This window comes from Humibacter sp. RRB41 (assembly GCF_022761015.1).
Lineage (GTDB): Bacteria > Actinomycetota > Actinomycetes > Actinomycetales > Microbacteriaceae > Humibacter.
In genome coordinates this window covers 400,762-456,492 of the sequence record NZ_JAKWJQ010000004.1, presented here as the reverse complement: position 1 = coordinate 456,492, position 55,731 = coordinate 400,762, and the positions used below count along the sequence as shown (strand labels likewise).

58 protein-coding genes, 2 tRNA genes and 1 other RNA gene (2 of these 61 cut by a window edge) are annotated in these 55,731 nt (G+C 66.4%); 28 read left to right on the top strand and 33 right to left on the bottom strand.

Features of this window, described 5'->3' with window-relative positions:
* Nucleotides 1-233 carry the 5' end (the start) of a trehalose-phosphatase gene (otsB, locus tag MJ603_RS13435; RefSeq protein WP_243064221.1) on the bottom strand. The gene continues 544 nt to the left of window position 1, outside the view, so only the first 233 of its 777 coding nucleotides appear in the window; its start codon is at nt 231-233; its stop codon lies beyond the left edge, outside the window.
* Nucleotides 230-1,903, bottom strand: a complete 1,674-nt coding sequence (gene otsA / locus MJ603_RS13430) for an alpha,alpha-trehalose-phosphate synthase (UDP-forming) (protein ID WP_243064220.1) — start codon at nt 1,901-1,903, stop codon at nt 230-232. Before otsA ends, otsB begins: the two co-directional genes overlap by 4 nt.
* Before the next feature lie 55 nt (nt 1,904-1,958).
* Here otsA and MJ603_RS13425 point away from each other — a divergent pair, with 55 nt between their 5' ends.
* The 3 genes from MJ603_RS13425 (at nt 1,959) to MJ603_RS13415 (ending at nt 3,787) form a co-directional block, all read left to right on the top strand.
* Nucleotides 1,959-2,798: a sugar phosphate isomerase/epimerase gene (locus MJ603_RS13425; RefSeq protein ID WP_243064219.1), complete on the top strand. Its 840-nt coding sequence runs from the start codon at nt 1,959-1,961 to the stop codon at nt 2,796-2,798.
* 68 nt (nt 2,799-2,866) lie between these two features.
* A complete protein-coding gene (locus tag MJ603_RS13420; RefSeq protein WP_243064218.1) occupies nt 2,867-3,061 on the top strand; it encodes a hypothetical protein in 195 nt (64 codons plus the stop codon).
* A 96-nt stretch (nt 3,062-3,157) separates the two neighbouring features.
* Nucleotides 3,158-3,787: a hypothetical protein gene (locus tag MJ603_RS13415; protein ID WP_243064217.1), complete on the top strand. Its 630-nt coding sequence runs from the start codon at nt 3,158-3,160 to the stop codon at nt 3,785-3,787.
* 9 nt (nt 3,788-3,796) lie between these two features.
* Here the strand turns inward: MJ603_RS13415 and MJ603_RS13410 are convergent, their stop codons facing one another.
* Nucleotides 3,797-5,320, bottom strand: coding sequence for an ATP-dependent DNA ligase (locus MJ603_RS13410; protein WP_243064216.1), 1,524 nt, complete (start codon nt 5,318-5,320; stop codon nt 3,797-3,799).
* Nucleotides 5,321-5,368: 48 nt separating this feature from the next.
* Entirely contained in the window at nt 5,369-6,745 is a 1,377-nt protein-coding gene (locus tag MJ603_RS13405; protein WP_243064215.1) for a glucose-6-phosphate dehydrogenase, read from the bottom strand.
* A 30-nt stretch (nt 6,746-6,775) separates the two neighbouring features.
* Between MJ603_RS13405 and MJ603_RS13400 the strand changes: the two genes are divergently transcribed.
* Together MJ603_RS13400 and MJ603_RS13395 are read left to right on the top strand one after the other, a co-directional pair.
* Complete coding sequence (locus MJ603_RS13400) at nt 6,776-8,608, top strand: glycoside hydrolase family 15 protein (protein WP_243064214.1); 1,833 nt, start codon at nt 6,776-6,778, stop codon at nt 8,606-8,608.
* Between the two features lie 45 nt (nt 8,609-8,653).
* A complete protein-coding gene (locus tag MJ603_RS13395) occupies nt 8,654-9,382 on the top strand; it encodes a VIT1/CCC1 transporter family protein (protein ID WP_243064213.1) in 729 nt (242 codons plus the stop codon).
* 108 nt (nt 9,383-9,490) lie between these two features.
* Here the strand turns inward: MJ603_RS13395 and MJ603_RS13390 are convergent, their stop codons facing one another.
* Nucleotides 9,491-10,585: a chitinase gene (locus tag MJ603_RS13390; protein WP_243064212.1), complete on the bottom strand. Its 1,095-nt coding sequence runs from the start codon at nt 10,583-10,585 to the stop codon at nt 9,491-9,493.
* Nucleotides 10,586-10,918: 333 nt separating this feature from the next.
* On the opposite strand from MJ603_RS13390, the gene MJ603_RS13385 reads away from it, so the two are divergent.
* Nucleotides 10,919-10,994: transfer RNA gene (locus tag MJ603_RS13385), tRNA-Lys, on the top strand.
* An 18-nt stretch (nt 10,995-11,012) separates the two neighbouring features.
* Here MJ603_RS13385 and MJ603_RS13380 read toward each other — a convergent pair.
* Nucleotides 11,013-11,417: a VOC family protein gene (locus MJ603_RS13380; protein ID WP_243064211.1), complete on the bottom strand. Its 405-nt coding sequence runs from the start codon at nt 11,415-11,417 to the stop codon at nt 11,013-11,015.
* Between the two features lie 187 nt (nt 11,418-11,604).
* Here MJ603_RS13380 and MJ603_RS13375 point away from each other — a divergent pair, with 187 nt between their 5' ends.
* From MJ603_RS13375 to MJ603_RS13365, 3 genes are all read left to right on the top strand, one after another.
* Entirely contained in the window at nt 11,605-12,723 is a 1,119-nt protein-coding gene (locus tag MJ603_RS13375; protein WP_243064210.1) for an acyl-CoA desaturase, read from the top strand.
* 420 nt (nt 12,724-13,143) lie between these two features.
* A complete protein-coding gene (locus MJ603_RS13370) occupies nt 13,144-13,347 on the top strand; it encodes a cold-shock protein (protein WP_243064291.1) in 204 nt (67 codons plus the stop codon).
* A gap of 117 nt (nt 13,348-13,464) precedes the next feature.
* Nucleotides 13,465-14,262: an inositol monophosphatase family protein gene (locus tag MJ603_RS13365; RefSeq protein WP_243064209.1), complete on the top strand. Its 798-nt coding sequence runs from the start codon at nt 13,465-13,467 to the stop codon at nt 14,260-14,262.
* Between the two features lie 65 nt (nt 14,263-14,327).
* On the opposite strand, the gene MJ603_RS13360 is transcribed toward MJ603_RS13365, so the two are convergent.
* Nucleotides 14,328-16,673, bottom strand: a complete 2,346-nt coding sequence (locus tag MJ603_RS13360) for an arylsulfatase (RefSeq protein WP_243064208.1) — start codon at nt 16,671-16,673, stop codon at nt 14,328-14,330.
* Nucleotides 16,674-16,874: 201 nt separating this feature from the next.
* Here MJ603_RS13360 and MJ603_RS13355 point away from each other — a divergent pair, with 201 nt between their 5' ends.
* Entirely contained in the window at nt 16,875-17,546 is a 672-nt protein-coding gene (locus MJ603_RS13355; protein WP_243064207.1) for a GAP family protein, read from the top strand.
* A 45-nt stretch (nt 17,547-17,591) separates the two neighbouring features.
* On the opposite strand, the gene MJ603_RS13350 is transcribed toward MJ603_RS13355, so the two are convergent.
* Together MJ603_RS13350 and MJ603_RS13345 are read right to left on the bottom strand one after the other, a co-directional pair.
* Nucleotides 17,592-17,792 (bottom strand): hypothetical protein, encoded by a 201-nt coding sequence (locus MJ603_RS13350; RefSeq protein ID WP_243064206.1) that lies wholly within the window; start codon nt 17,790-17,792, stop codon nt 17,592-17,594.
* Nucleotides 17,793-17,905: 113 nt separating this feature from the next.
* The gene (locus MJ603_RS13345) at nt 17,906-20,479 is read right to left on the bottom strand and encodes a LuxR C-terminal-related transcriptional regulator (RefSeq protein ID WP_243064205.1); all 2,574 of its coding nucleotides are present in this window, start codon (nt 20,477-20,479) and stop codon (nt 17,906-17,908) included.
* Between the two features lie 192 nt (nt 20,480-20,671).
* Here MJ603_RS13345 and MJ603_RS13340 point away from each other — a divergent pair, with 192 nt between their 5' ends.
* The 4 genes from MJ603_RS13340 to MJ603_RS18790 all read left to right on the top strand — a co-directional run bounded on the left by MJ603_RS13340 (nt 20,672) and on the right by MJ603_RS18790 (nt 23,284).
* Nucleotides 20,672-21,058 carry an SHOCT domain-containing protein gene (locus MJ603_RS13340; RefSeq protein WP_243064204.1) on the top strand — a complete coding sequence of 129 codons (387 nt, stop codon included), beginning with the start codon at nt 20,672-20,674 and terminating at the stop codon, nt 21,056-21,058.
* Between the two features lie 14 nt (nt 21,059-21,072).
* Entirely contained in the window at nt 21,073-21,450 is a 378-nt protein-coding gene (locus MJ603_RS13335; RefSeq protein WP_243064203.1) for a PLDc N-terminal domain-containing protein, read from the top strand.
* A 151-nt stretch (nt 21,451-21,601) separates the two neighbouring features.
* Nucleotides 21,602-22,882 carry an Nramp family divalent metal transporter gene (locus MJ603_RS13330; RefSeq protein ID WP_243064202.1) on the top strand — a complete coding sequence of 427 codons (1,281 nt, stop codon included), beginning with the start codon at nt 21,602-21,604 and terminating at the stop codon, nt 22,880-22,882.
* 15 nt (nt 22,883-22,897) lie between these two features.
* Nucleotides 22,898-23,284, top strand: a complete 387-nt coding sequence (locus tag MJ603_RS18790) for a TraR/DksA family transcriptional regulator (RefSeq protein WP_243064201.1) — start codon at nt 22,898-22,900, stop codon at nt 23,282-23,284.
* Nucleotides 23,285-23,302: 18 nt separating this feature from the next.
* Here the strand turns inward: MJ603_RS18790 and MJ603_RS13320 are convergent, their stop codons facing one another.
* The gene (locus tag MJ603_RS13320) at nt 23,303-24,751 is read right to left on the bottom strand and encodes an NAD(P)/FAD-dependent oxidoreductase (protein WP_243064200.1); all 1,449 of its coding nucleotides are present in this window, start codon (nt 24,749-24,751) and stop codon (nt 23,303-23,305) included.
* 142 nt (nt 24,752-24,893) lie between these two features.
* Here MJ603_RS13320 and MJ603_RS13315 point away from each other — a divergent pair, with 142 nt between their 5' ends.
* Nucleotides 24,894-25,781 carry an aminoglycoside phosphotransferase family protein gene (locus MJ603_RS13315; protein WP_279239298.1) on the top strand — a complete coding sequence of 296 codons (888 nt, stop codon included), beginning with the start codon at nt 24,894-24,896 and terminating at the stop codon, nt 25,779-25,781.
* Nucleotides 25,782-25,862: 81 nt separating this feature from the next.
* On the opposite strand, the gene ssrA is transcribed toward MJ603_RS13315, so the two are convergent.
* Nucleotides 25,863-26,255, bottom strand: a transfer-messenger RNA (tmRNA) gene (gene ssrA, locus MJ603_RS13310).
* A gap of 119 nt (nt 26,256-26,374) precedes the next feature.
* Between ssrA and clpS the strand changes: the two genes are divergently transcribed.
* Both clpS and MJ603_RS13300 read left to right on the top strand, forming a co-directional pair.
* Nucleotides 26,375-26,689, top strand: coding sequence for an ATP-dependent Clp protease adapter ClpS (clpS, locus tag MJ603_RS13305; protein WP_374230921.1), 315 nt, complete (start codon nt 26,375-26,377; stop codon nt 26,687-26,689).
* Nucleotides 26,686-27,228, top strand: a complete 543-nt coding sequence (locus tag MJ603_RS13300; protein ID WP_243064198.1) for a DUF2017 family protein — start codon at nt 26,686-26,688, stop codon at nt 27,226-27,228. The genes clpS and MJ603_RS13300 overlap by 4 nt, the downstream gene beginning before the upstream one ends.
* 54 nt (nt 27,229-27,282) lie before the next feature.
* Here the strand turns inward: MJ603_RS13300 and smpB are convergent, their stop codons facing one another.
* The 4 genes from smpB to prfB form a co-directional block, all read right to left on the bottom strand.
* Entirely contained in the window at nt 27,283-27,759 is a 477-nt protein-coding gene (gene smpB / locus MJ603_RS13295; protein ID WP_243064197.1) for an SsrA-binding protein SmpB, read from the bottom strand.
* A gap of 132 nt (nt 27,760-27,891) precedes the next feature.
* Nucleotides 27,892-28,809 (bottom strand): permease-like cell division protein FtsX, encoded by a 918-nt coding sequence (gene ftsX, locus MJ603_RS13290; RefSeq protein WP_243064196.1) that lies wholly within the window; start codon nt 28,807-28,809, stop codon nt 27,892-27,894.
* Nucleotides 28,806-29,864 carry a cell division ATP-binding protein FtsE gene (gene ftsE, locus MJ603_RS13285; protein ID WP_243064195.1) on the bottom strand — a complete coding sequence of 353 codons (1,059 nt, stop codon included), beginning with the start codon at nt 29,862-29,864 and terminating at the stop codon, nt 28,806-28,808. The genes ftsX and ftsE overlap by 4 nt, the downstream gene beginning before the upstream one ends.
* Before the next feature lie 62 nt (nt 29,865-29,926).
* A complete protein-coding gene (gene prfB / locus MJ603_RS13280; RefSeq protein WP_243064194.1) occupies nt 29,927-31,033 on the bottom strand; it encodes a peptide chain release factor 2 in 1,107 nt (368 codons plus the stop codon).
* An 82-nt stretch (nt 31,034-31,115) separates the two neighbouring features.
* Here prfB and MJ603_RS13275 point away from each other — a divergent pair, with 82 nt between their 5' ends.
* Entirely contained in the window at nt 31,116-32,387 is a 1,272-nt protein-coding gene (locus MJ603_RS13275) for an MFS transporter (RefSeq protein ID WP_243064193.1), read from the top strand.
* Nucleotides 32,388-32,499: 112 nt separating this feature from the next.
* Nucleotides 32,500-33,840 carry a NosD domain-containing protein gene (locus MJ603_RS13270; RefSeq protein WP_243064289.1) on the top strand — a complete coding sequence of 447 codons (1,341 nt, stop codon included), beginning with the start codon at nt 32,500-32,502 and terminating at the stop codon, nt 33,838-33,840.
* 12 nt (nt 33,841-33,852) lie between these two features.
* Here MJ603_RS13270 and MJ603_RS13265 read toward each other — a convergent pair whose 3' ends face one another.
* The 7 genes from MJ603_RS13265 to MJ603_RS13235 form a co-directional block, all read right to left on the bottom strand.
* Nucleotides 33,853-34,293 carry a pilus assembly protein TadG-related protein gene (locus tag MJ603_RS13265; RefSeq protein ID WP_243064192.1) on the bottom strand — a complete coding sequence of 147 codons (441 nt, stop codon included), beginning with the start codon at nt 34,291-34,293 and terminating at the stop codon, nt 33,853-33,855.
* On the bottom strand, nt 34,290-34,754 hold the full coding sequence (locus MJ603_RS13260; RefSeq protein ID WP_243064191.1) for a hypothetical protein: 465 nt from the start codon (nt 34,752-34,754) through the stop codon (nt 34,290-34,292). Before MJ603_RS13260 ends, MJ603_RS13265 begins: the two co-directional genes overlap by 4 nt.
* Nucleotides 34,729-35,115, bottom strand: coding sequence for a TadE/TadG family type IV pilus assembly protein (locus tag MJ603_RS13255; RefSeq protein WP_243064190.1), 387 nt, complete (start codon nt 35,113-35,115; stop codon nt 34,729-34,731). The genes MJ603_RS13260 and MJ603_RS13255 overlap by 26 nt, the downstream gene beginning before the upstream one ends.
* Nucleotide 35,116: 1 nt before the next feature.
* Nucleotides 35,117-35,296 carry a hypothetical protein gene (locus MJ603_RS13250; protein ID WP_243064288.1) on the bottom strand — a complete coding sequence of 60 codons (180 nt, stop codon included), beginning with the start codon at nt 35,294-35,296 and terminating at the stop codon, nt 35,117-35,119.
* A 94-nt stretch (nt 35,297-35,390) separates the two neighbouring features.
* Nucleotides 35,391-36,323 carry a type II secretion system F family protein gene (locus MJ603_RS13245; protein WP_243064287.1) on the bottom strand — a complete coding sequence of 311 codons (933 nt, stop codon included), beginning with the start codon at nt 36,321-36,323 and terminating at the stop codon, nt 35,391-35,393.
* Nucleotides 36,320-37,183, bottom strand: a complete 864-nt coding sequence (locus MJ603_RS13240) for a type II secretion system F family protein (RefSeq protein ID WP_243064189.1) — start codon at nt 37,181-37,183, stop codon at nt 36,320-36,322. The genes MJ603_RS13245 and MJ603_RS13240 overlap by 4 nt, the downstream gene beginning before the upstream one ends.
* Complete coding sequence (locus MJ603_RS13235; protein ID WP_243064188.1) at nt 37,180-38,403, bottom strand: CpaF family protein; 1,224 nt, start codon at nt 38,401-38,403, stop codon at nt 37,180-37,182. The genes MJ603_RS13240 and MJ603_RS13235 overlap by 4 nt, the downstream gene beginning before the upstream one ends.
* Before the next feature lie 193 nt (nt 38,404-38,596).
* Here MJ603_RS13235 and MJ603_RS13230 point away from each other — a divergent pair.
* Both MJ603_RS13230 and MJ603_RS13225 read left to right on the top strand, forming a co-directional pair.
* Nucleotides 38,597-38,678 (top strand) — tRNA-Leu (locus MJ603_RS13230).
* A 224-nt stretch (nt 38,679-38,902) separates the two neighbouring features.
* A complete protein-coding gene (locus MJ603_RS13225) occupies nt 38,903-39,688 on the top strand; it encodes a DedA family protein (protein ID WP_243064187.1) in 786 nt (261 codons plus the stop codon).
* 21 nt (nt 39,689-39,709) lie between these two features.
* On the opposite strand, the gene MJ603_RS13220 is transcribed toward MJ603_RS13225, so the two are convergent.
* From MJ603_RS13220 to murI, 4 genes are all read right to left on the bottom strand, one after another.
* Nucleotides 39,710-40,621, bottom strand: coding sequence for a cation diffusion facilitator family transporter (locus MJ603_RS13220; protein WP_243064186.1), 912 nt, complete (start codon nt 40,619-40,621; stop codon nt 39,710-39,712).
* A 78-nt stretch (nt 40,622-40,699) separates the two neighbouring features.
* Nucleotides 40,700-41,326, bottom strand: coding sequence for an RdgB/HAM1 family non-canonical purine NTP pyrophosphatase (gene rdgB / locus MJ603_RS13215; RefSeq protein ID WP_243064185.1), 627 nt, complete (start codon nt 41,324-41,326; stop codon nt 40,700-40,702).
* On the bottom strand, nt 41,323-42,078 hold the full coding sequence (rph, locus tag MJ603_RS13210) for a ribonuclease PH (RefSeq protein WP_308220599.1): 756 nt from the start codon (nt 42,076-42,078) through the stop codon (nt 41,323-41,325). Before rph ends, rdgB begins: the two co-directional genes overlap by 4 nt.
* Nucleotides 42,079-42,122: 44 nt before the next feature.
* Entirely contained in the window at nt 42,123-42,959 is an 837-nt protein-coding gene (gene murI, locus MJ603_RS13205; RefSeq protein ID WP_243064184.1) for a glutamate racemase, read from the bottom strand.
* Nucleotides 42,960-43,064: 105 nt separating this feature from the next.
* On the opposite strand from murI, the gene MJ603_RS13200 reads away from it, so the two are divergent.
* Entirely contained in the window at nt 43,065-44,369 is a 1,305-nt protein-coding gene (locus MJ603_RS13200; protein WP_243064183.1) for a nicotinate phosphoribosyltransferase, read from the top strand.
* A gap of 76 nt (nt 44,370-44,445) precedes the next feature.
* Here MJ603_RS13200 and MJ603_RS13195 read toward each other — a convergent pair whose 3' ends face one another.
* From MJ603_RS13195 to MJ603_RS13185, 3 genes are all read right to left on the bottom strand, one after another.
* Complete coding sequence (locus MJ603_RS13195) at nt 44,446-44,739, bottom strand: DUF3039 domain-containing protein (protein WP_243064182.1); 294 nt, start codon at nt 44,737-44,739, stop codon at nt 44,446-44,448.
* Nucleotides 44,740-44,810: 71 nt separating this feature from the next.
* Nucleotides 44,811-46,391 (bottom strand): hypothetical protein, encoded by a 1,581-nt coding sequence (locus MJ603_RS13190; RefSeq protein ID WP_243064181.1) that lies wholly within the window; start codon nt 46,389-46,391, stop codon nt 44,811-44,813.
* A complete protein-coding gene (locus MJ603_RS13185) occupies nt 46,367-48,142 on the bottom strand; it encodes an ATP-binding cassette domain-containing protein (RefSeq protein ID WP_243064180.1) in 1,776 nt (591 codons plus the stop codon). Before MJ603_RS13185 ends, MJ603_RS13190 begins: the two co-directional genes overlap by 25 nt.
* Before the next feature lie 469 nt (nt 48,143-48,611).
* Between MJ603_RS13185 and MJ603_RS13180 the strand changes: the two genes are divergently transcribed.
* The 4 genes from MJ603_RS13180 to MJ603_RS13165 all read left to right on the top strand — a co-directional run bounded on the left by MJ603_RS13180 (nt 48,612) and on the right by MJ603_RS13165 (nt 51,552).
* Nucleotides 48,612-49,310 carry an NTP transferase domain-containing protein gene (locus tag MJ603_RS13180; protein ID WP_243064179.1) on the top strand — a complete coding sequence of 233 codons (699 nt, stop codon included), beginning with the start codon at nt 48,612-48,614 and terminating at the stop codon, nt 49,308-49,310.
* 101 nt (nt 49,311-49,411) lie between these two features.
* Nucleotides 49,412-50,224, top strand: a complete 813-nt coding sequence (locus tag MJ603_RS13175) for an ABC transporter permease (RefSeq protein ID WP_243064178.1) — start codon at nt 49,412-49,414, stop codon at nt 50,222-50,224.
* Nucleotides 50,224-50,976, top strand: coding sequence for an ABC transporter ATP-binding protein (locus tag MJ603_RS13170; protein WP_243064177.1), 753 nt, complete (start codon nt 50,224-50,226; stop codon nt 50,974-50,976). The genes MJ603_RS13175 and MJ603_RS13170 overlap by 1 nt, the downstream gene beginning before the upstream one ends.
* A 270-nt stretch (nt 50,977-51,246) precedes the next feature.
* Nucleotides 51,247-51,552 (top strand): hypothetical protein, encoded by a 306-nt coding sequence (locus tag MJ603_RS13165; RefSeq protein WP_243064176.1) that lies wholly within the window; start codon nt 51,247-51,249, stop codon nt 51,550-51,552.
* 92 nt (nt 51,553-51,644) lie between these two features.
* Here MJ603_RS13165 and MJ603_RS13160 read toward each other — a convergent pair whose 3' ends face one another.
* Nucleotides 51,645-51,944 carry a helix-turn-helix domain-containing protein gene (locus MJ603_RS13160; RefSeq protein WP_243064175.1) on the bottom strand — a complete coding sequence of 100 codons (300 nt, stop codon included), beginning with the start codon at nt 51,942-51,944 and terminating at the stop codon, nt 51,645-51,647.
* Between the two features lie 109 nt (nt 51,945-52,053).
* On the opposite strand from MJ603_RS13160, the gene MJ603_RS13155 reads away from it, so the two are divergent.
* Nucleotides 52,054-52,320, top strand: a complete 267-nt coding sequence (locus tag MJ603_RS13155) for a hypothetical protein (RefSeq protein WP_243064174.1) — start codon at nt 52,054-52,056, stop codon at nt 52,318-52,320.
* Between the two features lie 15 nt (nt 52,321-52,335).
* Here the strand turns inward: MJ603_RS13155 and MJ603_RS13150 are convergent, their stop codons facing one another.
* A complete protein-coding gene (locus MJ603_RS13150; protein ID WP_243064173.1) occupies nt 52,336-52,944 on the bottom strand; it encodes a tetratricopeptide repeat protein in 609 nt (202 codons plus the stop codon).
* 171 nt (nt 52,945-53,115) lie between these two features.
* Between MJ603_RS13150 and MJ603_RS13145 the strand changes: the two genes are divergently transcribed.
* Nucleotides 53,116-53,901, top strand: a complete 786-nt coding sequence (locus MJ603_RS13145) for a hypothetical protein (protein ID WP_243064172.1) — start codon at nt 53,116-53,118, stop codon at nt 53,899-53,901.
* Nucleotides 53,902-53,913: 12 nt separating this feature from the next.
* Here the strand turns inward: MJ603_RS13145 and MJ603_RS13140 are convergent, their stop codons facing one another.
* Together MJ603_RS13140 and MJ603_RS13135 are read right to left on the bottom strand one after the other, a co-directional pair.
* Nucleotides 53,914-55,209, bottom strand: a complete 1,296-nt coding sequence (locus MJ603_RS13140) for a CDP-glycerol glycerophosphotransferase family protein (protein WP_243064171.1) — start codon at nt 55,207-55,209, stop codon at nt 53,914-53,916.
* Between the two features lie 36 nt (nt 55,210-55,245).
* Nucleotides 55,246-55,731, bottom strand: the 3' portion of a protein-coding gene (locus MJ603_RS13135; protein WP_243064170.1) for a glycosyltransferase family 2 protein. It continues 393 nt past the right edge of the window; 486 of the gene's 879 nt are visible here — the last part of the coding sequence; its start codon lies beyond the right edge, outside the window; it ends in the stop codon at nt 55,246-55,248.

Below are 55,731 nucleotides of genomic sequence, written 5' to 3'. Positions count from 1 at the left end.
TCGGCTTCCGTCACGCGCACCAAGCCATCGAGCGGCCGACCGGAGACGAACGCCACCCAGGTGTCCTGAAGCGACTCGAGTTCGTCGATGGCATTCCGTGCCGCTGGCAGCACCCGCGACTCGCTCGGCTTGTCGACCAGCGGACTCACGGTGCCGTCGAAATCGAGGGCGACGAGAAGGCGTGGCGTGGCGGCGAGCCGGGCGATCGCATCCGACAGGGCGTTCCCGGTCATCGACCGGTGCGCTTCCGTGCCTCGCCCTGCAGATCGGTCGCCATCTGCGGCAGCTGGGCGATCTCGTACGCCCCGTAATCGTCGTCGTTCGTCACGTGCGTCAGAGCGTCGAAGAACGTGGCCGACCAGCGCTGCACGTCGTGAGTCATGACTCTCTTGCGCAGAATGCGCATACGTCGCGCACGCTCCCTCTTGGGCATGTCGATGGCGCGGAGCATGGCCTCCTTGAGGCCGTCGATGTCGTGCGGGTTGATGAGCAACGCCTGCTTGAGCTCGTCAGAGGCGCCGGTGAATTCGCTCAGCACGAGCACGCCGTCGTTGTCGATGCGGCTCGCAACGTATTCCTTCGCGACCAGGTTCATGCCGTCCCGCAACGCCGTGACGAGCATGACGTCTGCCGCAAGGTAGAGCGCCACCATCTCTTCACGCGGGTACCCCTGGTGCAGATAGCTGATGGCCGTGTGGCTGATGGTCGAATAGTCGCCGTTGATGCGGCTGACCATCAGCTCGACTTCGTCGCGCAACTGCTTGTACGTCTCGACCCGCTCGCGCGACGGACTCGCCACCTGTACAAGAGTGACGTCCTCGACGTCGACTGAACCGTCCCACAGAAGCTCGCCGTACGCCTTGAGGCGGTGACGGATTCCCTTCGTGTAGTCGAGCCGGTCGACGCCGAGCATGATCGTCTTCGGGTTGCCGAGTTCCTCGCGGATCTGCCGAGCCCTGGCCTGGATGTCCGGCCTCGACGCGAGTTCCTGGTAGCGCTGTGCGTCGATCGAGATCGGAAACTGCTTCGCCAGCACCGTTCGCACGCGCACGCCGCGGCGATTGGTCTTCACGTGCCGATGGCCGACGGCCTCACCGTCATTGAGTGGAACGTCGATCACCGACCCGCGGGTCTCGTAGCCGACCAGACGGCGAACGGCGCGCGCGAAGTTGCCGGCATCCGCGAGGCGCTGGAAGCCGATCACGTCTGCACCGAGGAGTCCTTCGATGACCTGCTTGCGCCATGGCAGCTGGGAGTAGATGCCATATGCCGGGAACGGAATGTGGTTGAAGAAACCGATGACGAGGTCGGGCCTCGCATCGCGCAGCATCTTGGGAACGAGCTGCAGCTGATAGTCGTGCACCCACACGACGGCGCCCGGCGCTGCTGCTTCGAGCGCGGCATCCGCGAATCTGCGGTTCACCTGCACGTAGGAGTCCCACCACTCGCGGTGGAAGCTGGGCGGGGCGATCACGTCGTGGTAGAGCGGCCACAGCGTGTCGTTCGAGAAGCCCTCGTAGTAGTACTCGACGTCTTGCGCACTGAGCGTGACCGGCATGATGTCGATGTCGTCCATCTCGAACGGCTCGAAGTGGGCATCCGGGATGCCGACCCACCCGATCCACACGCCGTCTTCGCGCTTCATCATGGGTTCGAGCGCAGCGACGAGGCCACCGGGCGACGGACGCCACTCCGCATCGCTTCCCTCACCGGAAACGTGATCGACCGGCAACCGGTTCGAGACGATCACGAGGTCGAACTGCTTGGCGCCCGATCCGGCAGGCGAGCCGTCTGCCCCCGGTGCGTGCTCGTGATGCGCGGACTTCGATGGAATGAGCGCCTCCTGACCTGGATGCCTATCGGCGTGAAGAAACGTTACCAGCCGGTCATTGCCTTCTCCCATGACATCCGCACGATCGAAACCCCCAGTTCACGCCCGACACATAGCGTCATCACCGATGATCGCGACCGGAATGAGCACAGCGTGCGCATACCCGCACGGTGCCGAGCAGGCGTTCGCACTCGCCTCCCGCCTGGGTTTCGACGGCATCGAGGTGATGGTCACCCGTGACCGCCTGACGCAAGACGCCGAGGTCTTGAACTCACTCTCGAAGCGCTACGGAATGCCGGTTCTCTCGATCCACGCTCCGGTGCTGGTCTTCACGCAGTTCGTCTGGGGCCTCGATCCCGTCGTCAAACTCGAGCGATCGGCCGCGCTCGCGAAGGCGGTCGGCGCTCCAACGGTCGTGGTGCATCCGCCGTTCAGGTGGCAACGGCGATACGCGTCGGACTTCACGACGGCCGTGCGCGAGATCAGCAATGCCTCTGGCGTCGATCTCGCCGTGGAGAACATGTTCCCGTTGAACGTCGCCGGCCTTCGTCGCACGGTCTATGCACCGGGCTGGGATCCGGTGACCATCGATTGCGACTCCGCGACCCTCGACTTCTCGCACGCGGCCCTCGCCGGCCAGAACAGTCTCGAGATCGCCCGGCGACTCGGCGACCGGCTGCGCCATCTTCACCTCTGCGACGGATCGAAGTCGGTCTACGAGGGCGGAGTATTCGACGAGCATCTGCCACCCGGTGACGGTGAGCAGCCGGTGGCAGAGGTTTTGGAATACCTCGCCGGGCGGGACTGGCACGGGAGCATCGTCGCCGAGGTGTCGCCGCACGGAAGGAGTGACGACGAGCGCACCGAACGGCTGATGCGCACCCTGCGCTTCGCGCGAACGGCTCTTCGCGTGGGCCGCGACGCCCGGCAGACTGCCGAGCACGCCGCCCTCGGCGTCGTCGGTTGATCTTCCTGCCCTCGGCCGTCCACGCGCTCTTCGGTGTGTAGCGTTGAGGCTGATCAAGGGGGCCATTGATGCGCAAGTACCTGCTGAACTGGGGCGTCGTGACCACGACGCTCGGGGTGATCTCGGTGATCCAGACCACCAGGAGCGCGCCGCGGGACTGGCGCGTGCTGCTCGCCTGGGCGAGTTGGGCTCTCTCACTGGCCGTCGTGATCACGAGCGTGCACGACCGCTCGAAGGACCTTCAAACCGACCAAGCCCTTTGATGCTCCTGTGAGGGCGGCGTGTCCCCCTGGGCGGCGGGCACGTATCGGCGACACTGTGATCGCGCGGTTCGCCGCCCGTAATGAAGGAGTTCCACCATGTTCGGTCGTCGGAGGCATGCCGCAGCGCCGGCTGCCCCCAGCGCGGTGCTCACCCAGGCCCCCGCTCCCCTCCCCCGTCTTGCAGAAGAGCAGATCTTCGAGCTCGTGCACACGCGGATCGCCGCGGCGATCGGCGAAGGAGGCGAATGGGTCGTCAGCAGGCGCACAACCGACGACACCGACGACATCTTCCGCGGTGTGCTCGCGCACCAGGTCGCGATCGATGTGACGGCAGCACTGCGCAGTGCCCAGTCTCAGCTCGAGGCCGGCGAGCCGATCACCGTGTCGACGCACACCGGCGCCATACCGATCGTGACCGGAGCAGCCGTCGCCGTTCCCTCGCTCGCGGAGACGGCCGACACGCTCGTGCCGATCGACGGCGTCGTCCCGGCAGCGGATGTCGCGGAGCATCCGGCATCCGAGTCCCCCGTTGTGCAGCTGGAATCGGACGAGCACTCGCCATCTCACCGACACGACGAGCCTGCGATCGACGACGAGGCCGAACTCGACGAAGACGCGGTCGCCCTTCAATGGGAGCCCGCGCCGATCACGGTGTGGACCGATCTCAAGCGGCCCGTCACCGGAGTCATCGCGCTTGAACACCTGGAAAGCGACCTCGTCGCCTAGAGACACGCCTTAGGAACGCAGCGTGCTCCTGAGGGTCTGGATCGTGTCGGCCTGCTCAGGAGGCTTGTCTTCCCGGTAGCGCTTCACTCTGGCGAAACGCAAGGCGATGCCGCCTGGATACCTCGGCGAAGCCTGCACCCCGTCGATCGCCACCTCGACGACGGTGACCGGCGCCACCCAGACGGTGCCCGCCGTGCGGCGCACCTCGATCTGCTGAAATCGCTCGGTCTGCCACGTCAGAATCTCGTCGGTGAGGCCCTTGAACGTCTTGCCCACCATCACGAATCCGCCGGGCTCACCGAAGTCGCCGGCCACGTCGAGCGCGCCGAGGTGCAGGTTCGAGAGCCAGCCCCGCCTGCGCCCGGAGCCCCACTCGCATGCCAGCACGACGAGGTCGTAGGTGTGCACGGGTTTCACCTTGATCCAACTGGATCCCCGTCTGCCAGCGGCGTATGGCGAATCGATGGCCTTGACCACGACGCCCTCGTGTCCCTTGGCGATGGCCTCGTCAGAGAGTCGCTCTGCTGCACCTGCGTCATCCGTGACGATCCCCGGGATCGCAAGATGCGGCGCGATGTGCTCGAGCTGCGCCCGACGCTCGCGCAGCGGTTCGTCGAGCAGATCTCGGCCGTCGACATGCAGAACGTCGAAGAACCACGGGCTCAGCACGGTCTCGCGGGCGGCATCCGCTCCGAACCGCGACATCGTCTCCTGGAACGGCCTCGGTGCGCCGTCCTCTCCGAGCGTCAGCGTCTCACCGTCGAGGATGACGTCGCGAACCGGCAGAGCGCGAACCTGGTCGACGACCTCGGGAAGGCGGCTGGTGACTTCCGCAAGGCTGCGGGTGAAGACCCGTACATCGTCGCCGCTGCGATGCACCTGGATGCGTGCCCCGTCGAGCTTGTACTCCACCGAAGCCTCACCGGTCGTGGCGAGTGCTTCGGCCACGCTCGGCGCCGACGCCGCCAACATCGGCGTCACCGGCCGACCGACGACGAGACCGACGCTCGCAAGCTCCGTCTCCGTGCCGGTCAGTGCGAGAACTGCAGTGGCGCCGAGATCTCCCGAGAGCATCGCCGCACGACGCACCGCTTCCGCAGGCCGTGCTGCCGCCTTCGCGATCGCGTCGGTCACAACGCCCTCCAGCGCCCCTGTGCGCACCTCGCCGAGGAGCACGCGCACGAGCAACGCCTGCTCCCGCGCGGTCGCAGCGCTCATCGCCTTCTCGAGCGCCGCGGTGCGGGCTTTGGCCGAGCCTTCACCGGAGGTTGCGGCGAGGCCGGCGAACAGGGCGTCCACATCACCGATCGTCAAGGTCGCGACGTCTGCCGGCTCGACATGGAGCGAGGCGAGTCCTCGCCATCCGATCCCCAGGCGTCCCTGCCGCGGTTTGCCGACGAGCAACCCGATCGCGGTCACGATCTCGTCGGCAGGGAGCCTCACCAGAAACCCGGCGATGGCATCCACTTTGGCCAGGCGCGACCGCGTTGCGGTCACAGCATCGACCGTGGACACCAGCTCCGTCAGCAGCACGCGTTCAGTCTCTCCCAGGCGTGCGACACGGTGGCGATGGAAGCTCCGCTACGGGATCACCGGCCAGGTGTCGGGACCCTCCGACCCCGCCACGTAGTCGTCGATGGGCACATCGTCCTTGCGCCATGCTGCGACGACCGGGTCGACGATGCGCCAGCACTCTTCTGCGGTGTCGCCCCGCACCGAGAGCGAAGGATCGCCGTCGAGCAGATCGGCGAGCACCTCGCCATAGGCGAGCAGAGCCCCGGGTCCGAATTCCACTTCGAGCTTCGCTCTGGAGAGGAACTTCGGGTCCCCTGGGCCGTTGGTGTTCAACTCCAGCGTCATCTCGTCCGGTCCGAGGCGAAGGCGCAGCCGCGTGGGGTGCGCCACGCCACGCAGGCCCGCCGGCACGTGCTGCGCGTCGCGGAACGTCAAGATGATCTCGTGCCGCGGCACTCCGATCGCCTTTCCGGATCGCAGCGTGAACGGAACGCCCGCCCAGCGCCAGTTGTCGATCGCGAACGTGATCTGCGCGAGCGTCTCCGTCTTCAGCTCGGGATCGACTCCCTTTTCGTCCACGTAGGACGGAAGGATCGTTCGTCCGATCTTGCCCTTCGTGTACCGGCCGCGGTGGCTCGAGGCCACCGGGTCGTCATCCCACACGTGTGTGGCGCGCAGCAGGATCTCCTTGGCATCGCGCAGGTCGTCGGCATCGAGCGTGGCCGGCGCCTCCATCGCGGTGACGGCGAGCACCTGGAGCAGGTGGCTCTGCAACATGTCGACGAGCGCTCCTGCGTGATCGTAGTAGCCGGCACGACCCACCAGGCCGAGCGTCTCGTCGTAGACGATGTCGACCCTCGAGATGTGCTGCGAACCCCACAGCGGCTCGAAGATGCGGTTGGCGAATCGCAGGCCGAACAGGTTCTGCACGGTCGAGTTGCCGAGAAAGTGGTCGATGCGGTGCACCTGGTTCTCGGGCACCAGCGTCGCGATCCTGCGGTTCAAGGCCGCCGCGCTCCTGCGATCCGTGCCGAACGGCTTCTCGAGCGCCAGACGGGTCTCCTTCGGCAGATCGACCTCGGCGAGCGCCGCGCACGTGATCTTCGTGACGGCCGGCGGAAGAGCGAAGTACAACGCGGGCGTGCCCTCGGCGCGTGCGAGCAGCGCCTTCAGGTCGGCTGGCACCGTGACATCCATGGACACGTACTCGGTGGATGCCAGGAGGGCATCCACCGCCGGCCCCTCGGCCTTCGATGCGGCGAACGAGGTTCGCACGACGTGCCGCCAGTGCGCCTTCGTCCAATCCTGCGACCCGGCGCCGATCAGAGTGACGCGACGGGCGGGATCCTTCGTGAGCACCTGACCGAGCGCGGGAAGGAGCAACCGCGATGTGAGGTCTCCGCTTGCACCGAGGATGATCAGAGTCTGCACGGCCTGGGTCATGTCGTTCACGCTACCTGCGAGGATGACGGAATGGCGTTGGCGATCGAAGATTATGCCCTGATCAGCGACTGTCGAACGGGTGCGCTCGTCGGCAAGGACGGCAGCATCGACTGGCTCTGCCTCCCCCGCTACGATTCGGCGTCCGTGTTCGGCGCGTTGCTCGGCACGAAGGATCAGGGCCGGTGGCTTCTGGCACCCGCCGATCCGAGCGCGACCGCTGAGCGCCACTATCGCGGCGACTCCTTCGTACTGGTCACCACGTGGACGACGTCGACGGGCGTGGTCGAGGTGACGGATGCCATGCCTCGCGGCGACGGTCACGCGACCGTCGTGCGGCGCATCCAGGGCATCTCCGGCGAAGTCGAGATGCGCGTCGAGTTGCGCATGCGCTTCAGCTACGCGACGGCGGTGCCGTGGGTGCAGCAGCTCCACGACTCCGAGAACACGCTGCAGGCAGTGGCGGGCCCCGACGCCCTCGTCATTCGCGGCATCGAACTGACGGCGACCGATCACGTGCACAAGGCGACCTTCCCCGTGCGAGAAGGAGAAGTGATCGACCACACGTTGGCGTGGTACCCCTCGCACGAGGAGGCGCCCGACCCCATCGACATGCCCAAGGCGATTGCTTCGACGGTGAAACTGTGGGACGAGTGGTCGTCGACGTTCACGCATCGCGGCGCCTATTCGGACGAGGTGCTTCGTTCGCTCCTCGTCTTACGCGCGCTCACGCACGAGGACACCGGGGGCATCGCCGCCGCCGCCACGACCTCGCTTCCGGAGAGCTTCGGCGGAACACGCAACTGGGACTATCGCTACGTGTGGTTGCGTGATGCGTCTCAGACGCTCAGTGCGCTGCTCGCTCACGGCTATCAAGAGGAGGTCGATCACTGGAGAATGTGGCTGCTGCGATCGCTCGCCGGCGACCCGAGCGACGTGCAGATCATGTACGGGCTCGCCGGTGAGCGATTCCTCCCCGAGTACGAGCTCGACTCCTTTTCCGGCTACCACGGCGCCAAGCCCGTACGAATCGGCAACAGCGCAGCCAAACAGTTCCAGGCAGACGTGATCGGTGAGGTGATGATCGCCCTTCACGACGCCCGGCTCGTCGGCATCAAGGAAGGCGGCTTCTCCTGGTCGCTGCAGCGCGCCCTGATGGGACGCCTCGACGTGGTCGGCCGCAAACCCGACCAGGGCATCTGGGAGATCCGGGGGCCGGCTCGCAGCTTCACCCACTCCCGCGTGATGGTGTGGGCCGCCTACGATCGCGCCATCCACGGCGTCGAGGAGTTCGGCCTCGAGGGACCTGTCGAAGCGTGGCGGGAACGGCGTTCGGAACTGCGCCGCGAGATCGAAAAGCACGGCTACGACCCGCGCCGCAATACGTTCACGCAGCATTTCGAGACGGCCGAAGTGGATGCCTCGCTCCTGCAGCTCTCCCAGGTGGGCTTCGTGGCACCGGATGACCCACGCATGCTCGGCACGGTGCAGGCCATCGAGGAAGACCTGATGGACCACGGCTTTCTGCTGCGCTACCGATCGAGTCAGGAGCTCGACGGGCTGCCGGCAGGCGAGCATCCGTTCCTCGCGTGCTCGTTCTGGCTGGTCGAGCAGTACGCGCGCTCCGGCCGCATCGACGCGGCGAACGAGCTGATGCAGAAGCTGTGCGCGGTGGCGAACGACGTCGGGTTGCTGAGCGAGGAGTATTCGTCGGCATCCGGTCGTCAGGCCGGCAATACGCCCCAAGCGCTGTCGCACCTCGCGTTGGTGCGGGCAGCGGACGCCATCGCCAGCGCCGAAGGATATGGCGAGGCGGTCGTGGGCGGCGGATCCCCGTCCAGACGCCTCGGCGAGTCCGACCGGTAGCGATGTCGACCGGTGCGCGTCGACGCGTACCCGTAGGCTGTCGTGGTGCCCGATTCGACCTCGCAGCCCTATCGAGACCCGCACGAGTACGACCACCGCCACTCGGATGTCTCCGGCGGCTGGTTGCGAGCGGCGGTCTTCGGCGCGATGGACGGCCTCGTCACCAACATCGCCCTGATCGCGGGAATCGGTGCTGCAGGGGCACCCCGCGGCACGATCATCCTGACCGGTGTCGCAGGCCTCGTGGCCGGAGCGTTCTCGATGGCGCTCGGCGAATACACGTCGGTCACGACCCAGAACGAGCAGGTCGACAAGGAAGCCGCAGTCGAGCGCGGTGCGCTCGATCGCAACCCCGTCGGCGAGATGCGGGAGCTCTCCGGCATGTTCCAGGAGATGGGCATGACGGCCGAGACCGCCACGAAGGCGGCATCGGAGGTGCACGGCAACCCGGACCGCGCCCTGCGGGTGCACGTCACGCAGGAACTGGGCGTCGACCCTGATTCGAAACCGTCGCCGTGGATCGCCGCCGTCTCGTCGTTCGTGATGTTCTCGATCGGCGCCGTGGTTCCGCTGCTGTCGTTCCTCTTCGGCTCGGCGGAACTCTGGCTCGGACTCGCGATCGGCGGGCTCGGCCTGATGATCGCCGGCTCGTTCGCCGCCTACTTCACGGGGCGCGCGTGGTGGAGGGGCGCGCTACGCCAGCTGCTCTTCGGCGCCATCGCCGTCGCCGCCACGTATCTCGTCGGGCACTTGCTCGGGGTCAACGCCGCCTGATACACGGCTGACCCGCGACCGGGCGCAACTAGCGCCCGTTCCGAACGTCCACGCCGCCGCAGCGGTCGCACGTGTCCGGAACGGGCACGAGTCGTTGTCGGCAGTGCGTCAGAACCAGGAGTTGAACGCGGCGTACGCCTTGCTGAAACCCCAGGTCGGCTGCACGACGCCCGAGCAGGAGTTCGCACCCTTGGTTCCCGGGCATCCGCCGTTGTCGCGCTGAAGAGCCCAGAAGCTCATCGTCTGCACGCCGTGCGACGACGCCCACGCCACAAGCGGTGCTGCTTGTTCGAGCGGGAAGGTCTCCTCGATGCCGTAGTCGTCGATGCCGTTCATCTGGATGATGCCGACGGTGCTCCACAACGTCCGAGCGGATGCACGCGGCAGGATCGTCTGCTTCAGCTGCGTCGTGAGGGCGGTCGCTGCGGACTCCGCATCGGTCAGCATGTTGTGCGTCGCGCCGTCCCAATAGTCGAACGTCATGATGTTGACGTCGGCGATCTTCGCGCCGAACGTGGCGGCAGACTGCAGAACGGCGGTCCCGCTGGGTGCCAGCCCCTGGGGCGTCGATGGCAGCGTGTACGAGAACGACACCGGCCAGTGTTCGGCCTTGCCCCACCGCTCGACCTCGGCGATCGCCTGGTTCCGACGGTCGATTCCCGCCTGGTTCGTGATCGAGTCCGCCTCGACGTCCAGGTCGATACGCTGCACTTTGTAGGCGGCGAAGACGTTCTCGAACGCGAGCGCGATCTGGTGCACATCCGTGCAGCTGTCGGCGATGTCGGTGTTCGTGGTGTCGGCGGAATAGCCGCCGAACGACGGGATGACGTCACCTCCTCGTGCGCGGATGCGGTCGATCTGCGCGCCGTAGACATCCGGGTTCGCGGGCGTCGCCGTGTTCCCTGCCCAGTACGGGGTGCACGATCCCGGCGCCTCCGTCTGCAGGAACGCGAGCGTGAGGTACTTCGAGCCGGACTGCTGTGAGAGATCCGCGAGATCACCAACGCTCGTGACGTCGACGTACGGCGCCGCGATGTGCGCCCGAAGTGGAAGTCCCGGCAGCACGACGGTGTGCGAATGCGGAGTCGGCAACCAGGGGTTCGGCCCGGTGGAGCCGGTGGCGGATGCTGGTCCCGCGACGGCGAGGACGGCCGCCGCCGCGACGGCGACCCCCGTCACCGCCAGAAGCGCTGTTCGTTTCATTGACTGCTCCCTTGTATGAACGCGTCACGAAGACGCACGGATGGCTTCGGCGGCCGGCAGGTTAGTTAGTGTTCCTAACAAACGTTCCGCCATAGAGCCTACCGAGAGCGCTGTCACCCGTACAAGGGTCGCCGGGGTCGTGGGCGTCAGCCGGGGAGCTGCCGGACGAACTCGTCGATCGTCGTCATCGTCGCCTGCTTCGGGAAGACCTTCTGACGGCATCGCCTGCACCGCCGCCTGCAGCGAGCGGGCTCCCCTTCCGATTCGACCCGAAGCCGACCTGGATGCTATTGTTGTGCTTCGGTTCGGCACTCCACGTGAATGTCGCGCTACGCACCTCTAGCTCAATCGGCAGAGCAACTGACTCTTAATCAGTGGGTTCAGGGTTCAAGTCCCTGGGGGTGCACCACTCAGGTCTTCTGCTCCTTCACCCCTCGTCCAGTCGCGCTTCTGCGATGGTCGGTTCGAACAACTCGATCGGGTTGCCCGACGGGTCCTCGACAAGGATCTGCCGCCCGCCGACGCCGTCCACGATGTCGTTCCTGAAGTTGGTTCCGGACTCGCGCAGGACCTCAACGAGATCGTCGAGATCGGTGACCTCGATGGCGAATCGATTCCATCCTCCTGGCGCAGGCATCCTTCCGTCCGGCATGGCCTGTCCGCCACCGCCTACGGCACCGGGAGAACTGAGCACCAGCCGCAGATCTCCTCGCACGAGCATCGCAAAGCCGGGTGCAGGATGCATGACCTCGCTGAATCCGAGCCGATGACAGTAGAAGTCGATCGAATCGTCCACATCGTTCACGATGTACCGCACGCTGACCGTTGCCACGACGCCTCCTCGAGTCGAGCGGTGGAACCCTTGCCGATTGTCGCACCGTCCCGACTCGCGCCGAGCCGCTGACAGGCGTTTGCCGGTTTCGAACGACCCCCTGCGGTTACTGTGAGACGAGCGATCGGCGGTTTGCCTTTGGCGCACAACCGGCTCTCGGGTCGCAGATCAGACGGGGGCACCGTCTATGTCATTCACCTCCACCACGACTCTGCTCGAGGGCCGGCTGGGTGCGATCAGGGCGACGACGCCGCGGATCCAGTCCCAGCCGAACGCGACGGTCTCGTATACCGAGGTCTCCCGCGAGGTCAAGGCGATCGGTCTGTTGAAGCGCACACGTGGTTTCTACTTCGGCCTCATGGCCGGGCTCGTCGTCGCGACGGCGGGTGTCGTCGCCGGAATGGTCATCATGGGGCCGAGCTGGTTCCAGCTCATCCTCGCCGGGGTGCTCGGGCTCATCCTCACCCAGTTCGCATTCGTCGCCCATGAGGCTGCGCATCGTCAGGTGCTGGCATCCGGCCCTGGAAACGACGTCATCGGCCGCCTCGTCGGAACCCTCGTGATCGGCATGAGCTATGCCTGGTGGATGAACAAGCACAGCAGGCACCACGCCAACCCGAACCAGATCGACAAAGACCCCGACATCGCGATCGACACCATCTCGTTCACCGAGGAGGATGCCGCCGCACAGCGCGGCCTGCAGGCATGGGTCACCCGACGCCAGGGCTACCTGTTCTTCCCGCTGCTCACGCTCGAAGGCATCAACCTGCACTACACATCGTTCCGGATGCTGTGGAGCAAGGCCCCGGTCAAGCACCGCAAGACCGAGATCACGCTGATCGCAGCGCGCTTCGCGCTCTACCTCGGTGCGCTGTTCTGGCTGCTGCCGCCCGGCATGGCCGCAGCGTTCCTCGGTGTGCAACTCGCCGTGTTCGGCGTGTACATGGGGGCGTCATTCGCCCCGAACCACAAGGGAATGCCGATCGTGCCCGCCGAGGTCAAGCTCGACTTCTTCAGCAAGCAGGTGCGCACGTCACGCAACGTCACAGGAGGATGGTGGGCGACCGCGCTTTTCGGCGGCCTGAACCACCAGATCGAGCACCACCTGTTCCCGAGCATGCCGAGGCCCCACCTGTCGAAAGCGCGCCGAATCGTGCGAGCGCATTGCGAAGACACAGGTGTGCCGTACACTGAGGCGACGCTGGTGCAGTCTTATGCCATCGTCATCGCCTATCTCAACAAAGTCGGCCTGCAGGCGCGAGATCCCTTCGCCTGTCCGGTCGTCGCCCAGTACCGGCGGGCGTAGCCCGCTACACTTCATGAACCGCACGAGCCAGAGCCGGCTCTCCACGCGGCCCGACGAAACGAATAATCGATCTACTTCCCCGCATCACCCGCTCCCACCGTCGACTGGCGACGGGCAGCAGAAGACGTTCACGTGGCGACGGTCTCAGGCGAGTTCGCCGGATTCGTCGTGTTACACGATGACCACTACGAACTGCGCGACCAGCACTCCGTCACAATCGGATGCTTCACCGCGCTCGACACGGCGCAACTCGCGCTGACGACATCCTCAGCCCTGTCCCCCGGCGAGTTGCTCGCTCTCGACGGACTCACTCACACTTCGGCGCAGCATTCTCCGCGCCGTCAACGTCCGCGACGACACAGTCGTTGCGGCGACCATGGCCGTACACACGGCCCGAAAAAACGAAGGAAAGATGACACTATGCCCACCGGCACCGTGAAATGGTTCAACTCTGAAAAAGGCTTCGGCTTTATCGCGCCCGACGACGGTTCTGCCGACGTCTTCGCACACTTCTCTGCAATCGCGGGGAACGGCTACCGCAACCTCGATGAGGGACAGAAGGTCGAATACGACCTCGAGCAGGGCCAGAAGGGCCCTCAGGCTGCCAACATTCGGGCGCTCTGACGCGTACCGCCGCTGACGCAGGCGGCCGGCCAGCGCGAGGATTCTCCTCGCGTCGCGGTCGGTCGCCTGCGTCTTCGCGCGTCTGCCGTGCAGACACGCGCTGGATAGGCTGATCGTGTGACGCACGACGCAGCCGACCTCGAACTAGCTCTCCGCCTCGCCGATGCCGCAGACGCCATCTCGGGCGCACGGTTTCGCGCCAACGATCTTCACATCAGCACCAAGCCCGACCGCTCGCACGTGACGGATGCCGACCAGTCGGTCGAACGGGCGATCCGCGAACTGATCGCCGCCGAACGGCCCGACGACGCGATTCTGGGCGAGGAGTATGGCGTTGACGACGCCACAGACCTCACGACGGCGGATCGACTCTGGATCATCGATCCGATCGACGGCACTCACAGCTACGAGCGCGGCCTGCCGATGTGGGGCACGCTGATCGCACTCGTCATCGCCGGCGAGCCCGTCGTGGGCGTCGCGAGCTCGCCTGCTCTCGGCAAGCGCTGGTGGGCATCCAACGACAACGGGGCGTGGATGAGCGAAGCGGGTGGCGAGCCGACGCCGTTGCGCGTGTCGGGCATCCGCACGCTGGCCGATGCCGCCGTCAGCTTCCAGAGCATCGCCCAGTGGGACGCCTCCGGCCACCTCGACCACCTCGTCAGACTGTCGCGCACGGTGTGGCGCGATCGTGCCTACGGCGATGTCTGGGCGTACACGCTGCTCGCAGAGGGTCTCATCGAGGCTGTCGCCGAGTTCCAGCTGCATCCGTACGACATCGCCGCTCTCATCCCCATCGTGCAGGAGGCGGGCGGCCGTCTGACTGCGGCAGACGGCGGATCCGCCCTGTGGGACGGCAGCGCCGTCGCGACCAACGGCGCCGTCCACGACGAACTTCTGTCGCTCCTGAAGGGCTGAGACGACGAACGCCGCCCCATCGGTGAACCGTGATGGGGCGGCGTTCGCGTCGTGCAGCGGCTATCTCAATCGCGAGACATGGCCGCCGCGAGGTGCGACTCGACGTCGACGTACGCGTCGTCGGCGATGTCGAAGACGACCTTCTTGATCTCCCCTCCGGAGTAATCGAAGCGCGATCCGCGATAGGCGGCCGCGACCGAATCGGCGCTGTCGTAGCCGATGCACAGTCCCTCGCCGCACAGCGAGAAGTGGCCTAGCACCGTGCGGATGTCCTGCTCCGCAACGGGCTCGTCGTCGATGTAGAGCCTCAGCGGGCCGGTCGACTCGCGGTTCGGCCCCACACCGGTCTTCGTGAACTCGACGCCGAAGATGTGCTTGCCTGGTGCGGGCACCGGGGCGGAGACATCGATCTCCGGCGGGATGCCGAGGAAGTTGTACGAGTACGTCACCTGGCCGTCCTTGACGAACAGTGCATGACCCCCGAAGCGCGATCCGTGCGCGAAGATGACGCCCTGGGTGTCACTGGTCGTCTCCACCTCGGCCAGCACCTTGTACGAGACACCGTGCACGTTGGCCGCCGACCGTTCGGGAACCTCCGTCGTGTCCGGGTAGTACGTGTACTGCCCGGTCGGCGGAACTGGAACCTTGAACTCCATGGTGAGAAAGGTCTCGAAGTCCTTCGGGTTGCCGATGATCTGCAGATCGTTGAGGGGCAGCACGGAATTGCGCTCGGCTTCCTCGAGCCAGAGCTTTTTCAGCTCCTCGAGCTTCTCGGGGTTCCGGTCAGCAAGATCGTGTGCCTCCGACCGGTCGACATCGGTGTGGAACAACTGCCACACGTCCCTGTCGAAGCCGCCCATGCCGCTCACCGGACCGTGGACCGTCACGGCCTTCCAGCCGTCGTGCCAGACGCCACGGTTGCCGAACATCTCGTAGTACTGGGTGCGCTTCTCGGTCGGGCCGTCGGGCCCGGCGTCGAAACTGTAGGTCATCGAGACCCCGTCGAGCGGTCGCTGCGTCACGCCGTTGTACTCCTGCGGCAGTTCGAGTCCGCAGGCGTCGAGGATCGTCGCGACGATGTCGGTCGAGTGGTGATACTGATTCCGCACCTCGCCTCTGGCCTTGATACCGGCCGGCCAATGGATGACGAGCGGGTCGCAGACTCCGCCCTGATAGACGTAGCGCTTGAACATGCGGTACGGGGTCGAGAAGGCGGCCGCCCAGCCCGTCGGATAGTGGTTGTACGTGTCGGGCGACCCGAGCTTGTCGACCATGCGCAGATTCTGCTGCTCGTCATCCGGATAGCCGCCGAAGATCTTGCCCTCGTTCACGGATCCGTTCGGGCTGCCCTCACCGGATGCCCCGTTGTCGGCGCAGTAGAAGATGATCGTGTTGTCGAGCTGGCCGGATTCCTCCAGATAGTCGACGATGCGGCCGACCTGGGCATCCGTGTACTCGCTGAATCCCGCGAACACCTCGGCCATGCGGGAGAACATGCGCTTCTCTTCGTCGTTCAGTTCCGCCCACGGGCGCACCTCATCGGTCTGCGAGAACGTGCCGGCCGGCATCGGGTTCAGTTCGGTCAGGTCGGTGTCTTCGGGCAGGATGCCCTTCTCCACCATGCGCTTCAGCACCCACTCCCGGTACGCCTCGTAGCCGTCGTCGAAGACGCCTTTGTACTTGTCGATGTACTCCTGCGGAGCGTGGTGTGGAGCGTGGTTGGCACCGGGGCAGAACCACAGATACCAGGGCTTGTCGGGCTCCGTCTGCTTGGAGTCGCGAATCATCCTCAGCGCCTGGTCCGCGAGGTCCTTCGAGAGGTGGTAACCCTCCTCCGGCGTGTACGGCTGGTCGATGTAATGGTTGTCCTCGGCAAGGGACGGGTACCAGTTGTTCGTCTCGCCGCCGATGAAGCCGTAGAACCGGTCGTAGCCCTGGGCGAGCGGCCAGTTCTTCTTCGACGCCCCCGCCGTCCACTCGTCGATGGGCACGTTGTGGTTCTTGCCGACCCAGAACGTGGACCAGCCGGCATCCCTGAGGATGTTGGCCATCGGCGTGTTCTCGGGCGGTATGTGCGAGTTGTAGCCGGGGAACCCGGTCGAGGACTCGGAGATCGTCGCGAAGCCGTTCGCGTGGTGGTTACGCCCGGTGAGGAACGTCGAGCGCGTTGGTGAGCACAGCGCCGTGGTGTGCCACTGCGTGTAGGTCAGACCGTCACGCGCGAGCCGGTCCATGGTCGGCATGTTGATCCGACCGCCGTACGGCGACCACGCGGCCTGCCCGGTGTCGTCGTACAGCACGACGAGCACGTTCGGGGCACCTGCCGGCGCCTTGTCCGGTAGGAAGGCGTCCCAGTCCGCCGTCGAGTCCCTGACGTCGAGCTTGATGTCCCCTTCGAATTCGCGCGGCATGCGTACCCTCCCGTTGGCTCCGACGCTGGCGGATTCATCGAACGATGATCCACCGCCGACGCTACGTGCACCCTCGTCGATCTGCGGACGGCGGAAGTCGTTTCACCCGCTGCGGACTAGGCGATCACCCGAAACGGAGGAAGCTCGCGGGACCGCGCTGGTCTAGCCTCATGGAAGTGACATCCCCCGATCGGAGGCCGAATGGGACCGCTCATCGGATCGACACTGCCGCTGGCGATCGGTATCGCGATCAGTCCTGTGCCGCTGATCGCCGCCATCCTGATGCTGCTCTCCCCGAAGGCGAAGAGCACGGGGGTCGGATTCCTGCTCGGCTGGGTGGTCGGCATCGCAGTGGCGGTCGCAGTATTCACGCTGCTGTCGTCGATCCTGCCGGCGACGGATCCCGATGCGACGCATCCGATCGTCGGCATCATCCAACTCGTTCTGGGCGTGCTGCTCTTCTTGATCGGTGTGCGTCAGTGGCGCAGCCGCCCGAGGCCCGACGAGGAGCCGAAGCTGCCGGGGTGGATGAAGGCGATCGACACCATGACCGCGATGCGAGGGTTCGTGCTGGGCATCCTTCTCTCGGCGGTGAACCCGAAGAACCTCCTTCTCGCGGTGAGCGCAGGCCTCGCGGTCGGCTCGTCGGGAATCGTGGCCTGGCAGCAGGTCATCGCCATCGTCGTCTTCGTTCTGATCGCGGCGAGCTCGATCGTGATTCCTGTGGTGGCCTACCTGGCTGCGTCGAACGCGATGCGGGGGCCGCTCGACACCCTGCGGCAGTGGCTGGCAGCCAACAACGCGACCATCATGGCCGTGCTGATGTTCGTGCTCGGCGCCGTGGTGATCGGCAAGGGCATCGCCCAGTTCTGATCGGCGCGCACGATCCGGCGGCATGCAGCAGCCGACGTGCCCCGCTCAGGCGTCCTGTCTGACCTCGAGGATCTCGAGCCCCATGTCCGCCATCCTCGCAAGCAGGCCGTGCAACTCCGTCTGGTCGCGCAATGTGCCGATCAGGATGGTCGTCGCCGGAGCGATCTGCACCGCTTCCATCTCGGGAAAAGCAGCCGCCAGCCGGTCGGACAACGCGTAGGGAAGGCGGATCTCATATCGCTTCACGCCGCACCTCCCCGTCACGACAAGGTTCGGGCATCGCCTCTCGCGGCAGGTCACCTAGCGCGGGTGATTCGGCCACGACCGCGCGTGTCGTGCGTCGGAGGCGGCGCAGGACCTCAGATCAGACCGAGGTGTTGGGCGGTGCCGACCGCCTCGCTCCTGTCCGTGACGCCGAGCTTCTGATAGATGTTCCGCAAGTGAGTCTTGACCGTGTTGACGCTCAGCGAATGCCGTCTCGCGATCTCCGCAACTGACTGGTGCACCGGCAACTCCAGCAGAATCTCTCGCTCTTTCGGTGTCAGCGAGTCGATCATCTGCGTGGCGGAAGCGGCACCCGCGGCCTCCGGTGCACAGTCCACGATGTGCCGGGCCTGACTTTCGTGATGGCCGAGCCGTCCGAGACGCTCCGTGAGCAGCCCGACACCATCGCATGCCCGCGACAAGAAGGGGCGCACGACCCGATATCGATCGGAGACCTCGAGGGCGCGGAGGGTCAGGGCATCCGCTTCGGCGATACGACCGCCGTCTTCAGCGAAACGCGCCAGCCAGAGCCATGCGCTCACGAACGAAGCCGGGTGCCACGCGTGCCCGCCGGATGCCGCCCTCTCCAGCTGCCGCACGACCGGCTCCGTTCCGCGAACGGGTGCGCCCAGCAGAAATCGCGCGATCGAGCCCTCGACGCTGTCCGCTCCGAGGACCCCCACCACGAGCTCCACCGTCTCCCTGGCGCGTGCCCGGCCGTCGAGCATGACGCGGATGGCGATCAGGCGCGGCGCGGCGAGTGCCAAGGTGCGTGGCACATAGACGCCCGCCTCGCGCATCATCCGCTCCACCTCGTCAAGCGCACGTCGGGGGTTCTGGTCCGTGTCGAGCGAGGGAAGAAGCTCGAGCACCCGAGCTGTGACGCTCAGCTCGGGGTCGAGGCCGAGTGAATCGGATGCGGCGAGCCGCTGAAGCGTGTCGGCGTCCGTCTCGCCGCACGTGAGGTAGGCGCGAGTGGCCGCCACCAGTTCGACGCGCCTGCGCATGCGGTCGCTCGGCGTGCGAGTGAAACGGCCGGCGACGTCGACGAGCCGATCTTCGATGACCACCGCCTCGTCCCACCGGCCAAGGTCGCCGAGCACCCTGATCTCGAGTTCGCTGGCGACCAGGAGCAGCCAGTCGAGCCCGGCGCGATGGGCGGCAACGCGCACGTCGCGCAGCACCGCCTGCGCTCTGGCCGTCTCACCGATGCGCGCGAACAGCCACCCCTCGGCCGTTGCGCACAGGAGATCGAGCCCGAGACTCGATTCTCGGCGGCCGATCGCCTGGTCGTCTGACAGGGTCGACGCACCCGCGAACGATCGGCGGTCTCGCACGTCGATGAAACAGCGGAGAGCGTCGATGGTGACCGTCCACGCATCGGTCCGCTCGGGCGTCGTCGCCACCACCCGGTCTGCACGTGCAAGCAGGTGGTGAGCGCGACGCGGGTCGGCGAAGGTCGGCGCATCCAGCAGCAGGCGGAGCACAAGCACCGCAAGAGGTGCAGCGTCGTCGACCGCGAATCGAGCCAGCGCCGACGCGATCAACGTGGTGCGTCCCATCAGCGTGAGTTCGAGGCCGAGCTCCTCCAGCATGCGCGCGAGCACGCCGTCTGCGGCGTTCAGCGCTTGCTTGAGCGCCTCCACCGGCTGCTCGTGCGAGGCGAACCACTCGGCCGCGAGGGTGTGATGCGCGGCGGCATCCTCTGGGCTCAGTCTGCGCGCCTCCGCCTGCAGGAACGCAAGCAGCACGGGGTGGAATCGGAATCCGTGCGCATCCTCCTCGATCAGGGCGTTCGAGACGGCGACTTCGTGCAGCACCGTGCCGGCGTCGTCGTGCCTGCTCAGCTGAACCGCGAGATCGACCGGAACATACGCGCAGACGGCCGTCTTCGTCATCACCGACCTGGTGGGTTCGTCGAAACCCGCCAGCACTTCGGAGATGAGAAAGTCGGCGACCGCACTGTCATCGCCATTGAAGCCGTTCACCGCTGCCGATGTGTCCGCGCTGCGTGCCAGCCATGGCATGGCGAGTGCGACGGCAGTCGCCCAGCCACCCGTACGACCGGCGAGTGCGGTCGCCGCATCCTCTGAGAGGCGTACGTCGTGACGATCGGCGAGCTTCATCACCTCTCGTGCGTCGAAGGCCAGGTCGTCAGTGCGAAGCTCGATCAGACGCCCGGCCGCCTGCAGATGAGCCAGTCCAGGCACGGGCTGGTAGCGGCCCGCGACGACAAGGCGAAGGCGGCCCGAGGCATCCTCGAGAGCCTTCGTCAATGCGGATTTGGCTCGCGATGACGTGAGCAGGTGCGCGTCGTCAGCGAAGACGTACACCGTGGAGTCTTCACCGGCCGCCGCCGCGAACGCTTGCAGCGACGCGGCGCCGTGCGCCCACATCACCGTTTCGCCGCGCTCGGCGAGCACGCGCGCCCATCGCGCGATCAGGATGCTCTTGCCCGCCCCGGCGGCGGCCCACACGGTGATCGCGCCGATCGAACCGTCTGCGAGCTGCTCCAGCGGGGCATCCAGCCTGTCGCGAACAACCTCGAGTGCGGCTTCGACGGGAATCCCGGATGCCCGCGCTACGTCCCCGGATGCGCGTTGTTGCGATGCGCGCTGTTCCGGTGGGCTCAGCTGCGACTCACTCGGCGGTACCCACAACGTTGACATGCCAACTCCCCCTGCCGCATGAACAAGGCAACCCTATCGGCGTCGAAGAGCCCGACGCACGCGAAATCAGAGGATCCTTCACCCGAACTAGGTGTAGCCCACCACCCCTCCTGCCCTTAGGTTTGGTGAGATCGCAGCCTCGCGATCCAAGCAGTGCCGCGGTCTGCGGCGTACGAAGGAGGACCACCCGCCATGAGTTTCTGGGACAACTTCTGGAACATCATCTGGGTCATATTCTGGAGCTTCGCGTTCGTCGCGTACCTCTTCGCCCTGTTCTCGGTGGTCGCCGACCTGTTCCGCGACCACAAGCTGAACGGCTGGTGGAAGGCTCTGTGGATCATCTTCCTGATCTTCGTTCCGTTCCTCACCGTGCTCGTCTACCTGATCGCACGCGGACGCGGGATGGCCGAGCGCGGTGCCAAGGAGCAGAAGCAGGTGCAGCAGGCCACGAACGACTACATCAAGCAGGTCGCCGGCGCGTCTCCCGCTGATGAGATCGCCAAGGCGAAGGCGCTGCTCGATGCCGGCACGATCACCCAAGACGAGTACAACTCGCTCAAAGCCAAGATTCTGGCCTGACGGGAGCCGTTGACGTGAATTTCTGGGGTTTCTTCTGGATGTTCCTGGACATCCTCTTTTTCGTCGCCTATCTCGTCGCCGTCTTCTACATTCTGTTCGATCTGTTCTCGGACACGAAGCTGAACGGCTGGTGGAAGGCGCTCTGGATCATCTTCTTGTTCTTCGTGCCCTTCCTCACTGCTCTGGTCTACGTGGTGGTGCGTGGGCGCGGGATGGCGGAACGGACGCAACGACGTCGCGGCGTCGTGCCGGAGGACGACTCGTATCGTCCTCGGCCGTCGACCAATCCGGCCAGCGACATCGCACGAGCCAAGGATCTGCTCGAATCCGGCGCCATCTCCCAGGGCGAATTCGAGGCGATCAAGAGCAAGGCGCTCACCGGACGTTACTGACTGTTCGGGCACCCTACGGGTGGGACGGAACCGAGGTGGTTCCGTCCCACCCGTTTCACCGTGCGACGTCGCCCGCCGACGGGCGACGCACATCCGGTGTTAGCCTGATATACCTGCTGAGTTAGGCCGATCTAACTTCTGAGGTGGCCGGATGCCTGAAAGCGTGACGCGGGAGTCCGCGGCCGGAGCCGACGCCGGCATCCGTGAGCCCGCGAAGCCCGCCGAACGCCGCCTGCTCTGGCTGGTAGGGCCGGCCTTCGTTGCCGCCATCGCCTACGTCGATCCCGGCAACGTCGCCGCCAATCTCACCGCGGGCGCGCAGTTCCAGTACCTGCTCGTCTGGGTCCTCGTCGCCGCGAACGTGATGGCCGTCATCGTGCAGTATCTGTCGGCCAAGCTCGGGCTCGTGACAGGACGGAGCCTGCCGGAACTGCTCGGCGACAGGATGCCGCGCACGGGTCGCGTGCTCTACTGGGTGCAGGCCGAGGTGATCTCCGCGGCGACCGACCTCGCCGAAGTCATCGGCGGGGCCATCGCACTGCAGATCCTGTTCGGCCTGCCCCTGTTGCTGGGCGGCCTCATCGTGGGAATCGTGTCGATGGGCATCCTCGCCGTGCAGTCCAGGCGCGGGCAGCGCACGTTCGAGTTCGTGATGATGGGCCTGTTGGGTGTGATCACCATCGGCTTCGTGGCTTCGCTCGTGGTCAGCCCTGTGGACTGGGGTGCCGCGGCGGGCGGTCTCGTGCCCCGTTTCGAAGGCTCGCGTTCGGTGCTGCTGGCGGCGAGCATGCTCGGCGCGACGGTCATGCCGCACGCCGTCTATCTGCATTCGTCGTTGGCTCTCGACCGGCACGGGGCGTCCGGTGATCCAGCTCGTGTGCGCCACCTGCTGAGGGCGAACAAATGGGATGTCGTCTTCGCGCTCGCGGTCGCCGGTTCCGTCAACATCGCGATGCTGCTGCTTGCCGCGGCCAGTCTGCCAGGGGTGTCGGGCACCGACAGCATCGAGGGGGCGCATGCCGCGATCGCGCAAGCCCTCGGTCCCGCGATCGGGGTGATCTTCGGAATCGGGCTGCTGGCATCCGGCCTCGCCTCGACATCGGTCGGATGCTATGCGGGCGCGGCGGTCATGTCGGGACTTCTGCACGTGCGGGTGCCGCTGCTCGTGCGGAGGGCGATCACACTGGTGCCCGCCCTCATCGTGCTCGGAGTCGGCATCGACCCGACCTGGGCTCTCGTGATCAGCCAGGTCGTGCTGAGCGTTGGCATTCCGTTCGCCGTCATACCGCTGGTGTGGCTCACCTCTCGCCGCGGGACGATGGGCGACTTCGTGAACCGGATGCCGCTCCGCGTCGCCGGAATCGTCACCGTGGTCGCGATCGTGGCACTCAACGGCGCGCTGATCGGCCTCACGGCGACGGGGCTCGAGTAGTCGTACTATCGGCGGGTGCCATCCGTGCGAAGAAGCCTGACGGCCGCGCAGCGCAGTGAGTTCCACGATGCGCTCGGCGCGCGCCGAGATGAGATGCTGGCCAGACAAGGCCGGCTTGACGAGTCTCTAAGCGATGCTCGCGAGGCGAGATCCGGCGGCCAAGCCGACGACGAGCATGACCCTGAGGGCCCGACGATGGCAGCCACCTGGTCGCAGCTGACCGGTCTGCACGACGATCTCGACGTGGAGTTGACGGAGATCGATCACGCGCTCTCCCGCATCGAAGCGGGAACGTACGGGCTCTGCTCGAACTGTGGCAAGCCGATCGGCGTCGCCCGGCTGCGCGCCAGACCCTATGCCGAGTTGTGCATCGACTGCGCCAGGGCGCTCGAAGCGCACTGAACAGCGCGTGCGTGCCGATCAGTACGTGCCCGAATACGACAGGTCCGGTCCTTCCGTCATACCGAATTCGGTGCGCAATGCGAGACGTGCGGCATTCCACCCGCCGAGGCCGTGAACACCGGGCCCCGGCACTGTCGACGCCGAGCACAGGTAAACACCCTTCAACGGCGTGGCCCACGGGTGCGGGCCGAACGTCGGCCGCGCGATCAGCTGCCAGCCGTTCACCGCGCCCGACGCGATATCGCCGGCGACGTCGTTCGGATTGTGGGAATCCAGCTGCTGGGCGCTCCGCGACACGCTCGCGACGATGGTGTCCCTGAACCCGGGAGCGAATCGTTCGATGCGCGACACGATGGACTCCGTCGGGTCGTCCCCCGAGCCGGCGGGCACGTGCGTGTAGGCCCACAGCACGTGCCGCCCCGGGGCACGTGTCTCATCGAGGACCGTCGGCTGGGAGACGAGCACGTACGGCTGCGCCGCGTGGCTCCCCGATGCCACCGCGCGCTCGGCCGCGACCATCTCGGCGCGCGTTCCCCCCACGTGCACGGTGACAGCCTCGCGCAACTGCGTGTTGGCCCACGGCACGGGTTCGGAGAGCACCATGTCGACCTTGGCGGCCGCATTTCCGTAGCGGAATCGGCGGTAGCGGGCTGCCGAACGCATCCGCTCCCCCGCGAGTTCGACGAACGCACGCGGCGTGATGTCCAACACCGTGATGCGCGCAGGCGGCAGCTCGTCGAGACTGGAGATCCAGGTTCCGGTCTCGATGCGGCCGCCGTGAGCGACCAGGTCGCCCGCGAGGGCACCGGCGATCGCCCCGCTGCCTCCGCGGGGAATCGGCCACCCTCCGGCGTGTCCGAATGCTGCGAGTGCGAGGCCGGCCGCTGAGGAGCCGAGTGAGGGCATCCGCTGAATGGTGTGCGCGAAGACGCCGGTGAGCAGCGCCCTCGCCTCCTCACCCTCGAACGCGCCATTCCCTGCTGCTGTGGCATGTCGAAGCGCTCGGAGCCCGAAGCGCAGGAGCGTGAGCGGATGCCGTGGGATCCCCACCAGCGATGCGCCGATGGACTGGCCTAGTGCCCGACCACCGTCCCGGGTGAAGGGTGAGAACAACCGCCGCCACGCCGCGCCGTCCGCACCGAGCTCGCTCGCCGTGCGATCGAGGCCTCGGTAGGCGATCGCGGCACGGCCGCCGTCGAGCGGATGGCCGTACGAGATCTCCGGGACCAGCAGCTCGATGCGTCGCTCGAGCTCGAACCGCCGGAAGAACTCGCTCGCGAGCGCCATCGGGTGCACCGCGGAGCACACGTCGTTGATGACACCGGTTTCGATGAGCTCGGCGGAAGCAGTCCCACCGCCGACACCGTCGGCGCCCTCGAACACGGTGACGGCGAGACCGGCTCTGGCGAGCGTCACCGCCGCAGCGAGACCGTTCGGTCCTGAGCCGACGACCACGGCATCCTGCATCGAGTTCCTCCCCGGCGGGACGAATGTTCCGTCGCCTCTGTTCTAGCCGACTTCGCCCCGATGCCGCGATGCATGTGCGGTCAGCCGTCGACGGCGCGGTGCATGATCACCCGAGTCAGGGCACGCCCCTTACGTTTGTCTGATGATCACCGTGCCGCCGTCCTTTATCGGCATGCCCAGATGGTGGCGCGACGCGGCAGGCCGCGAATGGCTCGACCGTCTCCCTGAACTCGTCGATGAGGTGTGCGCTCGGTGGCGAATGAGGGTCGACGGATCACCGATGCACGGCAGCAACGCACTCGTCGTCCCTGTGCTGCGCGAGCGAGAGGCCTTCGCGCTTCGGCTCACGCCGCCCGGAGACGACGTCGCTGCAGAAGCGCACGCCTTGCGCTTCTGGGACGGACGCGGAACGGTGCGACTGTTCGACGGCGACGAGGAACGCGGCGCCATGGTCCTCGAGAGGCTCGACGGCTCACGCACGCTCGGCGCAGAGCCGATCCTGCCGGCCATCGAAGTACTCGCCGAGCTGACCCGCATGCTCGCGATTCCCGCAACCAGCGACATCCGCTCGACGAAGGACATCGCAGCTGAACTTCTCATCGCGGCCACCAGCACCGCGGCGGACACCGAAGCCTGTCCCGTCTCGGACCGAGAGCTGCGACGTGTGATCGAGTTCGCCGCACAACGAGCGGGCGCCCCCATCGCAGACACCGCGGTCGACGGGGACCTCCACTTCGAGCAGGTGCTCGCCGGCTCGCGGATGCCGTGGATCGTCGTCGATCCCGTGCTCCTTCGCGGCGACCCCGAATACGATCTCGGCCGCGTGCTGTGGAGCCGGCTCGACGAGCTGCCGGGCGATGACGACGTGATCCGGGCGTTCGACAGGTTCGTGCGCGTCGCCCAGGTGCCGACAGAACGGGCCAGGGCGTGGGTCGTCCTGCGCTCGTTCTCGTACCTCACGTGGGGAATCGAGAACGGCCTCACGGAAGATCCCGTGAGATGCCGGCGCCTGATCAGCCTCTTCTGCTGAGAAACAGCCCGAACAGCACGAGAGGCGGCCGTCTCCGGTCGCCTCTCGTCTCTGCAGTGTGTGACAGCGGACTGCGATTGGTGGTGGAGATGGGGGGAATTGAACCCCCGTCCATCGCTGTGGTCATACGCCTTCTACGGGCGTATCCAGTGAAGTCGCTTTACTCGGTTCCGGAACTTACCGCTGGCAGTTGAACCGACGAACCCAGTCACGGTTGAAGTCCCTCTACGCCCCATGACGATACGTAGAAGCAATCTCTCTAGCTGACGCCAGGATCCGGGTAGAGAGCATTCCCGGGCTGACGGTCTCTTGTGTCGCTAAGTACGACTAGGCCGCGAGAGCGACCTGGGCCTTAGCGGAGACAGTGCTGTTGGAATTGGCACTTGTTTTTTGCAGAGATCGTTAACGAGATAACCCTGCATCCTCGACCCGCTTCTCGTAATCTCGCAGACGATGTCGAAACCGATCATCCCCATGAAGCAGGCCGCTGTCACACGCTGTTGAGTTGTGAAGCTGCACCCGTCCGAAGACGGCCTCTCAGACTACAACACCAGCCGCCGACATGTCATGCCCGAATGTGCGAGTCTGGATGCGTGGCATCCGCAGTCCCCTCCCCGAGCACGATCGAGCGCACCGAAGAAGAGCTCGACCTGACGCCCCGACACAGCCTCGACACGCCGTGGCGCGCCGTGGTCTGGAACGACCCGGTCAACCTGATGTCGTACGTGGTGTACGTCTTCCGCAGCTACTTCGGGTTCAGTCAGGAGAAGGCCACCCGACTCATGTTGCAGGTGCACAACGACGGTCGCACCACCGTGGCAACGGGAAGCAGAGAGGCCATGGAAGCGCACGTGGCGGCGATGCACGGATTCGGCCTCACTGCCACGGTAGACAGAGTCGAGCCGTGACGCGCATCCGCCGCATGCGTGACGGCGCCTTCGCCGTCACCCTGCTCGACGACGAGTTCATCGCTCTGACCACGCTCGAGGCCGACCTTCTCGGACTTCTCGCCGATCGGCTGAGTTCCATCGCCGATGGCGCCATCGAGAAGAGCCCGATGTTTCCGGATGCCTATCCCGGCGATGTGGAGGCGAGCGCAGAGTTCCACGCACTCACCGATGTCGATCTGGTCTCCGTGAAGAGCGAGGCAGCACGCGCGGTCATGAGCGCGTTCGCGGGCGCCGAGCTGGAGGCATCCAGCGGCCGTTGGCGCCAATCCGAGGCGCGCACTGTCATTTTCGACTCCGAGGCCTCGCAGGTGTTCATGCGCAATCTCACCGATCTGCGGCTCTTGCTCGCCGAGCGGCTGGGCATCGAGCACGACGGGGACGAAGGATATTCGGGCCACGAGTACACGATCGACCGCGCCCGGTACTGGTGGCTCGGCGAGACGCAGGAACGACTGGTCATGGCGCTGGCCTCATCGCTAGGCTCCCGCCGCCGCTGACCTTGGCCCCTCGGAGCGCTGATGCCGTGACGTCGCTGCCGCGACATCCGGGACCTATTCGCTGAGGTGGTTCTTGGAGGCCATGGCGCGGTCGGCCTCGCGCTTGTCCTGACGCTCGCGAAGCGTCTGCCGCTTGTCGTACTCGCGCTTGCCCTTGGCCACGGCGATCTCGACTTTCGCGCGACCGTCGGCGAAGTAGAGCTGCAGCGGGATCAGCGTGTACCCGCCGTCTTTGACCTTGTTCGCGATCTTCACGATCTGCTGTTTGTGCAGCAGCAGCTTGCGCTTGCGGCGCGGCGCATGGTTGTTCCAGGTGCCGTCGAGGTACTCCGGAATGTAGACGGCGTCGAGCCACGCCTCTCCCCCGTCGACGAACGCGTACCCGTCGACCAGCGATGCCCGCCCCTCGCGCAGCGATTTCACCTCGGTGCCGGTGAGCACAAGACCCGCCTCGTAGGTGTCCTCGATCAGGTAGTCGTGGCGGGCGCGGCGGTTCGTCGCCACCACCTTCTGACCACGTTCCCTGGGCACAGCAGTTCTCCTCGTTCGATGCAACGATCTCTCGCCGCGGATGCCGCCTTCCGGCCGAATGCGACAGCCCACCAGCATAGCGTGGCCGCAGGGCTTCGCGCTCGGCGGTGACCTGTTGGCCGGAGTGACCGATCAGACCTTCAGATAGCGGGAGATCGCCACATTTGACGCGAGCGCGGCGAGCCCGATGCCCACGACGATGAGGATCGGAGCCACGATCCAGGCACTGTCCAGCCCGACGAACGACGTCAACTGCATCTTCTGCGCGAGGTATCCACGCACGAAGAACTGAACGATGGCGAACACGGCACCGACCGACAACACAGAGCCGATCAGTGCTGCGAACACGCCCTCCAGCACGAAGGGCGTCTGTATGAAGCCGTTGGATGCCCCTACCAGCCGCATGATGCCGAGCTCTCGTCTTCGAGAGAATGCGGAGAGTCTGATGGTGGTGGCGATCAGCAGGGCGGCCGCCACCAGCATCACGGCGGCGATGGCGATGGCGGTGAGACTGGCAGCGTTGAGGATGCGGAAGATCTGGTCCAGATAACTTCGTTGGTCCGTGATGGACTGCACCCCGGCAACGCCGCTCAGGCTCTGGGCGATCACGTCGGACTGCTGTTGGTTCTTGAGCTTGATCCAGAACGTCTGATTCAGAAGTTCTGGCGTCACGTAGTCGGCAACCGGGTTGCCCTTGAACTGCTTCTTGAAGTCGGCATACGCCTGGTTGTGGTTCTCGAAGTAGAACTTCTCGATGAAGGGCGAGAGCGCCGGCGACGACAGCTTGGTCTTGACGGCTTCGATCTGCGCGGCCGTGGCATCCTGCCCCTGACATGTGGGAGGGGTCGTGTCGGTCGCGGTGCACATGTACACCGCGACCTGGGCCCGGTCGTACCAATAGGTCTTCATCTGACCGATCTGCATCTGCATCAGAATGGCCGTGCCCACGAAGGTGAGCGAGATGAACGTGACGAGAACCACGGAGATGACCATCGAGAGATTGCGCTTGAGGCCGCTACCGGCCTCCGACATGACGAGTGCGAATCTCATGAAACGGGTCCTACATCCTGATTCGAATCGTCGTCATGATCTGGCTTGCCGGCCGCTCGCAATCCGAGGCGCTCCGCAAGAGTGAGCTCTGCGACATCGGACGAGTCCGGCCTGCGTACCGGGGCCGTCGGCGGGTTGGCGAAATGGCCGTCGACCGAAGCCTCACGCGCGACCGCGGCCGCCGCAACCGGCTCGCGCTCGACCACGGGCTCCTCGGGGATCGTGGGTGCGACCTCCTTCGCAGGAGCGTGCCGCACTTCACGGGTCTCTTGAGACGCGGTACGGGCAGCGATGATCGACTCGGTCGGCTCCGACGACTCGACTTCGGCGGGCGGCACCGGCTCAGCGTGCCGGATGACGGGCATCGCCGCGGTCACGCCGTAGCCCCCGTGTCGCTCGTCTCGAATCAGCGTGCCGTCGACCAGTTCGATCACGCGCTTCTGCATCTGGTCGACGATGCCTGCCTCGTGGGTGGCCATCAAGACTGTCGTTCCACCCGCGTTGATGCGTTCGAGCACCGCCATGATGCCTGCGCTGGTCGCCGGGTCGAGGTTTCCCGTCGGCTCGTCCGCGAGCAGGATCTGCGGCTTGTTCACCACCGCACGTGCGATCGCGACGCGCTGCTGCTCGCCACCCGAGAGCTCGTGCGGAAAACGCTGCGCCTTGCCGTCCAGCCCGACCATGGCAAGGACATCCGGCACGGCCTCGTGGATGAATCCCTTCGACTTGCCGATCACCTTGAGGGTGAAGGCGACGTTGTCGAAGACGGTCTTGTTGGTGAGCAGGCGGAAATCCTGGAACACCACACCGACGTTGCGTCGAAAGTAGGGGACCTTGCGATTCGAGATCGTCGAAAGGTCTTGGCCGAGCACGTGCAGTTTGCCGCGAGTGGCCTTCTCCTCCCGCAACACGAGACGCAGGAATGTGGACTTGCCGGAGCCGGAGGCACCGACCACGAAGACGAACTCGCCACGGAGAACCTCTGTGGTGATGTCGTCGAGCGCAGGTCGGGGGGTGCCCTTGTAGCTCTTGCTGACGTGGTCGAACCGAATCATGACTCGCCAAGACTAAGCACACCACCACCGGATGCGACCGAGCGACTCACCTCCGCGCAGCGTCAGTCCTCTTTGCGCTTGCGCCAACGGATGCCCGCGGCGATGAACCCGTCGAGGTCACCGTCGAAGACCGCCTGCGGGTTGTTCACCTCGTGGTCCGTTCGCAGGTCTTTCACCATCTGGTACGGCGCGAGCACGTAGGAGCGCATCTGGTCGCCCCAGCTGGCCGTGATGGTGCCGGCGAGCTCCTTCTTCGCTGCCGCCTCGGCCTCGCGCTGCACCAGAAGCAGGCGAGACTGCAGAACGCGCATCGCTGCCGCACGGTTCTGGATCTGCGATTTCTCGTTCTGCATCGAGACCACGATTCCGGTCGGCAAGTGCGTGATGCGCACGGCCGAGTCGGTCGTATTGACGGATTGACCTCCTGGGCCCGAGGAACGGAAGACGTCGACGCGGATGTCGGACTCCGGAATCTCGACCTCCTGCGCCTCCTCCATCAGTGGAATGACCTCGACCGCCGCGAAGGAGGTCTGCCGCTTGCCCGCCGAGTTGAACGGACTCATGCGCACAAGACGATGCGTTCCCGCCTCGACCGACAGGGTGCCGAACGCGTAGGGGGCATCCACCTCGAACGTCGCGGACTTGATGCCCGCCTCTTCGGCGTAGCTCGTGTCCATCACCTGCACCCGGTAGCCGTGCTGCTCCGCCCACCGCAGATACATGCGAAGGAGCATGTCGGCGAAGTCGGCGGCATCCACGCCACCGGCCCCTGCACGGATGGTGACGACGGCCGGACGCTCGTCGTACTCGCCGTCGAGCAGCGTCTGCACCTCGAGCTCACCGACAGTCGACTGCAGTTCCAGCAGCTCGTTCTTGGCCTCTTCGGCCGACTCGTCGTCTCCCTCGGAGTTCGCCAGCCCGACGAGCACTTCGAGATCATCGAGCCGCTGTTCGATGCCCTCGATCTTCGCGAGCTCGGACTGACGATGACTGAGCGCGCTCGTGACCTTCTGCGCAGCTTCCGGGTCATCCCAGAGGTCGGGGACGCCGGCCTCCTCGCTCAGCCTCGCGATGTCGGCGCGCAGGCGATCCGGGTCGACGACGGAACGGATGTCTGCAAAAGTCGCGCGCACATCCGAGATCTGCGCGCTCAAGTCGAGTTCGATCATGTCCGGTCAAGCCTAGTTGCGATTGAGCAGAGACGGCCGTGAGCGTCACCCCTGCGGTATACCACTTAGGCTGGAGGGCGACATGAGTTCGAGCGACACGACCTTCAGCATCCGTGACGTCGCACTCGCCGCATTCCTACCGACAGCGTTGTTCTCCATCGGCGAGGGCGCGGTAATTCCGATCATCCCCGTGCTGGCACACAACCTGGGCGCCGGTCTCGCGATGGCGGGATTCATCGGCGGCATGATCATGGTCGGTGAGATGCTCGGCGACATCCCGAGCGGGTGGGTCGTCTCGCGGTTCGGCGAGCGCAGGTCGATGATCGGCTCCGCGATGCTCTGCATCGTCGGCCTCGTCGTCTGCCTGGTGTCTCCCGGCGAACTCACCCTGACCATCGGCGTCTTCCTGATCGGCCTTGCCACGAGCGTCTTCGCGTTGGCCCGTCACGCGTTCATGACCGGCTACGTTCCCGTGCAGTATCGTGCCCGCGCGTTGTCGACTTTGGGTGGTGTCTTCCGCGGTGGGTGGTTCATCGGACCGTTCATCAGCGCCGGAGTCATCGCCCTGTTCGGCGACCCGCACGCCGTCTTCTGGGTGCACATCGCGATGTGCATCGCCGCAACGGTCGTGCTGCTGATCGTGCCCGATCCCGCTCAGACCGTCGCCGCGAACGGTGCCCCCGTCGCGACGAAGACGGCGCACCGCGATGGTGTCGAGGATGCCGGCCGAGAGGAGGCGCGCGAGCGCACCGAGGGCCTCTTCCGCACCATCCGGCTCAACCGTGCCGTGCTGCTGCGCATGGGCACGAGCGCCGCACTGATCGCGGCACTGCGGTCGTCTCGCACGGTGATCCTTCCCCTGTTCGCCGTGGCGATCGGCATCGCGCCGGCGAACACCGCGCTCATCATCGGCATCGCAGGCGCGGTGGACTTCGCGCTCTTCTACACCTCAGGCCAGATCATGGACAGGTACGGCCGCCTCTGGTCCGCCCTCCCGTCGATGGTCGGCCTGAGCATCACGCACATCGCGCTCGCCTTCGTCGTGAACCAGACATGGTTCACCGTCGTGGCGATCGCCATGGCCGTCGCGAACGGCGTGGGCAGCGGCATCCTGATGACTCTCGGCGCGGACCTGGCACCCCGCACCGATCCCGCTCCGTTCCTCGGCGCGTGGCGGTTCACGGGCGACACCGGACAGGCCGGGGCGCCTCTGCTCGTCTCCGGCCTGACCGCGCTGTTCTCGCTCGGAGCCGCCAGCATCGGCATCGGCGTGCTCGGGCTGATCGGAGTCGGCATGCTCATCCGGTACGTTCCGCGTTACGTGCCGAGGAAGGCACGCCCGATCGCAACCTGAGTGTCGGCAAGCTGAGTGTCGGCAAGCTGAGTGTTGCTCGTCGTCACCTTGTCGATCCCGGGTCGCCGGAGCATCCTGGAAGCGGGTAACTCGGGCAGGAGGTCGCCCGGTGATGCGACCGACGTGGTTCGCGGGCGGCGCTGTGGTCGTCGCTCTGACCGGTCTCGCGACCGGCTGGTCGGTGCTGGCTGCGCCCGAATCCGCAACGGCCGCGAGCACGACGGTGACCGTGTCGTCCGGTGGAGACATCGACCGGGCGATCGCGCAGGCGAAGGACGGCGACACGGTCTTCCTGCGACCGGGTACGTACCGGGGGCCCGTGCACGTCGACAAGCCGATCACTCTGTCGTCGGCGCAGAGCACCATCGCTGCGCCGTCGGGCGGCGCGGCCGTGATCGTGACAGCCGCCGGCGTGACGATCGATTCGGTCACGACGACCTGCCGTGCGGGCTCCGCTGATCAACTGGGCGTCCATGTGATGGCCGACCACGTACGCATCGTCGACTCGTCGATGCTCGACTGCGCCAACGGAGTCGTACTCGACCGAGCCCAGGATGCCTATCTACAGGGCGACGCGCTGCTCGGCAGCCGCTCCCCCGACCGCACGTCGGCTGGCGTCTGGGCGACGAAGGCCGACGGGTTGACGATGCTGGGCAACATGTTCGAGGACGACGACATCGGCGTTCGGGTCGACTCGACCAGCGCCCCGGCACTCGATTCGAACACCTTCTCGGGCGTCGGTGCCGGCGTTTCCCTGCGTTCGGTGACGAACGCCATCGTGAACGGAACCCTCGCATCGAACGGCACGGGGCCGGCCGTCACCATCACCGGGAGCCGCGGCGCCGAGATCGCCACGCTGAACCGCTCCGGAGGCGGCGGAGGCGCGGCCGCGGCGATCGAGGTCACCGGAGCGGCCGGGCCTTCGTCCGTGATCAACGTGGAGGACTCGAACCTCTCCGGTTTCGCCACGGGACTGGCGATCGGCCCGAACAGCCTGAGCGGTCCCGTCACCGTCATCGGCACATCCTTCGCGGGCGTCACGAGGTCGGCCATCACGGTGTCGGCAGGATCGAAAGGAGCCGTGGACGCCGCACTCGGCGACGACTTCGGCGGGTGCGGCCCGCGTGCCCCGGACCACGGCTACGACGGCGGCGGCGCGCTCGTCACCGATCCGGATCGCATCGTGGCCTTTCAGCGCCAGAACTGCAGTACGCCGTCGGCAACTCCGTCGTCGACGCCTCCGGCCCAGAATGCGACAAGTTCGCCCGCTGTTGCCGGGTCGGGCGGCTCGGGCGGTGGTTCCGACGGCACGAACGTGGACGACGGACGGCCAGGACCGAGCATCCCGACCGCCATCGGTTCGGCGCTCGTCACGGTCGGGGTGACGATTCTGCTGATCGCCTGCGCACTAGGCGTGCTCTTTGCGATCCGGCGCAGCAGGAACGCGCACTGATCCGAGGGGTCGTCACCAGAAGACGCTCCGTGCACTCGACGTGACGTCGATGCGGATGCCCGCCGGCACGAACATCGACACTACCGGCGGGTGCCACACAGTCGACATCGTCACGGTCGCGCTGCGTCCGTCGGTGGTGTCTGCCCGCTGCACCCGCAGACCGTCGAACCCGTCGGCCACCGACGACGCGAGAAAGTCGCCAACCGCCGCGCTCACGTCCGTCGAGTGCAGCACGGGACGCGGATGCCCGTCCACCACGGCCACTGCATGCAAGTCGTAGGCCTCGGCCCCGGCGAGGGCCGCCCCGTCGGCCAAGGCGAAGAGCCGCTCGCGCTCGAGGTAGAGCGACGTCGCCGAGCTCACCAGCAGCACGAGCACGATGCACAGCACACCGTAGAAGATCACGAGCGGCAGGATCGAGCCGTCGTCGGCGCGCCACCGCACTACCTTCACCGCGCACCCCACAGACGGGAGACGCGCTGCGTGCTCCCTGCCTGCACGGGCACCGAGGCGTCCTTCTGCATGTCGAGCACATCGGGCACAAGAGGGAGCGGGGCTCGTACGGTGACGGTCACGGTGACCGTGCCGAGACGGGTGAGGCAGGCATCCTGGCGGGGTGCACAGGTGACGTGAACCGTTGCGGCGTCGTGCGGCAGGCCGAAGTCGGCGAGCGCGAACCGTACGGCTGCGGATGCCTCTGCCGAAGCATCCGCGTCGCTGTCAGCCTGCACGTAGACACGGGCCGCTTGCCGTGCCGCCCCGGCTGCGGCGAGCTGCGCACCCTGGATGCTCGCAAGCGCCACCACGAGATAGACCGTCGGCACGAGCAGGATCAGTCCGGCGGTGATGAACTCGAGCGCCGCGGAACCCGCGTCGGCGCGCAGTCGTTCAACCGGCGATTTCCACCGGCGCATGCCCGCTCACCTCTACCCCGCGCTCCGGTCCGAACAGGCCGATCAGCGGCAACGGGGCGCGCACGGTGACCGTCACCGCCGGCATCCCTCGATATGTGCCGTACCGGGCTGAGACGTCTCCTGCATAGTCGTCGCCGATCGCGGTGCCGATCAGTTCGCGGGTGCGCTCGCGCCCGTCGGCGAGTGTGTTGTCGGCGAGCGCCGCGACATGCGCTCCCTCGGCCGCGGCGTCGATCAACGTGTTGCGCACGAAGAGCGAGAGGCCCAGTTGAATGACGGCGAGCGTCAACACGGTGAGCAGCGCGCTCACCATCACGAACTCGGCGGGTGCCGAACCTCGTTCGTCGCGCCAGGCGCGCATGTCAGAACGAGGTGACGCGTTCGATGGCCTGCTGGAACACTCCGCTCAACGCAGGCCCGGCGAGGCCCCAGATGATGATCACCAGACCTGCCGTCATGAGCGTGATCAGGACCCATCCAGGAACATCGCCCCGGTCGTCGCCCACCCTCGACGTGAACGCCTTCCCGCCGATCCGGCGCATCGCACCGCCATAACGCGTACCGCTCATCTCAGGATTCCTCTCTCGAACTGGTCGAACGAACGTCTGCCTCGCCGGATCGCTCTGCCTGCCATGCTCAGAATCCGGTCTCGAGAACGACAACACCGGGAAAGATCGCGAAGAGCACGGTCACCGGGAGGATCAGGAACACGAGCGGGACCAACATGCCGATCTCCTTCTTGCCTGCCTGCTCGAGAAGGTCTCGCTTGCCCGTCTCGCGCGCGTCGTCGGCTTGCGCCCGCAGAACCTCGACCACCGGCGTTCCGCGCTGCAAGGCGGTGACCACGGCATCGACGCAGCGAGTGAACTGAGGCAGCCGGACGGCGCGGCTCGCCTCACCGAGCGCCGTCGCCAGAGGCACGCCCATGCCGGTCTCCGCCACGACCCGTCCGAGCTCGGCGGCGAGTTCGCCGGATCCCGACCGCGCAACGCGGCGCAGGGCATCGTGGATGCCTTCCCCTGCGCTGAGCGAGAGCGTGAGCAATTCCAAGACGGTCGGGAGTTCCTCCGCCATGCGTGCCAAGCGCCTCGTGATGGCGCGGGACAGCAGTTGATCCCGCAGCACGAATCCACACGCACCGAGCACGATCGGAGCCGCGACGGCGACGACGGGCGGGAGCTGCGCGGACGTCGCGATCACCACCGCAGTACCGGCCGCGAGGCCACCGAGCGCCCACGCCACCTGACGCAGACGGAACTCGTCGACGCTCAGGGGGCTCGCGCCCTGGCGAAGGCGGGCTGCGATGGCATCCGTGCCGCCGAGCATCCGTGCCGTCCCTGCGCGCAACGCGCGCAACGCGGGGTCGAGCAGCGCGCCGACAACCGGCACGCGCCGCGTCCTGGTGTGTTGCACGAGCTCCCACGCGGCATCCGACACGTCGACGAGGTAGGGCGCCACCCGGTCGGCGAGTCGTGGTCGTGTCAGGCGCGGCAGCAGCGCTGCCAGCGACCACAGGCCGAGGCCCAGTCCGAGCCCGCAGAGCACTCCCCATGCCATCGTCGGCGTCATCGGAACCACCGGCGTTCCTGCGGAAGGCGTCCGACCGCCAGCATGATGCGGTACGCGAGCAACGAGACCACGAGGCCGACCACGATGACGACCGCGCCCACGGGGCTGTTGTAGGCGACGGATGCCTCCGGCCGAGTCGCCAGCAACGCGAGCACGACCCAGGGCGCCGCGACCCCGAGCCGTGCCGCCGCCACGGTCCACGACTGTCGCGCCTCGATCTCCGACCGCACGGCCGCATCGTTGCGCAGCGACGAGGCCAGCGTTCTCAGCACGTTGACGAGCTCACCGCCACCGACCTCACGCGCCATCTTGAGGGTCTCGATGATGCGATCGGCCACGGGATCGGCCAGGGCATCCTTCAACCGGTCCGCCGCTGGACCGAAGAGGCCGGATGCCCTGTAGTCCCGCTCGAACGCTGCGAAGGCGGAACGACTGGACTCGGGCGCCGTCGTCGCGAGCGCGGCCAGGCCGTCGGGCAGAGCGAGTCCTGACCGCACGGCGGACACCAGCTGGTCGACCACGTCGGGCCACATGGTGCGATTGGCGCGCCTCCGCGCTGCCGCGCGCCAGGAGACGATGCCGAAGGGAAGCCATCCGCCGACCGCCGCGAGCGCAACGGACAGGGCGATCAGCCCGAACACCGCCTGCGCGATGACGAAGAGCGCAGCCGCGACCAGCACACTCACGGCGACGAACGCCAGCGGAGAGAGCCCAGGCATGCCTGCCAGGGAGAGCCTGCGACGCAACGGCTCGGCGAGGTCGGAACGCCGTTCGCGAACGTGTCTCGGCCAGAGGAACGGCGAGCCTGCAAGTACGAGCCCGAGCCCGAGCGCCGCACCCAGGATGATCGCGGCCGTCATCGCGCCAGCACCGTTGCCGGATCGAGCCCCGCCGCGTCGAATTTGGCCCGCTTCGCAGGGAATCCTCCCGTTGCGGCGAGTTCGCCGTTCCGCAGAGCGAAGATCAGGCTCGCCTCGATCACGCCGGAGGAGACGACGCCGGTCGGGGCGAGTATCTCGGTGACGCGACGGTCGCCGTTGCGATCCATCACGCAGAACACCACCAGATCAACGCAGGTGGCGACGGTGGGCACGACGAAGGATGAGTCGATGTTGCGTCCAGCGAGAAGCGGCAGCGTGCAGAGCTTGCTCAGCGCCTCGCGCGCACTGTTGGCGTGGATCGAGCACGCACCAGGCAGGCCGGAATTGAGTGCCAGCAGCAGGTCGAGGCTCTCGGCCTCGCGGACCTCGCCGACGACCAGGCGGTCCGGCCGCATGCGCAGCGCCTCCTTGATGAGCCTGCGCAGGGTGATCTCGCCGGTGCCTTCGAGACTGGGCTGCCTGCATTGCATCGCGACGACATCCTGTGCCATCAGATCGAGCTCGAACGTCTCCTCCACCGTGACGATGCGCTCCGTCGGTCGCGCCGCGGCCAACAACGCCCCGAGCAGCGTGGTCTTGCCGCTCTGAGTCGCACCCGCGATCAGGATGTTCTGGTCGGCGCGCACGCACATGCTCAGAAATTCCGCCGCCTGCCGCGTGAGCGAGCCGACGGCCACGAGCCTGCCGAGGTCGCGGATGCGCCGAGAGAATTTGCGCACATTCACGGCCCAGTGCGAGCGGGTCACATCGGGAATGACCACGTGGAGCCGCGACCCGTCGGGAAGAGACGCGTCGACGAACGGAGAACTCACGTCGACTCGGCGACCGGATGCCTGCAGCATCCGCTCGACGAGGTCGCGCACCTGCGCCCCGCTGAGTGCCAGGCCGATGCGTTCCGAGCGGCCTCCGCGAGCCACGAACACGTGGTCGGGCGCGTTCAGCCAAATCTCCTCGACCTCGGGATCGTCGAGGTACGGCTGCAACGGACCGAATCCGGTGAGGGATGCGACCACCTCGCGTTCCGCGAGCCGCTCGTCATCCACCAGCGGCAACGACCCTCCGAGTGCACGCTCGCTGTACCGTCGCACCTCATCGTGCACGTAGGCGGCCGCGCGTCGCCCGTCGTCGGCAAGGTCGATTCCGTCGCGCCGCACCCGATCACGCACGCGGTCGGCGATGAGGCGCACGGGATCGGTCATGCCGACATCATGCCGAGCCATCGCACAACCCCGCCGAAGTTATCCACACGCGACTGAGCCGAGAGAGATGGGATGCTTGCATTCATCTCCGAGGCGATGGAGCGTGTCGAGCGGCCCCGCCGCGATACACGCGTCGCGCGGCCCCGCCCGATCGGTAGAGCCAGCTGGCGCCGGTTATGCTGAATCCGCCCTCGCGGGAGTGGTGAAACTGGCAGACACGCAGGATTTAGGTTCCTGTGCTTTCGAGCGTGGGGGTTCAAATCCCCTCTCCCGCACGTCATCGCGATCAGGGTGAGCAACCCGGTCCAGCCTTCCCAGGCTGTCAGAAGACTCATCGCGGCTGCCCCTCGCCCTTACGGCGTACGCCCGGATCCGTCCAGCCTTCCTCGATAGACTCACGGTGAACGCGTCATCGACGCATTGCTCGCCGTCACATTCCTCAGCTATCGCCGCCGACGACCGGCTGCCGCACCAGCGGGACGCCGACGACAGGAGACTTGTGTTCCACACCGCACTCATTCCGTGGCTCGACCCCAGCGTGATCATCAACGCTGTCGGTCCGTGGTCTCTGCTGGTGGTGTGCGCCATCATCTTCGCCGAGACCGGCCTGCTCGTCGGCTTCATCTTTCCCGGTGACACTCTTCTGGTGATCAGCGGCATCCTCACTGCGACCGACCTCGTCTTCGGACTGCAGATCTGGTGGGTGTGTCTGTTCATCGCCATCGCGGCCTTCCTCGGCGGCGAAGTCGGGTACCTGATCGGCAGCAAGGCGGGGCCCCGCATCTTCGAACGCAAAGAGACCGGCCTCTTCAGCATCGAGAACGTGAAACGGACCAACGCGTTCTTCGAGCGATTCGGTCCGCTAGCGGTCATCCTCGCCCGTTTCGTCCCTGTGGTGCGAACCTTCGCGCCGGTTGCTGCGGGCGTGGGCCACATGAGTTATCGCCGGTACACGCTCTACAACGCCATCGGAGCCGTGCTGTGGGGCGGTGGCCTGACATTCTTCGCCTACCTCATCGGGTTCATTCGGCCGGTGGCGAACTTCGTCGAGAACTACATCGACCTCATCCTCATTCTCGCGGTGCTCGTGACAGTCGTTCCAGCCGCGATCCACTACTTCATCGGCGCCCGCAAGGCACGCAGACTGGCGCAGACGAACGTCGCGGATTCCGACGGTGTGGATGCCGACGGTACGGCTGCCGACGGTACGGAGACGGCGAGTACCGTCCACCTCACGTCCGACGAACCCGACGTGATCGGCCGCCCGAAGCACAGCGCCGAATAGCCGCACTCGGGCGATCAGCACTCAGCGGTGCGTGTCGCCTTCGTGCGCTGCGTGCTCCGCCGGCTCGAGCTGGAACGTGGAGTGCTCGACGTCGAAGTGATGGTTCAGGCATCCGCCCAGCTCGTCGAGCAATGCGCCCGCGCGCCCCTGCGAGAACACGTCGGGCGAGACGACGACGTGCGCTGAGAACACCGGAGCACCGGATGTGATCGCCCACACGTGCACGTCGTGTACAGCGACGACGCCCGCGGTGCCGAGGATGTGCTGCCTGATCTCCGCGACATCGGTCGACACCGGAGCCGATTCGCTGAGCACCCGCACCACCTCTCGCAGCAGCGACACGGCACGCGGCACGATCAGCACGGCGATGAGCAGCGAGGCGACGGCGTCGGCTTGAGCGAACCCCGTTGTCAGAATGAGCACCGCAGCCACGATCGCCGCCAGCGATCCGAGGGCGTCGCCGAGCACCTCGAGATAGGCGCCGCGCATGTTGATGGATGCCTTCGAAGACCCTCGCAGAATCAGCAGGCCAGCCACGTTGCCCGCCAGTCCCACTAACGCGACCGCGAGCATCCAGCCGCCTTCGACATGCGGATGCCCACCGCTCAGCCTCACGATGGCGCCCACTGCCACCGAGACAGCGACCCCGATGAGGATGAGTGAATTCACCATCGCGCCGAACACCTCGACGCGCTGGAATCCGAAAGTCTGTCGATCGGTCGCGGGCCGTGCTGCGACGGTGGCGGCGACGAGCGCCACGATGAGGCCGACGAGATCGCTCAGCAGATGGCCGGCGTCGGCGAGAAGGGCGAGCGATCCGCTGAGCGCCGATCCGGCGATCTCGAGCACGAAGACGACGACCACGATCGCGATGACGGCGATGAGTCGCCGCCTGCTCGCACCGTGCGCAGCGTGATCGTGATCGTGTGACATGACGGTTCAACGGTAGGCCGCTGCGCGCTCGGCGCGCCAGACGAGGTGGCGGTCGATCCCGCAACGCCTCGGCGGCGGCTACTCCCCTTCGAGCAGTTCCTGCAGCGCAGGGATCATGGCACGGAACGCTCTCGCGCGGTGACTGTCGGCGTTCTTGACCTCGGATGTCAGCTCTGCGGCAGACAGCGTCGAACCTTCGGGAACGAACGCGGGGTCGTAGCCGAACCCGTTCGATCCACGCGGCTCACGTGCGAGGAAGCCGGCCCACACGCCCTCGACGGTTCGCTCGGCACCGGGTCTTCCGTTCTCCGGGCGCACCAACGCGATGGCACACGTGTAGTGCGCTCCGCGATGCTCGTCCGGCACGTCGTCTAGCTGCGCGAGCAAGAGGGCCAGGTTGCTCGCGTCGTCTCCGTGTCCGCCGTTCCAGCGGGCGGAGAACACGCCGGGCGAACCGCCCAGCACGTCGACGCAGATGCCGGAATCATCGGCCAATGCCACGACCCCCGTGTGCGCAGAAGCGACGCGCGCCTTGATCAGGGCGTTCTCCTCGAACGTCACTCCGTCTTCGACGGGTTCTGGGCCGTCGTACTCGATGAGGTCGACCTGCGGCATCCGCTGGGCGATGATCGCCGCGAACTCTTCGAGCTTGTGCCGGTTGTGGGTGGCCAGCACGACGCGAACGCGCGCGTGCGAGGCGGTCACGACGCCGCAGGCTCGTCGTCGTCAGCGAGCGCAGCCGTCTGGAACGTCGCCAGATCGCGGCATCCGCCCTCCGCGAGGTCCAGAAGCGAGCCGAGTTCGCGCCTGTCGAACGGCGCACCCTCTGCTGTGCCTTGCACCTCGACGAAAAGTCCACGGCCGGTGAGCACCACGTTCATGTCGGTCTCGGCGCGCACGTCTTCGACGTATGCCAGATCGAGCATGGGCTCGCCGTCGATGATTCCCACCGACACCGCTGACACGCTGTCGACGAGCGGAGTCGCTCGCTGCCCGATGAACTTGTGCTCCTTGCCCCACGCGAGGGCGTCGGCGAGCGCGACGTATGCACCGGTGATGGCGGCCGTGCGTGTTCCCCCGTCCGCCTGCAGCACATCGCAGTCGAGCACGATCGTGTTCTCACCGAGCGCCTTCATGTCGACGACGGCGCGCAGGCTGCGACCGATCAACCTGCTGATCTCGTGAGTCCGGCCGCCGATACGGCCCTTGACCGACTCGCGATCGGTGCGCTCGTTCGTCGAGCGCGGCAGCATCGAGTACTCGGCGGTGACCCAGCCCTTGCCTTTGCCCGAAAGCCAGCGTGGCACCCCGTTGGTGAACGACGCGGTGCACAGGACGCGTGTGCGGCCGAACGAGATGAGGGCGCTGCCTTCGGCCTGCTCGCTCCATCCTCGTTCGATGGTGATGGGTCTCAGCTGGTCGGTTGTTCTGCCGTCGGCGCGGATGATGTCGGTCACTGTTCCAGCCTATCGAGCAGAGCTCGGCTCGCGTCGAGCACCGATCAGCGCAGACCCCGCAGCTCGCGCAGGTCGATGGCGCCGGTTCGCACCACGTCGACTGCGGCGACCTCGGTGCCGATCATGCGGTGCGCGAGCCGTACGAACGCATCCGTGTCGTCGCCCGTCGTCTCGTAGCGGATGCTCGGTTCCCCCGCCGCCGTGCGCTCCAGTCCCCTGGACACCAGCACCCGGTACACGTCGTTGGCCGTCTCGACGTCGCTGGAGACCAGCGTGACTCCCTCGCCCATGACGTACGAGATCGCGCCCTTGAGGAACGGGTAGTGCGTGCAGCCCAGCACGAGCGTGTCGATCCTCGACTGTTGAAGCGGGCGCAGGTACTCCGAAGCGACATCAAGCAGCTCGGTTCCGCTGGTCACTCCGGCTTCGACGAACTCGACGAATCTCGGGCACGCTTGAGTGAACAGTTGGAGGTCGGGTGCCGCCGCGAAGGCATCCTCGTACGCTCTCGAGTTGACCGTGCCGAGTGTGCCGATCACACCGACACGTCCCGTCCTCGTGGTGGCGACGGCGCGACGCACCGCCGGCTGGATCACTTCCACCACAGGTACGTCATAACGCTCCCGCGCGTCGCGCAGCATCGCAGACGACGCGGTGTTGCACGCGATGACCAGCATCTTCACGCCCTGCTCGACGAGGAAGTCCAGCGCTTCGAGCGCGAGCGCACGCACCTGCGCGATCGGCTTGGGGCCGTACGGCGAGTTCGCCGTGTCCCCGACGTAGAGGATCGACTCCCCCGGCAGTTGGTCGCGCACCGCTCTCGCCACCGTGAGCCCGCCGACCCCGGAGTCGAAGATCCCGATCGGCGCGGCTGTGTTCATGATCGCGCCCGTCCTCGCCGGGCGCGGTCGCGCAAGCGAATCGCCGTCACGCCGCCGATTCTGTGATGGCTGTGTATGCGCATACGACCAATTTAGGGTGGAGGCATGACTTCGGCGTCCACCGCGCTTCTCACTGACCGTTACGAGCTCACGATGCTCGACGCCGCCATGCTCTCGGGCACCCACGAACGCGAGTGCGTGTTCGAGGTGTTCGCCCGTTCTCTCCCAGGGGGCCGTCGCTACGGTGTCGTCGCTGGCACCGGGCGACTGCTCGATCTCATCCGCAGGTTCAGATTCGGGGATGCCGAACTCACGTGGTTGCGCGACAACCACGTGGTACGCGACGAGACGCTCGATTGGCTCGCCGACTATCGGTTCAACGGGACGATCCGCGGCTATCGCGAGGGCGAGTTGTACTTCCCCGGCTCCCCCGTGCTGATCGTGGATGCCCCGTTCGGCGAGGGCGTCATCCTCGAGACCCTGGTGCTCAGCGTGCTCAACCACGATTCCGCCATAGCGAGCGCAGCCGCTCGCATGGTCTCCGCCGCTACAGGAAGGCCGCTCGCTGAGATGGGGTCCCGCCGCGCCGAGGAGGATGCAGCCGTCGCCGCTGCACGCGCCGCCTACATCGCAGGCTTCAGCGCGACGTCCAACCTCGAGGCGGGCCGCAGCTGGGGCATCCCGACCATGGGCACCGCAGCGCACGCCTTCACCCTGCTGCACGACAGCGAAGAGGATGCCTTCGCAGCCCAGGTGCACGCACTCGGCCCGGAGACCACCCTGCTGGTCGACACCTACGACGTGAAGAAGGGCATCGAGACCGCCGTGCGGGTCGCAGGCACAGGACTCGGCGCCGTGCGGCTCGATTCCGGAGATCTGCCCGTTCTCGTCGCCTCGGTTCGCGCGCAGCTGGATTCCCTCGGCGCAACGGGCACGCGCATCACGGTCACCAACGACCTGGACGAGTTCGCGATCGCGGCACTGCGCGCGTCCCCCGTCGACTCCTACGGTGTCGGCACGTCGCTCGTGACGGGGTCGGGAGCACCGACGGCCGGCATGGTCTACAAACTCGTCGCACGCAAGGGCGACGACGGGGCGTGGATCCCAGTCGCGAAGACATCGACTGGCAAGGCATCCGTCGGCGGCACGAAAGTGCCGGTGCGGGTGCTCGACGAGAACGGCGTCGCCGTCGCCGAGGAGGTGCACATCGTTCAGAACGGCGGCGACGTGCCATCGGGCAGGCCACTTCACGTGCCGCTCGTGCAGGACGGCACGGCGTTACCCGAATACCTCGGAGCCGACGGGGTCGAAGCCGCGCGAGCACACCACGCCGTCGTGCGTCGAGAGCTGTCGGAGTCCGCGCTCCGTCTCGGGCGAGGCGAACCCGCCATCCCGACGGAGTTCATCTGAACTGATCGCCCGGCGCAGACCCGCGCCGACCAGGCCGAGTCGATATGCCCGGACTACTGCGCGACCCGCAACAGGATCAGTCCTCGCTCAGGCCCTCGTAGATCTTCTTGCACTCCGGGCAGACCGGGAACTTCTGCGGGTCACGGTTCGGCGTCCACTTCTTGCCGCACAGCGCGATCACCGGCTTGCCGGTCACCGCCGACTCGAGGATCTGCTCCTTGCGCACGTAGTGCGAGAACCGCTCGTGGTCGCCGGGCTCCATCTGCTCGTTCTGCAGGAGTTCCTCGAGCTCGCGATCGAGCGTCGCCACTCCGCCACCTTCGGGCGCGCCGTCGGGTCCACCGGGTTCCGCGATGCTGTTGTCGACCATCGCACCAGTTTAGCCCGCGACCCCTGACGGACTCTGAGCCGTTCGACGTCGGCGTAGCGGCGAAAAGCGCCTCAGGCGTTACGCAGGGCGAACGACATGATCTCTGGTCCGCGTCGGTTGTATGCCACCGCTCCGAGCCAGATGCCGAACACGAACACGACAGCACCGATGCCCAAGCCGGCCCACAGACAGCGGCCGAACCAGACCGGATTCTGAAAGACGCCGAGCACCAGCATCGCAGCGGGAATGCCGGCGAACACCACCGTGAGCAGAAGGCTGACAACCTGGGCGAACGTCGCGGCTCCACCCGTGTGCTGTGGATGCGCGAACGCGCTGTCGCCTGGTCGGGGTGCCCCGTAAGGCGCCAGCGCAGACGACACGCTCGACAGTCCGAGCCCGGTGAGGACGACGCACACGCTCACGCCGGTGACGGCGGGCAGCACGTCCCAGTCGCCGTAGGCGAGCGCGGTCAGGATGGTTCCGACCGCCACCAGAGGGATCGCGATCAGCACGACGGGCGCCAGTCGCCCTAGCCGATCTGCGAGCCCGCCGGTGCCGGACGCGATGTGCAGCCAGATCGCCGTGCCGTCATAGGCGATGTCGTTGTGCGCGACCCAGCCCACGAAGAGGCAGAGCACGGGCAAGGGGATGAGCGCGACATCGTGCGCGTTCACCGCTCCGGAGACGAGCAGTGCGACGACCATGATCAACGGGAACAGCGGCACGAGCAGAAGCTGCACCCAGTACCGCGAGTCACGGCCCCAGTACGTGAGGCTCCGCGCCGCGATCGCGCCGGCAGGGCGAGCCGGAAGCCTGCCGAACCATCCGAGCCCCACGTAGTTGCGCACCGAGATGTGCCGCTCGGGGGTCACCATCATGTGCGCAGTCAGTCCCCACCATGCAGCGGCGATCACGGCGAGCGTGAGGATCGCGATCAGCAGCTTCGCGGATGCCGCACCCCAGTTGCCCGACGCGGCGTCGCCTCCGACCGCCCACACGGCGCCGAACGGCGTCCAGCTCACCCAGTCCGCTGCGGTGTGCACGACCTTGAGACCTTCCTTGCCCCAATCGAGCGTGGCGAGGAAGAACACGAACGGCGACAGCATCACGAGAATCAGCACCGCGATCGTCGCGCTGAACTCTCGCGCGCGCCTCGTCGACAGCGCGAACGCCGCGAGCGAAGAAGTGAGTCTGGCACCGAGCATCCAGGTCGGAACGCACACCACCGCGGCGATGAAGGCCAGCACCGCCGCCCCAGGATGCGCCGACCACGTCACCACTGTGAACAACGCGCACACGGTCAGAACGAGGGCGGGAACGGACACCAGAGAAATCACGCCGAGACCGATCGCGACCTGGCGGTCACGGAGGCCGAGCATCGCGTACGAACGCGGATCGAATGTGCCGTCGTGCCTGCCGAACAGCGGCACGATCACGAATCCGAGCGCGACGGCAGCACCGGCGAGCACGAGGATGTCGCGCACCAGAACACCGTCGCTCGCTGTGCGCGCGGAGGCGAGCACCCAGCACACGACGATCGCCACCGCGACCGTGTAGAGAAGCCCGACGACGAGACCGAACCCGTGCCACCCGCCTCGACGGAATCCGCTACCGAGCGAAGCGAGCCTCAGTCGGAGAAACTGTGCAACCATTCCAGTCCCTCCGCGGCCTTGCGCCCGCCCGCGAGTTCCACGAAGTGGTCTTCCAGCGTCTTCTCACCGCGCACCTGATCGACGGGGCCGGCATCCAGCACCACGCCGCCGATGATGATCGCGACGCTGTCGCAGATGCGCTGCACCAGATCCATACCGTGACTGGAGAGCAGCACCGTTCCACCGGCATCCACATAGCGCTGCAGGATGCCAGTGACCGTCGCCGCCGAGACCGGGTCGACGCCCTCGAACGGCTCGTCGAGCACCAGCAGACGCGGCGAGTGGATCATCGCCGCCGCAAGCGACACCTTCTTGGTCATGCCTGCCGAGTAGTCGGCGACGAGGCGGCCCATGGCATCCTCGATGCCGAACGCGGCCGCGAGATCGGCGGAGCGCTGGCGGGTGGTCGCGGCATCCAGCCCACGCAGCGTGCCCGCGTAGTACAGCAGCTGGGCGCCGGTGAGCCGGTCGAACGTGCGCAGGTGATCGGGCAGCACGCCGATCGCGCGCTTGGCATCGCGCGGATGCTTGCGAGCATCCACGCCATTGACGAACACGGAACCCGAGTCAGCGCGAAGCAGACCGGTGATGATCGAGAGCGTCGTCGTCTTACCCGCACCGTTGGGCCCCACGATGCCGTACAGCGAACCGGCGCGGATGCTCAGGCTCACGCCGTCCACGGCGACCACGTCTCCGTAGCGCTTGTGCAAGCCGTTCACTGCGAGCACGACGGGAGCCGTCGCGGCCGGCGCCGGACGTGCGGCCGGGAAGACCCTCGTGGTCGCCGCACGTCTCGCTCTCTGAGGGGATGCCGACTCGGCGTCTTCGTCCACCTGCGTCTCGAGCTCGGTCGCCCCTGCACGCTCACGCGCGATCTTCGCGCGGTCCACGGTCTCTTCGACGTACGGCGCGACGGATGCTCCACCGAGCGCCTCGTCGCGGTCGTCGGAGACGAGAACCTGCTCGATCAGCCAGTCGGGCGCCCCGACGTCGGTGGCGCCCGCTGGCGCAGGCGCGGCGGCGGAGTCGACCTGCCGATGCCCAACAGCATCGCCGGAGGACTCGCTCTCCCGCACGAGATCGGCGAGAAGGCGCGACCCCTCATCGCCGCTCTCCTGCTCAGCTGCTGCCGCCGCGGCGGCAGCAGCTGCTGCGGCGCGTCTCCGCCGTCCGAACAGAGTGATGCGCTGACGCGAGCCGGTGTTCTCATCGACGGAAGAGGACTGAGCGGGCATCGGCCCGGTGTCCACGTCCACGTCAGTGTCCTCGTCCTGCGACGTGCCGGCTGGGGATTCATCGGCCGGCGCCACGATCGGTTCCGGAACCTCGACGACCGGCGCAGCGGCCGTCTTCGCCACGGGGGCGGGAGCGCTCACGGGGCCATCGGAGGTTGCCTCGGGCGCGAGGAGGGTGGCGGTGGAAGCCTCGGCCTGCACGATGGCATCTGCGCGATCGACGACGCCGCTGCCCTTGGTCGCCCTCGTTCGGGATGCCCCACGCGAGCCGCGCGGACCCGTCGCGACCGCGATGTGCGCGTCATCCGACGCGGTTTCGGGTACGACCGAGGTGTACGCCGCAGCACCCGTTGCTCGTGGGCGAGAGCCGCGCCGGGCATCCGACGCCTTGCCCACTCGCACTCGGACGACGGGGAGAGTGGCCTCCGCCGGTGCCGCCTCACGGTCGGCGGCGTCCACGCCGCCGGCCGACGTTTCGACACCCCCCGTGGCGGAACCCTGCGGCTCATCTTGCACGCGCCATACCCCCGAAACCGTGGTCGCCTCGAACAGCCGAATCGCTGAAGTTCGCGATCGGCCCGCCTCGCTTTCGGCACCGTCGGGATGCGGCGTTCGCGCTAGCGGATGCTGGCGCGGCACCTCCCCCTTCGGAGCCCTCGAGATCCTTACGCTAACCTACCAATCGCTCCCGGCACAGCCCTGAGATAGACGGCGGTCTATTCGATTGCCTTCCCCGTTTCTAAGAGCACTCCCATAAAACGATCACGAAACGGCAACGTCCCGCATTCGGGGCTCAAGCCTCCGGTAAATTCGATCCCGGCACAGCGCGGTGTCCCAGTACACACGCATCAGTGACATTTCGGTGAACGAAGCCGTCGGCGCTGGCGACTTGAACCGCCACGCCGCCGAACGACAGTCATCCGCAGTCACACAGTTCAACTTCATTGGGGGGTCGACTATGCGCACGAATGACAGGAGACGAAACGTGACCACCGCACCGCAGGTAGTGATTCTCGCCGCCGGCATGGGTAGCCGTCTCGGGCGCTCACTGCCGAAGCCACTGACCGAGTTGGGCGACGGACGCACGATCATGCAGCAGCAGTTCGACAACATCCACGCAGCCTTCGGCCCCAAGGTCAAGGTCACGATCGTCGTCGGCTACAAGCTCGAGCACATCGTCGAGGCCTTCCCCGACGCATCCTTCGTCTACAACGAGCAGTACGACCAGACGAACACCTCGAAGAGCCTCATGCGTGCGCTCAAGTCGAGCGGCAACGGCGGAGTGCTGTGGATGAACGGCGACGTCGTCTTCGATCCGGGCGTGCTGGTGCGCGCTGCCGAGGCGATCGCCCGCGACCAGTCGTTCGTGACGGTGAACACGTCGAAGGTGTCAGACGAAGAGGTCAAGTACACCACGGGCGCTGAGGGCTTCATCGAGAAGCTGTCCAAGACCGTCAAGGGCGGCCTGGGCGAGGCCGTCGGCATCAACTACGTGTCGAGCCGCGACAAGGCAGCTCTGCTGTATCACCTGCAGCACGTGGACGATCAGGACTATTTCGAGCGCGGCGTCGAGCTCGCCATCCAGAACGACGGCATGCTCGTCGAGCCCGTCGACATCTCCGACTTGTATGCGGTCGAGATCGACTTCGCCGAAGACCTGGAGCGCGCGAACCTGTTCGTGTGATCCGCATCTCCCGGTAACGGATGCCGTCGGCCGTCAGGTCGACGGCATCCTGCGTTTGGGGCCTCAGAGTTCCTGCACCGGGGCGCCGGTACGATCGTCGGGTGACCACCTACGCCGATGCGCGACCCGCAGAGCGCACGCCGTTCGCTCGATACCGGCATTCGCTGTGGTTGCTGACCAAGCGCGACCTGCACGTGCGATACACGACGAACGTGCTCGGCTACGTGTGGTCGATCCTCGACCCGCTTCTGATGGCTGGCATCTACTACCTCGTGTTCGTCGTGGTCTTCCACCGCGGGAACAGCGCGAACGAATCCCCGTACATCGTGTTCCTGCTCTCCGGGCTGTTGCCATGGACCTGGTTCAACGGCGCCGTGTCGGACTTCACGCGGGCCTTCAGCCGCGAGGCCAAGCTCATCCGCTCGACGGCCATCCCGCGCTCCATCTGGATCAACCGCATCGTGCTTAGCAAGGGCATCGAGTTCGCGCTTTCCCTTCCCGTGCTGGCGCTGTTCGTCATCTTCTCGGGGGCGCAGGTGCACTGGCAGCTGGCGTTTTACCCGATCGGGTTGGCGATCGAGGCCGTGCTGCTTGTCGGACTCGGACTCCTCGTCGCGCCGCTCGTGGTGTTCTTCAAAGACCTCGAGCGCGCCGTCAAGCTGCTTCTGCGGTTGCTGTTCTACGCATCCGCCGTGCTTTACCCGGCGAGCGAGGTCCCGAAGGGCAGCCTGTTCCGCTATTTCATCGATCTCAACCCGCTCGTCGGGATGTTCGGTGTGTACCGCGCGGGATTCTTCCCCGACGACCTGCACTGGGACCTGGTGCTCATCTCCGCCCTGGGCAGCGTGATCTTGCTCGTGATCGGATGGCTGGTCTACTCACGCACCATTCGCAGCGTGCTGAAGGAAATGTGATGACCGACACAGTGACCACGACCGCGATGATCGAGGTGCAGGATGTCGGCATCCGTTTCAAGCGCAACCGCCGTTCGCGACGCAGCTTCAAGGACCTGTTCTCGTCGCGCGCACGGCGTGCCCGTCCTGACGAGTTCTGGGCCCTGCGTCACGTCTCGTTCACGGTGAAGGCCGGAGAGGCGATCGGTGTCGTCGGGCGCAACGGCCAGGGCAAATCGACGCTGCTCAAGCTGGTGGCAGGCGTCATCCTCGCCGACGAGGGCACCGTGGACGTGAAGGCGGGCACCGCGCCACTGATCGAGATCACCGGTGGATTCGTCGACGACCTCAGCGTGCGCGACAACATCTACCTCACCGCGGGGCTTCACGGCATGACGCGCCGGCAGATCGACGAGCGCTTCGACGACATCATCGGCTTCGCCGACATCGGCAACTTTCTCGACACCCCCTATAAACATCTGTCGAGCGGCATGAAAGTGCGCATCGCGTTCGCCGTGATAACGCAGCTCGACGAGCCGATCCTCATCGTCGACGAGGTGCTCGCGGTCGGCGACAAGGGATTCAGAGAGAAGTGCTACAAGCGCATCGAGGACATGCTCAGCCAGGGCCGCACGCTGTTCTTCGTGTCGCACAACGAGAAGGATCTGCGTCGGTTCTGCACGCGGGGGCTCTATCTCGAGGGCGGTGCACTTGCACTGGATTCCGACATCGCGACCGTGCTCGAGCGTTACAACAGCGACTACACGGTGTAGGTCTTCGGCTTCGGCTCCGGCTCCGGCTCCGGCTCCGGCACATACCGTCACGCTGCCTTCGTCCGGACGGGACTCGTGCTGGATTTCGGAGATTCAGCGCGACACGCCGCTGATCTGGTCCGACGCGCCGCGCGATCCGGCGAATCTCCGATATTCAGCCCGGGGCGATCCGCCCCGGGCGTGCGCTGGCCCTCCCTCCCCAAGAGTCGTAGTCTGTCGCCGTTCCACAGCTCGAACGCGGGCGTCGGATGCCCGACCTAACGTGCCTGCATGACTCCAACTCGACCCGACGAGACCGCGGCCGGCCGGCCGCTGGCATATCCCGTTCCGTTCGCCTTCGACCGTGCCACTCCCCCGCGATACAGACTCCGCAACGCAAGTCTCGAGACAGTCACCGGCGTGCGATTCTCGTTGCTCGGCGCGGGGAGCATGCCTGTGCAGGCACCGATCACGCTCGGCCCGGGAGAGGTGGCCGAGATTCCGATACACGGCAGCGATCTGGCCAGAGCGACCGTGCTGGTGGTGCGATGGCATCGGGCCAACGGCGACGAGTATCTCTGGCGGGCGAGCTTTTGATGCCGGGCGGGGTGATCCCGAGCGAGGCGAAGCCAATACAGGTCGCTGAGCGAAGCGAAGTCGAGTCGAGTCGAGTCGAAGGGTCTCGCGCCTCAGCGCATCCGTTCGCGCTCGCGAATGAAGTCCTTCGCGGTGTACAGGCGGTGGCGACCGGGCAGATCGGCGATCGTGAGCCCCGTGATCAGCTCGCCGGCATCCGTGTCGAGAACGGTGGCGATGCGGATCACCGTGCTCAGGCTCGGATTCGCCCGACCTCGTTCGATCTTGCCGTAGTTGGTCGGGTGGATGTCTGCGAGATGCGCGACCTCCTCCTGGCTCAGACCGAGCGCAGTTCGGATGCCGCGAAGCCGTTCGCCGACCACGCCGGCGGCGCGGGAGAACGGCTCGACCATGGCTTCTTGTCTACGGACGAGACAGCGTTCGGGTCCAGAGCGTTTGTACCCTGTAGGGTTCAGCCATTCCTTCGCGGCTCTGTGCGCAGTTCCACCCGCCTTGATCGCAGTGACCGAAGCGCAGGTGTGGGCCGTCATCGGCGTCCTTGCCGCCTCGTTCATCGGCACGATCACCGTCACGACCCAGCTCATGATGCGGACGATCTCTGCTCAGATAGGCGAGCTGCGGAACGAGATGACTGCGCGCTTCGAAAAGGTCGACGTTCGATTCGCCGAGGTCGATCGTCGACTAGACCGCATGGAGAACCGCTTCGACGGTCTCGACCGAGATGTGCAGGCGATCGCTCGCAAGGTGTTCCCACACGAGGAGAGCTAGACCGCGGGGGGAGACCTACTCCCCCGCTTGCTCGCGCTCCGTGACGTAACGCTCGATGATGATCGCCGCCGCATCGTCGAGCGTGTCCTGTGCGAGGCCGAGTTCATTGCGCACGCGGGCCCGACCGATCAACATCGACTCGTACTGCTGCTCCGAACCGGGGACGTTGCCGCTGTCCATCGCGCGGATGCCCATCGAGAACCAGCGTTGCGCGGCCTGGAACTCGTCGACCAGTTCGAAGAAGCTGCTGAGCACCAGGAACGTCGTGATCTGGTCTGGGCTCTCCTTGCGGAGTGCATTCGCCAGTTCGAGCGCTGCATCCTTCTGTCCGCCCTGGTAGAGCGCCTGCACCATCAGCGCTCGGATGTCCACGTAGATGGAACCGCCATCGGCGCGGGCCGCTTCGAACATGCGCAGGGCTTCCGCGTGGTCACCGGCGTACCCGAAGTTCTCGCCCGCCTCGACGAGAACAGCGGCTCGCGAGACATCCTCTGCCAACGCGTAGAGCCCTGCATCGGTAGCCCATGAGCGTAACGTCTCGGCGATCGCACGATCCTGGTCTTCGCCGCGGTGAGCGCGATCGCGGGCGTCGTCGAAGTCCTTCAGAGTGATGAGGCGGGGCACTCGGCAAGCATACGAGAACCGGGGCGTCGTCAGCGCGAGGTGGCGCCACGGCCAGAGGCCACTTCGAGTCGCTGTGCTCGCTCAGTGCTGAGGGAACTGGTCGCTCAATGGGGTGAGGGGAATGCTGCTCCGTGCTCGGCGGGGAATATAGGCATCCGTAAACTCGAATGCATGGCGCGCGCGAAGAAGGTCAAGCCCATTCTCGGGATCACCGGAACGAGCACCGCCCGCGGTGTGGCGGTCCCGTCGCGCATCAATCGCGGAGTCGACCGATTCCTCTCGGTGCAGCGGCCCGTTGTGCTGGCGCACCTGCGGAGCATTCGACGCAGGCATCCGGATGCCACTCCCGACGAGGTCGCATACCTCGTCGGTCGAAGGTACCTCCTCGCTGTCACCACGAGCGGTGCTGCGGTCGGCGCCACCGCGGTGATTCCGGCCGTTGGCACGATCACGACTCTCGCGCTGTCCGCCGTGGAGACTGCAGCGTTCCTCGAGGCGACCGCCCTGTACGCGCAGTCGATCGCCGAGCTGCACGGGCTGCCGGTCAGCGATCCCGAACGGGGCCGTGCCCTCGTACTGGCGCTCATGCTCGGCAAGGAAGGTTCGACGCTCGTGCGTCAGTGGGGTCTCGAGGTGACGGAGACCGAGGTGTCGCGCGAACTGTACTGGCGGCAGGTCGTCTCCAGCAGCATTCCCCGAGTCGTGATCGCTCCACTGCTCGAGAGACTGCGGGGTGCGTTCGCGAAGCGGTTGGCGACATCCGGATCGGCGAGCGTGCTCGCGAAGGCCCTGCCGTTCGGTGTCGGCGCCGTCGTCGGCGGTACGGGCAACCGCATCACAGGGTCACGCGTCGTGCACTCCGCGCGGTCGGTGTTCGGTGCCGCTCCCGAAGCGTTCCCAGAGTCGTTGGTGGTGTCGCTCGTCGCGACGGAGTCGGCGGTCGCGGTCGAGGAGTGAAGGCGCTGGCCGTCAGTCGCTGAGGATTGCGTCGGAGTCTTCCGCGTCGGTTCCGTCGCCGTGCTCGAGGACGGTGACGTCCTGCGCGTGGAACTTGGCGAAGCGGTCCCACTCGTCCATCAGGTGCTGCACCGCGGCGTGAAACCGCTTCGTGGTCTCACCAGGCGTGGTGTCACCGAAGTAGCGCTGCACCCAGTACCGCAGGCGCTCGGCGGCCGCGTCGTCGTGAGTGAGCTCGTCGATGATCGGCACGATGTTCGGTGCGTCCACGTCGTAGAGCCACTCGCACGCCGAGAGGTATCCGTCACGGTCGATCTCGGCCTCCGGGTGCACCGGATGCGTGATCAGCAGCGGCTTGCCGGCCGCCAGACGGTCGTAGACCATTGCGGAGATGTCGACGATGGCCACGTCGGCCGCTGACAGCTGCCACCCCAGCTCCGGGCCGTCGTCGAAGACGTGCTTCGCCGTCGGATCCGCATGGTTCGCCGCCTCGATCGCACGGATGATACGACGATTGGCCTCTTCGTATTCCTCGTCGACGACGCCGGAGCGCGGATGCGGCCGGTAGATCACGCGATGGCGGCCCGTGGCCAGGAGGGCATCCACGAGCGCGACGCCGTGCGAGGCGATCGATCCGTAGGCGGCTGCAGCGCGGTCGCCCTCCCAGGTGGGCGCGTAGAGAACGACGGTACGGCCGTCGGGTGTGTACGGAAGATCGCCCGAATAGTGATCGGCCTGCGGCCGCCCGATCCTGATGGCGCGCTTCTCGAAGTCGTAGTCCCACAACACCTTGCGCAGGCGGGTGATCGCGGCATCCCCTGCCACCAACGCGTAGTCATACGCCTTGAACTGGTTGGTGGTCATGTACATCTTGTCGGATTCGCCGTGGTTGATGAACACGTGCCAGCGACGGCCGTAGCGCATCATCTGGAAGTTGCGCGTGTTCTGGTTCACGTAGAAGACGATGCGGATGTCCTGCTCCGCCAGCGTGTCCTCGAGGTCGACGACGGTGCGCACGTAGGCCACGGGAATCGGCGACTCGTCGAACAGCGCTGACGCCCCGACGGGCGAGCGCGAGAGGATGACCACCGGCCATGTCTTGCTGAGCTCGGCCAGCGGCTTGTACCACTGACGGATCTGGTACATGTTCACCTTGCTGTCGGCGAAGTACACGCCGATCTTGAACTTTCCGGACTCCAGCGCCGGGGCCTGAGCCAGTCGCTCGGCGAGGGTGGCACGCGCCCTTCGCTGAACGAACGCGTTGCGAACCAGGCGCGCGCCGGCGCGTGCGTCGTGTACCAAACCCATGCCGAACAGAATATGGGGTGATTCTTAGAGCCGGCGTCAGACGACGGGGGGACGACCAGCTGCGGCCATGCGCCACACCGTGCGCCAGCGCATCGGGCGACGCTCCCCGGGATCGTCTCGCCACCCGGCCGCCCAGCCTGTGAACCAGGGCTTCAGGGTGCCCGGCGATCGCACGCTGCGAAGCATCTGAACGCCGGTCCAGGTTGCCACATAGATCGGCACCAGCACGGCGGGAAGATTGCGCCGTGCCACCCACACCCGGTTGCGGGCGTTCCGCCAGTAGAAGTCGGTGTGCCTGGTCGTCGGCACATTCGGATGCCTCGCCTCCAGATCGCCCGCGTACCATGCCCGCTTGCCCTGATCCCAGACCCTCCACGCGAGCTCGATGCCCTCGTGCGCGTAGAAGAACGGCGCCGCCCAGCCGCCGGCCGCGTCGAACACGGAACGCGGGATCAGGATCGCGCCCTCGATGAGCGCGAACACCGCGCCAGGGGTTGCGGGATCGCCTTTGCGCAACCGGGG

Coding starts and splice junctions, on each gene's coding strand:
- otsA (WP_243064220.1), bottom strand. CDS start 1,903: ATGGGAGAAGGCAATGACCGGCTGGTAACGTTTCTTCACGCCGATAGG.
- MJ603_RS13425 (WP_243064219.1), top strand. CDS start 1,959: ATGATCGCGACCGGAATGAGCACAGCGTGCGCATACCCGCACGGTGCC.
- MJ603_RS13420 (WP_243064218.1), top strand. CDS start 2,867: ATGCGCAAGTACCTGCTGAACTGGGGCGTCGTGACCACGACGCTCGGG.
- MJ603_RS13415 (WP_243064217.1), top strand. CDS start 3,158: ATGTTCGGTCGTCGGAGGCATGCCGCAGCGCCGGCTGCCCCCAGCGCG.
- MJ603_RS13405 (WP_243064215.1), bottom strand. CDS start 6,745: ATGACCCAGGCCGTGCAGACTCTGATCATCCTCGGTGCAAGCGGAGAC.
- MJ603_RS13400 (WP_243064214.1), top strand. CDS start 6,776: ATGGCGTTGGCGATCGAAGATTATGCCCTGATCAGCGACTGTCGAACG.
- MJ603_RS13390 (WP_243064212.1), bottom strand. CDS start 10,585: ATGAAACGAACAGCGCTTCTGGCGGTGACGGGGGTCGCCGTCGCGGCG.
- MJ603_RS13375 (WP_243064210.1), top strand. CDS start 11,605: ATGTCATTCACCTCCACCACGACTCTGCTCGAGGGCCGGCTGGGTGCG.
- MJ603_RS13370 (WP_243064291.1), top strand. CDS start 13,144: ATGCCCACCGGCACCGTGAAATGGTTCAACTCTGAAAAAGGCTTCGGC.
- MJ603_RS13360 (WP_243064208.1), bottom strand. CDS start 16,673: ATGCCGCGCGAATTCGAAGGGGACATCAAGCTCGACGTCAGGGACTCG.
- MJ603_RS13355 (WP_243064207.1), top strand. CDS start 16,875: ATGGGACCGCTCATCGGATCGACACTGCCGCTGGCGATCGGTATCGCG.
- MJ603_RS13345 (WP_243064205.1), bottom strand. CDS start 20,479: ATGTCAACGTTGTGGGTACCGCCGAGTGAGTCGCAGCTGAGCCCACCG.
- MJ603_RS13340 (WP_243064204.1), top strand. CDS start 20,672: ATGAGTTTCTGGGACAACTTCTGGAACATCATCTGGGTCATATTCTGG.
- MJ603_RS13330 (WP_243064202.1), top strand. CDS start 21,602: ATGCCTGAAAGCGTGACGCGGGAGTCCGCGGCCGGAGCCGACGCCGGC.
- MJ603_RS13320 (WP_243064200.1), bottom strand. CDS start 24,751: ATGCAGGATGCCGTGGTCGTCGGCTCAGGACCGAACGGTCTCGCTGCG.
- MJ603_RS13315 (WP_279239298.1), top strand. CDS start 24,894: ATGATCACCGTGCCGCCGTCCTTTATCGGCATGCCCAGATGGTGGCGC.
- ftsX (WP_243064196.1), bottom strand. CDS start 28,809: ATGAGATTCGCACTCGTCATGTCGGAGGCCGGTAGCGGCCTCAAGCGC.
- ftsE (WP_243064195.1), bottom strand. CDS start 29,864: ATGATTCGGTTCGACCACGTCAGCAAGAGCTACAAGGGCACCCCCCGA.
- prfB (WP_243064194.1), bottom strand. CDS start 31,033: ATGATCGAACTCGACTTGAGCGCGCAGATCTCGGATGTGCGCGCGACT.
- MJ603_RS13275 (WP_243064193.1), top strand. CDS start 31,116: ATGAGTTCGAGCGACACGACCTTCAGCATCCGTGACGTCGCACTCGCC.
- MJ603_RS13270 (WP_243064289.1), top strand. CDS start 32,500: ATGCGACCGACGTGGTTCGCGGGCGGCGCTGTGGTCGTCGCTCTGACC.
- MJ603_RS13260 (WP_243064191.1), bottom strand. CDS start 34,754: ATGCGCCGGTGGAAATCGCCGGTTGAACGACTGCGCGCCGACGCGGGT.
- MJ603_RS13255 (WP_243064190.1), bottom strand. CDS start 35,115: ATGCGCGCCTGGCGCGACGAACGAGGTTCGGCACCCGCCGAGTTCGTG.
- MJ603_RS13250 (WP_243064288.1), bottom strand. CDS start 35,296: ATGCGCCGGATCGGCGGGAAGGCGTTCACGTCGAGGGTGGGCGACGAC.
- MJ603_RS13245 (WP_243064287.1), bottom strand. CDS start 36,323: ATGACGCCGACGATGGCATGGGGAGTGCTCTGCGGGCTCGGACTGGGC.
- MJ603_RS13240 (WP_243064189.1), bottom strand. CDS start 37,183: ATGACGGCCGCGATCATCCTGGGTGCGGCGCTCGGGCTCGGGCTCGTA.
- MJ603_RS13235 (WP_243064188.1), bottom strand. CDS start 38,403: ATGACCGATCCCGTGCGCCTCATCGCCGACCGCGTGCGTGATCGGGTG.
- MJ603_RS13220 (WP_243064186.1), bottom strand. CDS start 40,621: ATGTCACACGATCACGATCACGCTGCGCACGGTGCGAGCAGGCGGCGA.
- murI (WP_243064184.1), bottom strand. CDS start 42,959: ATGAACACAGCCGCGCCGATCGGGATCTTCGACTCCGGGGTCGGCGGG.
- MJ603_RS13200 (WP_243064183.1), top strand. CDS start 43,065: ATGACTTCGGCGTCCACCGCGCTTCTCACTGACCGTTACGAGCTCACG.
- MJ603_RS13195 (WP_243064182.1), bottom strand. CDS start 44,739: ATGGTCGACAACAGCATCGCGGAACCCGGTGGACCCGACGGCGCGCCC.
- MJ603_RS13190 (WP_243064181.1), bottom strand. CDS start 46,391: ATGGTTGCACAGTTTCTCCGACTGAGGCTCGCTTCGCTCGGTAGCGGA.
- MJ603_RS13170 (WP_243064177.1), top strand. CDS start 50,224: ATGACCGACACAGTGACCACGACCGCGATGATCGAGGTGCAGGATGTC.
- MJ603_RS13165 (WP_243064176.1), top strand. CDS start 51,247: ATGACTCCAACTCGACCCGACGAGACCGCGGCCGGCCGGCCGCTGGCA.
- MJ603_RS13160 (WP_243064175.1), bottom strand. CDS start 51,944: ATGGTCGAGCCGTTCTCCCGCGCCGCCGGCGTGGTCGGCGAACGGCTT.
- MJ603_RS13145 (WP_243064172.1), top strand. CDS start 53,116: ATGGCGCGCGCGAAGAAGGTCAAGCCCATTCTCGGGATCACCGGAACG.
- MJ603_RS13140 (WP_243064171.1), bottom strand. CDS start 55,209: ATGGGTTTGGTACACGACGCACGCGCCGGCGCGCGCCTGGTTCGCAAC.